The following is a 56,823-nucleotide window of genomic DNA, read 5'->3' as shown; positions in this document are numbered from 1 at the left end:
GCGCTTTCTCGCCGCCAATGCCGGCGTGACCATCAATCTGGTGACCCGGCTTTCGCCCTTCGATTTCCGCCTCGATCTGATCGACGCCGCCATCCATTTCGGCCACCCGCACTGGCCAGGCGCCGAACTCGCGCTTCTGATGTCGGAGCGCACGGTGCCGGCCTGCAGTCCGGATTTTCTGAAGCGATACGCGATCTCAGGACCAGAAGATCTGCTCGCCGTTCCGCTTCTGCACCTGACGACGCGTCCTGACGCCTGGGAGCAATGGTTCGCCGGCAATGGCGTTTCCTTCGAAAACGTGCACGGCATGCTCTTCGACCAGTTCGCCACCGCCGCGCAGGCGGCAATCGCCGGCCTCGGCGTCGCCCTGCTGCCGACATTCCTGATGCAGGAGGAGATCAGGCGCGGCGATCTCGTTGCCGCTGTCGATCGTGAAATGGAAAGTCGCGAGCGCTATTATCTCGCCTTTCCACCCGAGCGCGCCGACTATGCGCCACTTGCCGCCTTTCGCGACTGGATCGTCGCGGAAGCGGCCGCCGATCCGGCTGCGTGACGAACGGCTTGCATCGGCATGGCGCTTTCGACCATTATATCAGCCAAACAACTTTGCAGGAAATCTCCATGAAGCCGATCTTCGTCCAGCTCCAATGCGCACCCGGCAAGACCTATGAGGTCGCCGACGCGATTTACCAGACCGAACTGGTCTCGGAGCTCTATTCCACAAGCGGCGACTACGACCTGCTGCTGAAGGTCTATATCGAGGAAGGCCAGGATATCGGCAAATTCATCAACGACAACATCGCCAATATTCCCGGCATCGTCCGCTCGCTGACGACGCTGACCTTCAAGGCATTCTAGAGCAATTCCAGCAAAAGTGCGCAGCGGTTTTGCGTCCGGAATTGCGTGAAAACAAAAGAGATAGAGCGTTTCCGTGACTCGAGAAAAACGGAAACACTCTGAATTCCCGTCAGACACGGTTAACCCTTTTCGCGAAGATTAGCCCTCGCAAGCCGTCGCCTAAACCGCGCCTTAACGCCGGGCATGTCTGGTCGTTGCTATCACGGGCCCGCGTCAGCGCAGGCCGGCACGTGCAGCGATAGGTGGAAAATGTCGATCGTCGAGGCAGATAGGGCGCGCGCGGTGCCGCAGGTGGAAACGGCTCCGCTGATCGTCCATGTCGTGCGCCAGTTCCTGCCCAACCGCGGCGGCCTCGAAGACGTGGTCGCCAATCTCGCCCGCCAGACGGTACGCCGCGGTTATCGCGTGCGCGTCGTCACGCTGGATTCGCTCTTCACCGCGCCAGAGGACAAGCTGCCGCCTCGCGAAGATATCGACGGTATCGAGGTGGTGCGCATCCCCTGGTCCGGCACCAGCCGCTATCCGCTGGCACCGCAGGTCTTCCGCCATCTCGCCGATGCCGATCTCGTGCATGTCCATGCCATCGATTTCTTCTTCGACGCACTTGCCTGGGGCCGGCTGCTGCACGGCAAGCCGATGATCGTCACCACTCATGGCGGCTTCTTCCACACGCGGAAATACGCGACGATCAAGAAGATCTGGTTCCAGACGCTGACCCGGGCTTCGGCGATGGCCTACCGCCGCGTCGTCTGCTGCAGCGCCTCCGACCTCAAGCAGTTTTCCGAGATCGTGCCTGACAGCCTCCTGATCGAAAACGGCGCCGATATCGGCAAGTTCGCCGACACCGCTTCGCGCCGGGCAAAGCGCCGCATCGTCACGATCGGCCGGTTCTCGGTGAACAAGCGGCTGGACCACCTGCTCGATGCGATGGCCATGCTGAAGACCCGTGATCCGGAGTGGCATCTCGACATTATCGGCGCCGAATCCGACCTGAACCGGGCGGATGTCGAAGGGGCAATCGAAAGCCGTCATCTTTCCGGCCGCGTCACCCTGCATGTGTCGCCGGAGAACGACACCATCCGGCGCGTCATCGCAGAAGCCTCGATTTTCGCTTCCGCCTCGGAATATGAAGGTTTCGGCCTGGTGGCGCTGGAGGCGATGAGCGCCGGCCTCCTGCCGGTGCTGAACGCCAACGATGCCTTTACGACGCTTGCTGCCCGGCATCCCGTTCTCATGCTTGCCGATTTCACCAATCCTGAGACCGCCGCCACGGCGATCGAAACAGCGCATGAAACTCTTTCGCGCCAACCGGAGACCGTTCGAGCTGAGCTTCTCGCCGCCGCCCGCGGCTATTCCTGGGATATCGTCGCCGGACGTTACATCGATCTCTACAGATCGCTTGATGTCGTCGTCGCGAAAAGCATCTGATCCTGTCTTCCTGCCGCATAAACGCTACAGCGTTGCGCGTGTGAAAAGACGCGCGGCACTGTAAAATCCCCGGTTACGCTCTCGCCAGACGGATGATCTCGTCGAGCACGAATTTGCGCGATTGCGGCGGCGTTAGATTATGGTCGGCATCCGGCAGCATCAGCAGCCGCACGTTCGGATAGCGGGAAAGCCTGGCGCCGCGCGGCCCGAAGTGGAAATAGACGTGGTCGAGCCCGACATCGCCCTCGCTGTAGATCAGCGTCAGCGGCACCTTGCGTTTACCGAACAGCGCGAAGGAGTGCCGAACCTCGCGGGCGATGTGGCGCCGGTCGGGGAGCAGCTCGAGCAGCGGCGCGATCCACGGCGACAGCCGGCGACCGGCGGCGATGACGATGTTCTGCAATGCCGAGACGACATCCACCTGGCCGCGCAGCAGCCGCTTCAGCGTGTCGAGCCGCGCCAGGCGCTGGCTGTAATCATCGAGGCTGCGGGGAACGGAGACGACATGCTCCCTGCGCACCGGCATGTCAGGATCCCAGTAATAGACGAAGGGATTGATCGACACGACAGCCTTCAAGCGCTCGTCGGCGACGCCGGCGCGGAAGGCGACATAGCCGCCGCTGCATCGGCCGGCGACCATGACGGGGCCGGTGACGACGCTTTCGAGCAGGTCGAGCGCGGCGACCGCATCCGCGGTCTGCGTGTCCGAATAAAGCACCTGTTCCGGCGCGTCCGGCCGCGGTGGGCTGTCGCCGACATTAGCGGAATCGAAGCGCAGCGAAACGACGCCTTGGCGGGCGAGCTCGCGTGCCATATCGACCGTCGTCCGTCCCCAGCCGGCATGCCGGTCATAGGCCGTCGACAGGAAGAGCACGGCATTGCCCTTGATCTCGCCGAGCGGCCGGCTGACGACGCCGACTAGATGATTATGGCTTCCGAATCGGACCGGCGTTTCAGCAAAACCGTCGCCGGCAAGCAACGAGTTGTCGATCGCCGCCGATGAATGGGCGATGGATGTCTCTGTCGTCGCTGCCTCCAGCCACGTCGTCAGCAGCGCGACGACAGCCATCGGCGTCTTGGCAAACAGCGGATTGGTGGCGAGCTCGTCATAGCCTTCGAAGGCCGTCTGCTCGACATCGGCGCCAAGCGCCTTCAGCGCATCGGCAAAGCCGGTATCCTCGGCCTTGGCAGGACGTTCTAGGATCAGATAGCGGGAGGCTGCGAGCCCCTGCGGCGAGGCAATGTTGAGCTTGCCGAGCTCGGCAGCAATCTCTTCGGGCATGACGAGCCCGGCGATCTGCACCTTCGCGGTCTGGACATGCTCCTTGCCAAGGCCGAGATCGGCATCGATGATCTTGGACCACATGTTGAGTTCGCGCAGATAGGCCCTGCCGCTCAGCACAGGCGCCAGCATGACGAGGCTGTCGACGCCTTCGATCGACGAACCGACGCGGTGGGCAAGCGTCGCGCCGAGGCCCTGTGCGATGAGGACGATACGGTCGCAGCCGCTCAGCGACTTCAGCTTGTCGGCGGCCGCACGGATCGAATTTTCCCAGGTTTCCAGCCTTGCCGGCAGCGCCCCGAAATCGAGCGCGTCGCCGGTGCCGCGATAATCGAAGCGCAGGCTCGGCACGCCGATATCCGAGAAATGCTCAGCCGCGACGCGGAAGAATTTACGGCTGCACATCTCCTCGAAACCCCAGGGGCTGACGAAGAGCACGGCGGCCGAACGTTTCTTGGCGAGAGGATTCTCAGGCATGAACAGCCCGACCGTGCCATCGAAGACGACAGGCAGGGCAGCACTGCGCCCCGCACCCTCGGCCGGTTCCAGCGAGAATTCACCGGGCGCGACCTTGGCGCGATCGGGATCGCCGGGAAGCCGCGGCGCGATGAAATTGATCGCATGTCCCACAGGTCGCCGCAGCAGGGACGGCATCTTGTCGAGAATGGAGCGCATGACTTCGACATCCTCGCCCGGCACGGCGCGCAGCACCCGGAGCGCTGCGAAATAGGCGAATGCGCCGGCGATGATCGCGCCGACCAGTCCGGCCGGACCCTGGACGAATTCCAGCACGGAAATCGCTCCGCAAGCACAGAGGACGGAGGCGAGCGTCACCTTCGTCAGGCTTGCGTAGAGACCCGAAAGCTGGGATCCGAATCCTGTCTGTTTGATCATCATCATCGACATCGCAACGAATACGAGGATGCGCACGATTGCAGCACCCTCGGCTGCAAGCCTAGGTACGATCAGTAAACAACCCGCTACCATCAGTAGGCCACCTATCACACTGATGTTCAGGCGGGAGCGGGCCCTGTCCATCGACAGCAGGTAGAGACTGAGGATCTGCATGAAGGTATAGGCGGGAGCGACGAGCGCAAGCAGCGCCACCACCGTCCCGCTACGGCGGAACGCTTCGCCGAACACCACGAGCACCAGTTCGCTGGAGATCGCGGCAAGCCCGAGGCTCATCGGCAGCACGATATAGGCCATGCTGCGGGTGACGGCGGCGAAGACCTCGACCGGCAATGTCGAATCGTCGCTGCCGTGGCGCCGCTCGGAATAATAGGGCAGCAGGCTGCCGGTCATCTGGATCGGCAGTTGCAGCGCGATATTCGCGATCGACAGGCCGACGGCATAATAGCCGACCATCTCCACCGACCAGAACTGCTGCAGAAAGAGCAGCTCGAGCCGGTTGAGGAAGATGGAATCGATGATGAACTGGATCGACAGGATGACGGAGGAGGAGGCGAGATATTTCAGCGAGACCCCGCACCAGTCGCGCCGCGCAAGAAGGATCGGCAGCGTGGCGAAAAACAGCACCAGCTGGCCGAGCGCATAGCCGACGAGAACGCCTTCGACGCCATAGAAAACAGCGCCGACGGCAACGCCGGCAAGCTGCACGACCGAGACGGCGACCGTCAGCTTAAAGAAGGCGCCCAGCTTCTTTTCGCCGATCAGATAGAATTTGACGAAGGATCCGATCGCCTGGATGAAAAACAGCACGCCCGTGACCAGAGCGACGGATGGCGCCGTGTCGGCCCAGTGCATCTTTTCTGAGGTCAGGAAGAACAGCGCGTAGAGCGCCAGCAGCACGACGGTCGAGAACATCATGAAGCTGACGAGGATGGCGGCAAAACCCCGGCGGCGGCGCGCGTCGAAGCCTTCCGCCGAAAGTTGCGGCAAGGTCTTCAGCAGCGTGATGCTGGAGCCGAGCTCGGCGATCGAGGCGCCGGTCACCACCAGCCAGAGCGAAAAGGCGACGATGCCGTTGGCTTCCGGCCCGAGCAGCCGCGCGGTTATGATTGATGACACAAAGCCCGTCAGAAGCAGCAGCATACCTGCCGCCGCGTTCATCACCGAGTTTGCGATAATACCCTTCGACATCTGTCCATCCGTCAGGATCGGCCTACCGCCGCATACCTGCCATCTCTAATGCGAAAATGTTAAAATAAAGCGGAGTGACGACGTCACGTTAGGCGGCCTGCATCGCTTCCAGCGCCTGGAGCGCCTTGTCATAGCTGTTCTCGGCGAGGTAGCGCAGCAGGAACGCTCGCGCCTTCTCGGCCTTCGCGCGCGCTCGCTCAGGCGCGCGGAAGATGTCCCGCAAGTGCGTAGCCGCCACTTCGGAGGAAGGATCGGCCCAGACCGCACCCTTGAGCCCGGCAAATTCCGGATGGGTATCGACCACCGGAATGAGGGGAGAGGCAACCAGCCAGCTATTGTCGGGATCGCAGAAATCCAACGTGCCCGACCAGGCCGTGGACACGACCGGCGTACGCTGCATGATCGCCTCGGCCACCGTCAGCCCGAAACCCTCGGAACGATGCAGCGAAAGATAGGCGTCGGAACAGCGGATAAGGCCGTTGATATCGGAATCCGACATCCTGTCGGTGACGATCCTGATCCGAGTGTTGCCTGCGACCGAGGCGACCAGTTCGCGCAGGCTTTCATCCTTGTTGATATCGCCGCTGGCCTTCATCAACAGGAAGGCGCTGGGGCATTCGGCAGCGAATATCCGGAAGGCCTCGATGACGGCCTGCGGATTCTTCCGGTTGATCGAGGAGCCAGCGCTGAAGATGAAGCTGACCAGAAAGGCGTCTTCCTCGACGCCGAATTTCTGGCGCATGCCTTCCGTCGCCGGCTTCTCGGTGACGGGATGCGGAACGACGATGACCGGTGCCGCAGTGAGCGGTGCAATCGCCCGCCTGGTGAATTCCGACGGCACGAAGACGGCATTCATGTAATGCATCGCATTGCGCCACTCCGCCGGGACGATTTCGAGCTCCCAGGCGAAATAGCCGATGTTGAAGGCGCGGGTGAAATTGGCAACGCCCTTCTTCAGGATGGCGCGCGGCAGCATCGGCGGATTGAGATGCCAGATCCGGCTTCCCGCGGGTTCGGCGGTGAGATGCGACGGCATCCATCCGGCGAAGGAATTTTCGTCAGGATGCGTGCTGACATCGGAGAGCGAAATCGCCTGCCCCGCCTTCGACAACGCGTCGGCGCAGAGCCTTGCCGATTCGCCGACGCCGACCGCCATCGAGAGATAACCGACGACTTCCACCGGCCTGCGCGGGTTGAAAGCAAGACGCGACCGCGGGATCAGCCGCTGCAGGAGATGGGCGCGCAGAAAGCGGTATATCGTTCTCAAATCACGGTCTTTCCCAATGGATCGGCATCATCCTTCGCAGCGGCGTCAGCCCTCGATTGCGACGCGATGCGAACTGCCTAGACTTCTGATCTCGCCTGCAGGCGGAATGTCGCTTTCCACGCCGGACAGCGCGTGGAGCGTCACCCGCCGCATCGCACCGGGGGCAAGGTGGAACCAGTCGTCCTCGGCCCGATAGCCTTCGACGTCGATATGCACCGATTGCGCCAGCCGGTCGGTCCTGAGATCGACGAACCAGTCGTCGCCCTCTCTGCCGAATGTTGCTTCGATCCCTGCGTCATGGAGCGCCTTCCCCCGTCCGCACGGGAAGTGGAAGCTCTCGGCGAGAAGGGCGCCATCCGCCAGCGAGCGCAGGCGCGCCACACTTGCATCGTGCGCCGGCGGCCCGAAACGGAAGGCATAGGTCGTATCGAAGAAGGCGCCGAACAGCGCCGTGCAGGCAAGGCGCTCAGTGTCTCTTGCCGCTAGCTTGAAGGCCCTGCTGCCGCTGACGACCTGCTGTTTTCCGTCGCGCAGGCAGACGACCTCGAGTTCGACGTCGAGCGCGGCATCCGTCTCGTTGACGACATGCACGTCGAGACCGTTCGTTCCCTCGTCGGTGAAGACCACTTGCACCGGCCGGAATGCACGGCGCATCGCATACCAGATGGGCTTCGGCTCTCCGGTGGAATCGATCACCCCCCAGCCGGGGCCGGGCAGCAGGTCCTGCAGCGTCCAGACGAGCGCGCCATTGCAGGCGGAGCCCTTGCGCCGCCATTCGGCAAAAGTCTCTTCAATCACCTCGCCGGTGACGGCGCGGGAGAGATCGAGATAGCGTTCCGGATCTTCGCGGCGCAGCTGAGCGGGATCGAAACCGTAGAGAAGCTGCAGGTAGAAATCGCGAACATCCTCGAAATCCCACGATGCGCTGCGATCGCGGGGCACGCGGGCCTTCCATAGCGGGCTGTGGACGGCGGGCACATCGAGATGATGCTTCAGCGTCCTTTGCTGCGGCACATGCGCGAAGGCGAGGCTTTCGGAGGCAAAACGCACATCGGCGCGGCGCGCATCCGCAATCGGCCGCATATAGGCGCCGACGCCGTAATAATGGGCGATACCGGCATTCGGCGAAAAGGGCATCGCCCCGCCATAGGGTGAGTTCGGCATGTAGGGCACATCGGGGCGCATGCGCGCGACGACCGCCGGAATGATTTCATCGGTGACCGGCCCGCTCCAGAATTCCGCCGGCAGGCCGAGCATTGCCGCCTGCTGGTGGATTTCGCTGCCGCCGCAGAGCACGGCCAGCGAAGGCGACGCCTGCACGCCGTGCAGGAATTCCTCGACCTCCGCATGCACGTGGCCAAGAAAAGCCTTGTCGTTGCGCGGATAATCGAAATTGGCGAACATGAAATCCTGCCAGACCAGCAGGCCGAGCTCGTCGCAGAGCGCGAAGAAATCTGGTGTCTCGTAGGCCATGGTGCCGCCGATGCGGATCATGTTCATGCCGGCTCCGGCAGCAAGCCGCAGGAACGGCTCGTAATCCGCCCGCCCGCCCGGCAATCGCACGATATCGGCCGTCGTCCACACCGCACCACGGCAGAAGATGCGTTCGCCATTGACGAGGAGCGCGAAGTCATCGCCATCGGCACCGCGCTCGATGTCGACGCGCCGGAAGCCGGTCCTGCCGAGCGGATATTCCACCCCGTCGGAAACCAGCGTCAGTTCGTAGAGACGCGGAGCGCCATGCGTGTGCGGCCACCAGGCCTCGATGTCGGAAAGCTTGAGGATAGCCGAGTAATGACTGTCGCCGACCTTTTCGAAGGGTTGCTCCATCCCGCCGCAGTGCAGCAGCATTGCCGGATCCTCGGCATTGCTGTGCAGGGAAACGCTGAGACGGCCGACGCCACTCTCCTCCAATACGGCGCGGATGGAAACATTGTAGATCGAGACGGGATTGCGCCGCACCATCGAAATCGGCCGCCATGGCCCGACGGCATGGATATCGGGGCACCAGCCCGGCATATGGCCGAGCAGAGTCGTGCGGAAATTCTTCAAGCCCGCCGGCGTGATCATCTGCGGCCGCCAGCGCGCGCGCGGGCCCGGCTCCGACAGGCGGGGGCCGAGCGCCCGGAAGCACAGGGCCAGCTCGTCGCCGCCCGAAAGTGTCACCGGAATCTCATGCGCCGTGAACATGCTCTCGGAAAACAGGATTTCCTGGCCGTTCAGGAAGACGTGGCAGAGCGTCGCCAGCCCTGCGAAACGCAGGATCGCGTCACCCGGCTCGGCATCGAAAAGCCGGCAGAGATACCAGGCGTCCCGCGTGTTCAGCGGCTCGGGATTTTCCCGATCGAAGAGACCGGCTTTTTCGAGTGCTGCGGCGACGGTCCCGGGAACGGGTGCTGGAATGAACTGCGCCGATAGCGGGATGTCGTGCGGCACCGCGCATGCGCCCGGCTCCGTCAGGATCAGGTTCCAGCCTTCGGAAAGTAGACTTTCCTCAGCACCGATGCTTGCCAAACGCCCCCGCATGGTCAGATCTCCGGCCTCAGATTCGCCCCGCAAGCGACGCCATCATGGAATCCCATGCATCGGCGGCCGGATCAAGTGCTGCCTGCAACGGCTCGAACTTCTTGCGGGTGACGGCGCGGGCAAGCTGGAACTGCACCGATTTCGCCACCTCGGAAATGCGCCTGGCATGCTCGGCGGCAGCCGTGAATTCATCAGGGGAGAGCCAGGTGAGGTAATCGGCCGCCAGTTCGAAATTGGCGCCTACCTGGCGAAGCGTGTTGAAGGCGTATTTGTGGAAGAAGCCGAACGGCCGTTCCGCCACCGCTTCGACCTGTTGCGGAAAGACGCCTGCAAAGGCGCGGATCGGGTTTTCGCGGGGACGCCGGGCAAAGTGAAAGCCGGCAAGCCGCCGCGCGGTCGCGCGCAGATGCGCTTCATCCGCGGGCTTTTCCGGGAACCGAGCAAATTCCGCATAGGGAAGGAACGGCGGGTCGTTTTCCCTCAGATGCAGCTGGAACAGCCCGTCGAAATCCTCGCCTTCGAGACGAAAATAGCCGCCATTGTGGAAATAATCGACGCGTTTGGCCGCAATATCCAGTCGGTTGATCGCAACCGTCGTTTTGCCGTGCTCCTGCCGGTAGGCGGTGCCGCGCGTATCCGGCATGTAGAAAGAATCCATTTCGATCAGGCAGAGACGGGCACGCGCGATCTGAACCTCGACATGGCGTTCGACACGGTCGTAGATGGCAAGCTCGGTCGCACGAATGCCGTAGAGCGCTTCGAGATCCTCGAGCGGCACCTTGAAGAAGGTGAACTGGTCGCCCTCGAAATCCTGCGTCAGGGTAAAACCCAGCATCGCCTCCGGCGCAACGCCTGATGTCGCCAGTACCTCGATCCAGAGATCGACATAGCAGTTGGTTTCCGGCCAGGCGCGCTCGCCGGAATGCAGCGCATGCGCCCGGTAGGTTTCCGGGTCGATTCGAAAAGACCGATGTCATCGATTTGCTCAGCCCCACAGCGCTTTCCGTACGCTGGCCGGCCATTGCTTCACATCGAGCCCGTGATGATGAAAGAGGGCAAGGGCGATGCGCTCCAGCCCGAAGCCGACGCAGGCGGTGTGCGCGACATTGCCGTCTTCGAGCTTGAGACCCCACTTCGTGCCGAAGGCATCCTGATGGTAGTTGAAGCTCATGCAGGCGGTCGGATTGGCAGCCGAGGTGATGGGGATCAGCAGCTCGAACTTCAGGTTCTGGTCGCGCTGATTATTGGCGAGCATCTTGCCGGCGCGGCCGAAGAACGGATCATTGGCGACGTCGATCGTCACATCGAGGCCGACGGCCTTCATCATCTCGACGCCGCGATCCATCCAGCGCTGGCGAAAATCGGTGACGTGCAGCTCGGTGCCCATGCAGACATATTCACGCATGCGGAACAGCTGCTGGCGGGCAGGGTCTTTCGACGGCTCATGGCGGAAGCAATAGGATTGCAGGTCGAAGAGGCCGCCCGTCTTCGGCAGGTTGCCGCGCTTGGCGATCGTCGGATAGAGCGGATAGCAGGCAGCCGGCGTCAGCACGATGTCGGTCGCCTCCTGCCCCTTGGTCCAGTCTTCGCCGACTTCCATGCATTGCAGCAGGCTGACATGATCGAGTTCGCTGCCGCAGAAGCTGTGCACCGTGCCGGCGAGCTGCGGAAAGCTCTTCATGTAGCCGCTCTTTTCGAAGAAGGCGCGGTTCATGCCGGGCGGAAAGCGCATGGCTTCGGCACCATCGGCGCCGCCGAACGTGTCGATCAGGCGCTCGAAGGCAGCGATCACGTCTTCGAACTGGCCGCTGCGGCCGTAGAGCCCGTCGATGCCGGTATCGATCAGCAGACCGGATTCGAAAAGCCGGTCCAGAAACGAGGTCTGCATATCCATGACTGTCACCCCAGTAGGCTAGTGTCCTGTTTATGGACAAGAAGCATGCTCGACGTGTTGCCGAGGATGCGGTCATTCGAAATCATGAGCTGTGCGGAATGCGCGTCGCGCAGATGGCGTCCGAGGCTGAAGGGCGTACCGTTCTTGTAGCCCATGATGCCGCAGATCAGCATCGCATGGTTGACGATCTCCAGGATGGTCTCGGACGAGGCGATCTTGACGTTGTTCATCGCCACCGCAAATCCCATCGAAGACAGCCTGTCGGCATCGGCCTTGGCATCCTCATAGGCCTTGAGGCCGGCAACGACGTTGGATTTCACCATCTGCAACAGGTTCGAAACCTCGGCGAGGCGCAGCGCGCCCGGCGGCTGGGCATCCGGCGCCCTGCGGGCTGCGGCACGCACGAAAGCCTGGGCGCGCACAACGGCGTCGACGGCAATGCCGTACCAGACGCCGCTCCACAAGAGGTGCGAGGAGGCAAGCATGGACTGCGCCGCGATCTCCGCGAAAGGCTTCGGCAGGATCTGGCAAGCCGCCGCTTCGCCCTTGAACAGGAAGCCGTCGGAGCAGGTGCCGCGCATGCCGAGCGTATTCCAGACATGCGTTTTCTCGAGCGTGTACTGGTCCTTGAGGAAGGCCGTCAGCACCTGATCGGAGGAAGCCGCCTGCGCGTGGGCACGCGAGGTGATGAGAATGGCGTCGGCATGCGAGCCGTAGGAAATGACGGTCGCATCCTTTTCGAGGCGGCACGTGTCGCCATCGACTTCGACCGCACAGATGCTGTTGCGCAGGTTTCCACCGATGCCGCCTTCGGTGGTGGCGGATGCGATCAGCAGCTGTTCGGCGGCGATGCGGCGCATGAAACCGCGATGCCATTCGCTGTCGGCGCCGTGTTCAACGAGGCTCGACAGCTTGATGTGGTGCATGGCGAAAACCATGGCGCTTGCGGCACAGGCCTGGCCGAGCATCGAGCACAATTCGGCGATCTCGGTGATCGAGGCGGATTCGCCGCCGAAATGGCGCGGCACCTGGATGCCGAGCAGCCTTTCGGCCTTCATCGCATCGACGGCTTCCCGGGGGAAACGGGCTTCGGCATCGACGGTATCCGCGTGTTTCGCCGCGATTTCGGCGACGCGGGCCACCCTTGCGACAAGACCGTCCTGCATGATCTTGACGGGGAAATTCATCACGCGACCTTCCGGCCGTCCCGGATGAGATCGACGGTCCTGGCAATGGCCGAGATGCTCGCGAAGGATTTGCGGTTCAGGAGATTGTCGGGAAATTCGATGTCGAAGGCCTCTTCGAGGCCAAGCATCAACTGCACAGAAGCAAAGGACGTCAAACCTGCCGCATAAAGATCGGCATCGTCGGCAACCTGGTCGATCGACCCGGGAAGCTTGCCGAATTTAGCTACGAGGTCGCGGATTGCCTTATTCATCCCATCACTCCAAGATTCTCATGATCCCGATCCGGCGTTCATCGCCTTGTCATGAGCGTTCTTTTAGTGCGGAAAACAGAACATTCCGCTAATTTATTGAGTTAAATATGACTAAGGCTCATAGTTAGGATTTTAGCGATCCTTCCCGAGCCGTCGTAAACAACGACCTTATATCAATGACTTAATGTAATTTCGATACTGCGACACAGTCTGGTTTCCGGCGTGGCGAGTACAGAAATGATACGAAAAGCGCCGCTTTTGTCTCAATCGGCCGGCGGATAGGAATGCTCGCCGCCGCGATAATCGGTGACGGAATAACATCCGTCACCTGTCGCCCGGATCGCGCTCCCAGTGACGACGGCCTTGCCGTGACCGCCTGGGATATCAAGGATGTAGGCCGGCTGGCAGAGACCGGAAATCCGCCCGCGCAGCGCCGCGACGATCTTCTGCCCCTCCTCGATCGTCACTCTGAAATGGCTGGTGCCGGGCGCCAGATCCGGATGATGCAGGTAATAGGGTTTGACGCGGATTTCGACGAAGGCCTTCATCAACTCCGCCAGCACGGCGGGATCGTCGTTGACGCCCTTGAGCAGCACCGACTGGCTGACCATGGCAATGCCGGCATCGACGAGGCGGCCGCAGGCGGCGCGCGCTTCCGTCGTCAGCTCTCTCACATGGTTGGCGTGCAGCGCGATATAGACCGTCTTGCCGCTCGCCTTCAGTGCCGCGATCATCGTCGCATCGATCTTCTCGGGGTCGACGACCGGGACACGCGTGTGGAACCTGATGATCTTCACATGCGCGATGCCGGCAAGCACCTCCATGATCTCGTGGAGCCGGCGCGGAGAAAGCACCAGCGGATCGCCGCCCGTGAGGATGACCTCCCAGATCTCCTCATGACTGCTTATATAATCGAAAGCGGCCTGCATCGCCGCCGCATCGAGCGTGCCGAGACCCTGCGGCCCCACCATTTCGCGGCGGAAGCAGAAGCGGCAATAGACCGGGCAGACATGCACGGCCTTGAGCAGCACGCGGTCGGGGTAACGGTGAACGATGCCTACGACGGGGCTGTGGGCATGATCGCCGATCGGATCGGCCCGTTCTTCGCGGGCAACCGTGAGTTCGGCTGTATCAGGCACGAATTGCCGAGCGATCGGATCAACGGGATCGGTGCGGTCGATGAGCTTACTGATTGCAGGCGTCAGCGCAATCGCATAACGCGCCGCAACCTCCTCGAGCGCTGCGCGATCGGCAGACGCGACCAGTCCCGCCTTCACAAGATCGTCGACGCTCTTGATCGGTTTGACGGCATTCATCTTCCGTACTCCGCCACCGGCGCCCAGAGCACCTGGTCGATGCGTGATGCTCCCGTCGCCAGCATCACCAGCCGGTCGAAGCCGAGCGCGATACCGCTTGCCTCAGGCATCAGCGGCAGCGCAGCGAGAAAATCCTCGTCGATTGGATAGGTCTCGCCGTAGACCCGCGTCTTCTCGGCCATCTCGATCTCGAACCGTCGCCGCTGTTCGGCAGCGTTGGTGAGCTCGCCGAAACCGTTCGCAAGCTCGACGCCGCAGGCATAGAGCTCGAAACGTTCGGCAACCCTCGGGTCGTCTGTCGAGGGACGGGCAAGTGCCGCCTCTGAGATCGGATATTCGTCGAGGATGGTGATGCGGCCGAAACCAAGATGCGGCTCGATCCTTTCCACAAGCGCCCGGCTAAAGAGATCGGCCCAGCCGTCGTCATCGGCAACACGCATGCCGACGCGCTTCGTCTCGGCGGCCAGATGGTCGCGGTCGGTCGAACCGCCGGCGGCGACCGAGGCGAGAAGATCGATGCCGGCATGACGCTCGAAGGCTTCGGCAACGCTGATCCGCTCCGGCCCGGCAAAGGGATCGCTCTCGGCGCCGCGATAGGCAAGCTTCCCGGTCTTCACCGTTTCGGCGGCCAGCGCCAGGATCCGCACGCAATCCATCATCAGGCTCTCGTAGCTTTCGCCGGCCCGATACCATTCGAGCATAGTGAACTCAGGATGATGCAGCGGCCCACGCTCGCGGTTGCGATAGACATGGGCAAAACACGAGATGCGTTCCTCGCCCGCCGCAAGCAGCTTCTTGCAGGCAAATTCCGGCGAGGTATGTAGGTAGAACGGCGCCCTTTGCCCATCCGTCGTCAGCGCTTCCGTGGCGAAGGCATGCAGATGCGCCTCGTTGCCGGGAGAAACCTGCAGCACCGCCGTATCCACCTCGATGAAATCCTCGCGCGCAAAAAACCCGCGCAACGCCGCCTGGATTGCGTTGCGCCCGACCAGGAACGGACGGCGGTCGGCATGCACGGACGGGGTCCACCAAGGGGACGCTTTCGCCGAAGAGTTCATTCCAAGCTTTCTTCGCCGGAGAAGCCGGTATTGGGGGTGGCTATTTCCCGGATTTTAGGTTAGTTGCGCCCCAAAGAAAAACATTTGCGTCTTCGGGGCGTCTCGCCAGTCATCTACGACGCCGAAAGCCGAGTTACAAGGAAGTCTTATGGTCAAGGTCATCGCCTCTTCGGTCCGCAAGGGCAACGTTCTCGATGTCGACGGCAAGCTCTACGTCGTTCTTACCGCCCAGAACTTTCATCCGGGCAAGGGCACGCCGGTCACCCAGGTCGACATGCGCCGCATCGTCGACGGCGTGAAGGTTTCCGAGCGCTGGCGCACCACCGAACAGGTCGAGCGCGCCTTCGTCGAAGACGTCTCCTTCCAATATCTCTATGAAGACGGCGAAGGCTTCCACTTCATGAACCCGGCGACCTACGACCAGGTCGTGGTCGATGTCGACACCATGGGTGACGACAAGGCCTATCTGCAGGAAGGCATGTCCTGCATCCTCTCGATGCATGAAGGCATTGCGCTGGCGCTCCAACTGCCGCGCCACGTCACGCTCGAAATCATGGAGACGGAACCGGTCGTCAAGGGCCAGACGGCATCGTCCTCCTATAAGCCGGCGATTTTGTCGAACGGCGTGCGCGCCATGGTTCCGCCGCACATCAATGCCGGCACCCGCGTCGTCATCGCCACGGAAGACAATTCCTACGTCGAACGCGCCAAGGACTGATCCTGGTTTCAGCCTATCGGAGAGGCCGGCTCGCGCCGGCCTTTTTTGTCCGCCGTCTCAATTAAATAATCGGGGCATGATGTCGCGCGAAAACCGCACACACTTTTCGGCATCATGCTCTATCTCTTTGTTTTCACGCAATTCCGGACGCAAAACCGCTACGCACTTTTGCTGGAATTGCCCTAGAGATGCGGGTTGCGCGGCCGGTATTTCTTGACGAGCTTCTGGTTGATCTCGGCGGCACCCGGCATGTTGGCGCTGAGATAAATCGGCGCATCGCCGGATTTCGAAAGCTCCGAAGCGACCTCTGCGAAGATCGCATTGATGACCGTCACCCCGACCGCCGTCGAGACTGGCCCGACCCGAAGCCCCGTGCCTTCGAGATCGACAACGGCGTCACCCGGTGGCAGCCCGTTGTCGAGCACCACATCGGCCACGTCGGCGAGCCGCCGGCGGCCATTGGCAATCGCTGAGGAATAGGCGATCGAAGTGATGGCAATCACCTTTGCGCCGATTTCGCGCGCATAGTCGGCGGCCTCGATCGGTGCGGCGTTCACGCCCGAATTGGAGGCGATGATGATGACATCGCCCGGCTGCATGCCGTAACGCTCCAGCATCGGCCGCACTAGGCCCTGCGTGCGCTCATAGACCGAACTGATGACTGCACCCTCATGCAACATGGCCGAGCCGACGAGTACCGGCACGGTGAAGGCGAGCCCGCCGGCACGATAGTGCACCTCTTCCGCCAGCATATGCGAATGGCCGGTGCCGAAGACATAGACACGCTTGTCGCCGCGGGCAGCATCGAGGATGACGGCTGCTGCCTGCGCCATCGGCTCGGCGAGCGTCTGCTTCAGTTCCTCCAGCCGGCCGATCAGATTGGAGAAATAGGCATCGGTAATGTCGGTCATCCCACTTCTCCTAGAGCATGTCGCGCAAAAGTGTGCCGCGGTTTTGCGATAACGACATGCGTAAAACAAAGATCTAAAGCGCGAACAGCAAATCTGACAGATCGCGACGCGCCTTTAGCGTTCAGGCCGCTTCGCCGCTGAGCCAGGTGGCGGTGACGGCAAGCGCATCGGTGAGATGCACGAGATCGGCACGCGCGCCCGGCGAGAGATGGCCGCGATCGGCAAGCCTGAGGAACCGCGCGGGATAAAGGGTCGCCATACGCAAGGCCTCGGCGAGCGTCAGGTCCAGATAGGTGACGCCGTAACGGATCGTCGAGATCATGTCGACGTCGGAACCGGCCAACGTGCCGTCGGAAAGCACTAGCTTCGAGCAGAAACCGCCCCTTTCGCGCCGGACGGTGCGTCCGTTCAGCGTGAACGAATCCTTCTCCGATCCGACGAGCGACATCGCGTCGGTGACGAAAAACAGCTTGCCTTCGCCGCGTTTGGCGCGAAGCGCCGTGCGCAGGGCCTTCGGATCGACATGATGGCCGTCGGCGATGATGCCGCACCAGATCGAGGGATGATCGATCGCCGCGCCGACGAGGCCAGGCGCACGGTGTCCCAATTGGCTCATGGCGTTGAAGAGATGCGTGACGCCCCGTGCGCCGGCATCGAAACGTTCCTCCGCCGCCTCGCTCGAACAATCGGAATGGCCGATGCTGACGGTGACGCCGGCCTCCGCAAGCTCACGCACCTGGGCAACCGTCACCTGCTCGGCGGCCATGGTGACGAGCAGCGTGCCGATCGCCTCGCGCGCCCGGATGAAGGCCTTGACATCGCGGTCCTCCACCGGCCGCATCAGTTCCGCCAGATGCGCGCCCTTCCTTGCGGGCGCCAGATGCGGGCCTTCCAGATGCAGGCCGGCGACGCCGCGGTTCATTTTCACTGCCTCTTTGGCCGCCTCGATGGCGGCAATGGAGGCCTCTGATGTATCGGTGATCAGCGTCGGCAGCAGCGACGTCGTGCCATAGGGCCGGTGCCCGCCGGCGATAATGTCCATCGAGGCAACGGAAGGCTCGTCGTTCAGCATCCGCCCGGCGCCGCCATTGACCTGCGCATCGATGAAGCCGGCCGACAGAACACCGCCGGCAAGCGCCACCACCTCGCCGTCCGGCAGATCATTTCTTGCAACGATCGCTTCGACGCGGCCGCCGGCAACGATGAGGGCTTTGTCGTCATGGAAGCGCTCGCCGTCGAAGATGCGGGCACCGAGGAAGATCTTGCGGACCATCAGACCGTCTCCGTCACCTTGAGCAGGTTTGCCGGCTTGTCGGGATCGAAGCCTTTGCGGCGCGTCACCGACTCGATCAGCCGGTAATAGACGAGCAGCGACACCAGCGGATCGACGAGGCCGTTGCCCGTCGTCGGTACGCGCAGATGGACGCCGGAAAGCGGCTGCGTCGAGAAGCCGACGGTGGTCGCGCCGAGTTTCTGCAGGCGTTCCAGCGCCTGCACATTGTTGGCGAAGGCCGCATCGTCGGGCGCAAAGGCGATGATCGGGAAGCCCGGCTGCACCAGGCGCATCGGGCCATGCATCAGTTCCGCCAGCGAAAAGGCTTCGGCATGCAGGCCGGAGGTTTCCTTGGCCTTCAGCGCCGCTTCGAGCGCGATCGCGAAAGCCGGGCCGCGGCCGGCCGTATAAAGCGAGGTCGCGTTAAAGAGCACCTCTTCGGCTGCCGCCGTGTCGATCCCCGCGGTCGCCGACAGTGCCTCCGGCAGCTTGCCGAGCGCGGCCTGCAGATCGGACGCACCGCCGATCGCAGCCGTCACCCCGGAAAGGGCGGCGACCGAGGCGATGAAGGATTTTGTCGCCGCGACACTCTTTTCCGCGCCGGCATTGAGGCCGAGAACGATATCGGCCTGCTTCGCAAGCGGGCTGTCGGTGACGTTGACGACGGCGATCGTCGTCGCTCCACCCTTCTTCGCCGCATCCTGCAGCGCGACGATGTCGGGGCTCGCACCCGACTGTGACACGGTGAAATGCACGCCGCCCTTCAGGTGCAGCGCCGCACCATAAACGGAAGCAATCGACGGACCGACCGAGGCGACCGGAACGCCGCAGGTGATCTCGAAGAGGTATTTGAAGAAGGTGGCGGCATGGTCCGAGGAACCGCGCGCCGCCGTCGTCACCACGCTCGGGCGGGCGGACGAAAACAGCCGGGCGATCTCGGCAAAGACCGGTTTTTCCTTTTCGAGCAGCGTGGCCACCACCTCCGGCGATTGACCGGCTTCCTGCAGCATCAGTGACTGGTTGTCATTCATAGGTCATCTCCGATTCTCAATTCGGCAACGAAATCATAGGCGTCGCCGCGATAATGCGAGCGGGTGTATTCGACGACGCGCTGGTCTTCCAGGCGCGAGACACGTTCGATCAGAAGCGCCGGCGCGCCTGATTTGACGTTCAGGATCGCGGCGGAGGACGGGTCGAGCGTGACCGCGGTCAGCCGCTGCAGCGCGCGCACGGGCCTGTGGCCGCTGGCCGTCAGCGCATCGTAGAGCGATCCCTCGCCGCCGGCATCGTGCCCCAGGAACTTGATCGGCACCACGGCGCGTTCGATCGCCAGCGGCAGTCCGTCGGCAAGGCGCAAGCGGTCGAGCCTCAGCACCGGCTCATCGCCGCCGAGGCCGAGCAGGAAGGATTCCTCCGGCGACGGCGTATTGACCGCCCGCGACAGTATCCGCGCGGCCGGCAGACGCCCGCGCGAGCGCATGTCGGCGGAAAAGGAGGAAAGCCGCCACAGCGACTGTTCCATGCGCTCCACCCTGCTCGACACGAAAGTACCGCTTCCGTGGCGCGATTCCAGTGCGCCGGATGCCATTAGGTCGCGATAGGCGGTGCGCACGGTGACACGGCCGAGCTTCAGAGCCTCGGCAAGGTCGCGCTCGCCCGGGAGTGCGGTGCCGGGCTTCAGCAGCCCTTCCTGAATGAGGCCGGTCAGTGTCTGCGACAGCCGCTTGTAGAGCGGCCCGGTCAGCGCCTCGTCACGCAGGCCGCGGCTGTTCAGTTCCGCTATCAGACTGGTTCTATCCATGGGCACACAATAGAACCTATATAGAACCAATCGGCAAGGTAGAATCGAACATGCAACGAAAAACCCCTCGCCGGCGGACCAGCAAGGGCTTCATAGCGCTCAAATTTGACAGTCGTGCGTCCGCAGCGCCGCGCGTTTAGAAACGCGCGGCGCTGGAGGATGCTCAGTTCTTGGTGAAGATATAATCCGTCTCCTGGCGCAGCACTTCGCCGGGGCGCAGCACTGCATTCGGAAAACCTTGGTGATTGATGGCATCCGGCCAGACCTGCGTCTCCAGGCAGAAGCCGGCGAACGGGCCGTATTTGCGCCCGCCGATGCCGGGAGCCGCGACATCGAGCTTGAAGCCGGCATAGAACTGCACGCCTGGCTCCGTGCTGCGCACTTCCAGCGACACACCGGAATAAAGGCTGCGGGCAAGCGCGACGCTCCGCTTGGCGGTACGCTCGCCCGACAGGCAGAAATTATGGTCGTAAAACGCTTGTTCACTGCCGACGAAACGCTTCATCGGCGCCATCTCGCGGAAATCGAATTCCGTGCCCTCGACGGGACGGATCTCACCGGTCGGCACCTGCTTTTCATCGGTCGGCAGATAATGATCGGCGGCTATCATGATGTCATGGCCAAGCGCATCTTCGCGGCCGTCGAGGTTGAAATAGGCGTGCTGGCAGACATTGGCGAGCGTCGGCTGGTCGCTGGTCGATTCGTAGATGATCGACAGTTCACCGTTGCCATGCACCCAGAAAGTCGCCTGGATGGTGCAATTGCCGGGATAGCCGGCGCGGCCATCCGGATCGACGATCTTCAGCACCACGCGGTCGACGTCATGCTCGACGATCGTCCAGTTGCGTTTGGCGATATTGTCGCTGCCGCCATGCAGATGCGTGACGCCGTTTTCATTCGGCTCGAGGTGATAGTCCTTGCCGTCAAGCGTGAACCTGCCGCCGCCGACGCGGTTGGCGCAGCGGCCTGGCGTTGCGCCGAAGTAGGACGAATAGAGCGGGTAGCTGTCGAAATCGTCGAAGCCGAGCTGCAGCGGCGCGTCATGTCCCTCGAGGCGCAGATCCTGGATGACCGCACCCCAGCTGATAATCTTGGCCGTCAGCCCGCCGCCTTTGATCTCGACCCGATAGACGGTCTCGCCCGCCTTCGTTCGCCCGAAAACGTCCCGCTCCAACTTATCCGACATGATCGACCGTCCATTCTATCTCTGCTGCAAATTCCTCAATTCGGAACCGATTTGAGGAATTTGCAGCGATTCAACATGTGCATTGCACGTCCAACGAAGACGCGCGGTTCTGTAGGCTTCAGGACAGGAACCTGCCCGCATTTGCTTCGATCCGCAACCGATGGATCGGAAAGAAAAGCCGCAGCATCGAGGCAGTGGCATCGGCTCGCGGCGCGATCGGCAACGGTCAGAGATCCGTGCCGATCTCTTCCACATCAAAGGGCGTCGTCTGATAGATTTCGTTGATCCAGTTGCCGAACAGGAGATGCGCATGGCTGCGCCAGCGGTTCTGCGGCGCAAGCGCCGGATCGTTATGGGGGAAGTAATTGTGTGGCATCTTGATCGGCACGCCGGCGTTGACGTCGCGGAAATATTCGTCGGAAAGCGAGGTGGAATCATATTCGACATGGTTGAACATGTAGAGCCGCCGGCCCCGCTTCTCGTGCACGAGGCACACGCCCATCTCGGCTGATTCCATCAGGATCTCCAGACTTTCGGATTTTTCGATATCGGCGCGGCGCACTTCGGTCCAGCGCGACACCGGCACTTCGAAATTGTCGGAAAAGCCGTTGAGATAGATCGAGGAAGGTTTCAGGTTCCGATGGCGGTAGACGCCGAAGGCCTTCTCTTTCAGCTCGTATTTCGGAACGCCGTGAAAATGATAGATCGCCGCCATCGCGCCCCAGCAGACGTTCATCGTCGAATGGACATTCGTTTCCGTCCAGTCGAGAATCTCCTGCATCTCCGCCCAATAGGTGACGTCCTCATACGGCAAAAGCTCGATCGGCGCCCCGGTGATGATGAAGCCGTCGAACTTGCGGTGCTTTACCTCCTCCCAGGTCTGGTAGAAGGCAAGCAGATGGTCCTCGGACGTATTCTTCGCCTTGTGGCCGCCGATGCGGATGAGCGACAGCTCCACCTGCAGCGGCGAGGCGCCGACCAGGCGGGCCATCTGCAGCTCGGTCTTGATCTTGTTCGGCATGAGGTTGAGCAGCCCGATCTGCAACGGCCGAATATCCTGACGGATCGCCAACGTCTCGGTCATCACCCGCACGCCCTCCTGAACCAGGGTTTCGAAGGCGGGCAGCGTATCGGGGATCTTGATGGGCATTGCGGTCACTCGATCAAAAACAAAAACCGGCGGCGACAAAAATCGCTACCGGTCCGCACGCGGCCCTTTAGCGACTTTTTTAACGTGGCTGCAAGCCGGCCGGCCAAATCACCACGGAGGCCTTAATTAGACCCAGTCGAATTGCGAATCAACTGGCGAATGCATGCAGGAGAGACTCATGCAAGCATCATCACACTTTAATGACTGATAGAATCTGTTGATAGACCGGTAACGCCACCATGTTATTAATGGGAGCATGGGCGGTGTGGAAAAGCGTAATGGCAGATAAAATCGAGAGGGGGCCGGGCATCCGAAGGCAGGATAGGGTAGGGTATGATCTCAGCCTGACATATCGCCTCGGCGTCATGTTCTCAGCATTCTGGAATTCGGAAGTGCGTGGCAAGGTGCTGTTTCTGGCGACGGTGCTGATCCTCGTCATACTGGCGACATCCTATGGCCAGGTGATTTTGAACGAGTGGAATGCTCCCTTCTATGATTCGCTGGAGCGCCGCGACCTCGGCGAATTCTTCCACCAGCTCGAAATCTTCGCGATGATCGCCGGCACACTGCTGCTGCTCAACGTGCTGCAGGCCTGGCTGAACCAGATGACGGCGCTCTATATGCGCGAAGGCTTGTCGCGCGATCTCGTCGACCAGTGGCTGAAGCGCAAGCGGGCGCTGCGGCTCGCTTCCAGCGGCCTGATCGGCGTCAATCCGGACCAGCGTCTGCATGAGGATTCCCGCAACCTCGCCGAAAGCACGACAGGGCTGGTTCTCGGCCTGCTGCAGTCGACCATTCTCCTGGTGAGCTTCATCGGCGTGCTCTGGGAGCTTTCGAGCGGCTTCATCTTCCGCATCAGCGGCCACAGCTTCTCCATTCCGGGCTACATGGTCTGGGCGGCGATTTTCTATGCCGCTTCCGCCTCGGTGCTCAGCCAGGTCGTCGGCCGCAAGCTGGTGAAGCTCAATGCCGATCGTTTTTCGAAAGAGGCCGAGCTTCGCTTCACGCTGATGCACGCCAACGAAAACATGCCGGCAATCACCGTTGCCCGCGGCGAGGAAAACGAGCGCCGGCGCATCAACACCGATATCAGCTCGGTGCTGAGGGTCGTCAAGCGGCTCGCCATGGCCAATACCAATCTTACCTGGGTTTCGGCCGGCTACGGCTGGCTGGTGATCGTCATCCCGATCATCGTTGCCGCCCCCGCCTATTTCTCCGGCGGCCTCACCCTCGGCCAGCTGATGATGTCCGTCGGCGCCTTCAATCAGGTCAACACGGCGCTGCGCTGGTACGTTGCCAATTTCGGCCCGATCGCCGAATGGCGTGCCACGCTGATGCGCGTCACCGATTTCCGCCAGGCGCTGGTCGAGATGGAAGAGGACTTCAACCTGAAGAACAGCATTGCCTATGAAAATGCCGCGCCCGGCACGCTGACGCTGAAGGATGTGGTGATCGTCGCGAAGATCGGCGAAGACATCGATGAATGCGGCGGTTTCCGCCTGCTTGAAACCGATGTCGTGATCAAGGCCGGCGACAAGATCATGATCAACGGCGATCACAGCGTCAACCGCAAGCTGCTGTTCCAGGCCATGGCCGGCCTCTGGCCGTGCGGCAGCGGCACGATGGGCCTGCCGCCGATCGACGATATGGTGTTCGTTCCGCAGGTTGCCTACGTTCCCGGCGGTTCGCTGCGCGAGGCGTTGGCCTTTCCCGAAAGCCCGGAGAAATACGAGAACGCGGCCATCGAGGCGGCCCTCGAAAAGGCCGGCCTGCATTCGCTGGTCGCAAGGCTCGATACCCGTGCCCGCTGGGACAAGCTGCTCGACAGCGACGAACAGAAGGCGATTGGCTTTGCGCGCCTGCTGCTCGTGCGCCCCCGCTGGATCATCTTCGAGGAAGTCCTGGAAGGCATGGAGCCGGAATGGCAGGAAACAATGGCCAAACTGCTCACCTCCATGCCTGAAAGCAGCATGATCTATATCGGCCGCTCCGAGGCTTATCTCGAGGCACTGAAGCCGCGCGTGCTGCATCTGCAGGCGCTGCCGTCAAAATCCGAGGAATCGCCGCCTGTCGTCCAAGCCGGCGCCAGCGCCAGTGCCGGCACAGCCGCCGTCCCCGCGCCGGCGCTGTAAAACGCCGCTGCTACCGGCGCTGCAGCGCCCTTTGCCCGTCTGAAAAGACGTGCGGCACCAGGGAATCTAGCGATTCGGTCTAACGGCGATGCGTAAAACAAAGATGCGCTGCGCATCCGTCACATCGGCGGCATGACGCCGTTGAGGCCGACGGCGATCCGGCTGGCGGAGATGCTGCCGTCCGCCGCCTTCTCGCCAGTGACGACAACGCCGGCGCCAGGCTTCAGATCATCCTTGGACGCAGGCGCCAACGTCACGATCGGTGTCCCATCGGCAATCGAGATAGTCTTTTCCCTACCCTGATAGGTCAGCGTGATTATGTGACCGTCGACAGATTTCACGGCATGGCTGACAGTCGCGTTGGTCATCTGGCTGTTCGGCTGCGCATCCCAGGGACGGTTGCCCTCGCCCGTTCCCTTCATCGACGCCGGAAAGATCAGCACCTCGATTGCTCCATCAGGGCCAGGGCCCTTCGGAAGCGAGGCGACACCGACGAAATCGCCGGGCTTGATATCCTCGACCGAAGCTTGTCTGATGCCGCCGACCTTCCAGCCGGCTTTCAGCGCGACCGTCGCATCGCTGCCCTCGCGCGTCTTGACGACGAGCGTATCGCCGCCGAGGCTTTCGATTGCGCCGCGAACGCGAATGCGCTGGGCGTCTTGCCCCTGTGCGGCTTGCGACAGGGCAAGCGCGACGAGGCCGCCGGCCGCAAGTGCTGTGAGAAAACGGGAATGGGGCTTGCGAGACATATGACTTTTCCTTGTCGCCATTACGATCGGCAATATCCCCGGCTGCCGGACGGCACCTTATGCCGCAGGACGACACACCGACGAATCAAGGAAAAGTGAGCCGCGAGAGCAGGTTCAGCCTTCCAATTCTTCCCGCAGCATTTCGAGCTCCAGCCACTCCTCTTCCATCTTTGTCAGGCTGGCGCGCAGTTTTTCCATCTCGCGGGCAAGGCGATTGAAGGCTGCGGGATCGCGCGTGAAAAGATTAGGATCTGCCATCACCTGTTCGCGCTTGGCGATTTCGGCTTCGGCCTTCGCCATCTCCTTCGGCAGGTTTTCCAACGCGAATTTCTGCTTGAAGGACAGCTTGGCCTTCGAGCTCCCCGCGGGCGCTGCCTCCTGCGTCTTCGGCTTCTCCGCCGCCTTCTCGGCTCTCTTACGCTCATCGAGCGCGCCCTTGCGCTGTAAAAGCATATCCGAATAGCCGCCGGCATATTCGATCCAGCGACCATCCGGCGCATCCGGCACGGCGGGTGCAATCGTCGAGGTCACGGTGCGGTCGAGGAAATCGCGGTCGTGGCTGACGAGAATGACAGTGCCGGGAAAGCCGGCGACAATCTCCTGCAGGAGATCGAGCGTTTCGATATCGAGATCGTTGGTCGGTTCGTCGAGGATCAAAAGGTTTGTCGGGCGCGAAAGGATGCGCGCCAGCATCAGCCGGGCGCGTTCGCCGCCGGAGAGGTTTCTGATCGGCGTACGCGCCTGTTCCGGCTGGAACAAAAATTCCTTCATGTAGCCGGTGACATGGCGCTGCTCGCCGTTGACGAGCAGGTTTTCGCCGCGCCCATCCGTCAGATAGTTGGCAAGCGTATCCTCGGGGTCGAGATCCTCGCGTTTCTGGTCGAGCGTCGCGATCTCCAGATTGGTGCCGAGCTTGACGATGCCGCTATCCGGCGAAAGCTGCCCGGTCAGCATCTTCAGCAGCGTCGTCTTGCCGGCGCCGTTCGGCCCGACGAGACCAATGCAGTCGCCGCGATGCACGCGGATCGAAAACGACGTGACGATTGCCCGCTCGCCGAAGCTCTTGGTGATCTTGTCGGCTTCGATCACCAGCTTGCCGGATTCCTGCGCGTCCGAAACCGTCGCCTGCACCGTGCCCTGCGGCCCCTTGTGGCCGCGATAGTTCGAGCGCATCGTCTGCAGCTCGCCGAGACGGCGCATGTTGCGCTTGCGCCGCGCCGTGACGCCATAGCGCAGCCAGTGCTCCTCGCGCTCGATCGACTTGCCGAGCTTGTGCTGCTCCAGCTCCTCGGCCTCCAGCACCTGGTCGCGCCATGCTTCGAAATGTGCAAAGCCGCGGTCGAGCCGGCGCGAGGTGCCGCGGTCGAGCCAGACGGTTGCCGTTGAGACCTTTTCGAGGAAACGCCGGTCGTGCGAGATCAGCACCAAGGCGCTGCGGGTCTTTTGCAGCTCGCCTTCCAGCCATTCGATGGTCGGCAGGTCGAGATGGTTGGTCGGCTCGTCGAGCAGGAGAATGTCCGGCTCCGGTGCCATAACCCGGGCAAGGGCTGCGCGCCGCGATTCGCCACCGGACAGCATTCTGGGGTCTTCGTCGCCGCTCAGCCCGAGATGCGACAGCAGATAGGTGACACGATAGGGGTCATCGCCCGGCCCGAGGCCGGCCTCGGCATAGGCCTGCACCGTATTGAAGCCGGCAAAATCCGGCGCTTGTTCGAGATAACGCACCGTCGAGGACGGATGGCGGAAGACCTCGCCGGACTGCGCCTCGACCAGGCCGGCGGCAATCTTCAGCAGCGTCGATTTTCCCGAGCCGTTACGGCCGACGAGACAGATCTTGTCACCGGGCTCGATCTGCAGGCCAGCACCCGCCAGAAGCGGTGCACCGCCGAAGCTCAGGAAGATATCGTCGAGTTTCAGAATGGGAGGGGCCAAAAATCAGACTCCGGAAAGATCATAGGGCCGGGCGAGCACGATCGCCCGGCCGCTGCGGAGCGAAAAGCGAACCTTGCCTTCCGCAACATTGGAAATCGTGCGTGACGAGCCGAAAGGCAGATGGAAATCCACCAGCGGATAACGCGCATTCTCGATGGAAAGCCCCCTCAACTCGCTGAATCCGGGCACGGAAAACAGGCTGCCTTTGGGAAGGTCCAGTTCGATCGTACCGGCAACCAGCGGCACTGCCTCTTCCTTGCCCGAGGTCAGCAGCAGGTCGAAACCCTCTTCCGCCAGGCTGACGGCCGACAGCAGATGCTGAAGCGCGTGGTCGGAACGTTCACCACCGAGCGCACCGGCGAGGATCAGCCGCCGAGCGCCGCGCGCGATGGCTTCCGCCACTGCGATTTCACCGTCCGTCGCCGCCTTCGCTGCCGGATAAGGCTGTTTCGGCACATTAGGAAATGCATCGGCGAGATCGGCCGGCGTCGAATCGAAATCACCGACCCAGAGCTCCGGCGTAATACCGAGGGCTGCCGCATGCCGCATGCCGCCATCGGCCGCAATGAAGCGGCTGTCTTCGATGGCATGGCGCAGGCGTTCCGTCAGGCTGAGTTCGCCGCCAAGGAGAATGGTGAAGGTGGATTGGCTCATGGGCATTGCCCATAGCGCAAACGAGGGGTCGAGGGGAAGGGCCGGCGAACGACGGCGTCTGCCTCAGCCCGGCGTATCCTTGTCGCGCGACAGGAAGACCGCCTCGTAACCGCCGATGAAGCGCTCGAAAAGCGCTGCGAAGCGCTCGACATCTTCCTGCGGCCAGTCGGAAACGATCTCGGAAATGATCGCAAGTTTCTGCGCGACGATCTCGGCAAGCAGGTCCTGGCCGACCTCGGTCATGACGACGACGATCCGCCGCGCATCGGCCTGCGAGGCCTCGCGGCGCAGCACATTGCGCCCAACCATGTCGGCCACCACCCGGCTTGCCCGTGACGGATCGATGCGCAGCATCTCCGCGATCATGCCGACGGTGACCTCGCCGGCAGGCTGCGCCTTGCGCACGGCATCGAGCACGTCGAGATGCGAAAGCTCAAGGCCCGGTGCAGCACTCTGGATCGCCAGCCGGCCGATCAGCCGCCGCCCGGTCATCAGCCGCATGCGCGCCATGCTCCGGCCGATACGCGGCACATTTTCACGATCCGGCTCGGCCGGCTCCGCAGAAAGGGTCTTGGTCAGGATTTCGCTCATCACAGGACTATAACAGAGCCGATTCAAAAATTGAATATGCCGATGTCATTAATGTGCCATTGACAACTATATGCTGTTAGCACATAAAAGCACATCAACCCGGAACGATGCCTTCCATGGACATGCAACTCGCGCCTGCGCCGCTCGTGACGGATCCTCGCCGACGGCTTATTCTCTTCTTCTTCCTGATGACGGCCATGTTCATGGCGACGCTCGATAATCAGATCGTCTCCACGGCTCTGCCGACGATCGTCGGCGAATTCGGCCATCTCGAGCGCTTCGGCTGGATCGGCTCGGCCTATCTCCTGTCGCTGAGCGCCGTCATGCCGGTCTATGGCAAGCTTGGCGATCTGTTCGGCCGCAAATACGTGATGATGACGGCGATCATGATCTTCACCGTCGGATCGACAGTCTGCGGCCTGGCGGTCTCGATGGACACGCTGATCGCCGCCCGCGTGCTGCAAGGCCTTGGCGGCGGCGGCATCATGGTGTCGATCTTCGCCGTCAACGCCGACCTGTTCGAGCCGCGCGAACGGGCTCGCTACCAAAGCTATTCCAGCCTCGTGCTGATGGCATCGGGCGCAATCGGCCCCGTGCTCGGCGGCACGATGAGCGATCTCTTCGGCTGGCGCTCGATCTTCCTCGTCAACGTGCCGATCGGCTTCGTCGTGCTCATCGGCCTTGCCTTCATGCTGCCGTACCGCAAACCGCATCGCCGCCCCAAGATCGATTATGCCGGTGCCCTCCTGCTTGCCATGACGACGACAAGCATCGTGCTTGCCACCGACAGCAGCGAATTGTTCGGCGCGTTGATCTCGCCTGAGAGTATCGGCATCGTCGCCTTCGGCGTCGTCTGCGCCGTCACCTGGGTGTTCGTCGAGCGTCGCGCGCCGGAACCGATCGTTCCCCTGCAGCTGTTTCGCAATTCGACCTTCAGCCTGCTCCTGGTGATCTCGATCATGGGCGGCGCCATCGCCATCGGCATGGTCAATTATCTCGCCCTCTTCCTGCAGACCACGACCGGCCTTTCGCCGTCTGCCGCCGGCCTGCTCTTCATCCTCCTGACCGGCGGCCTCGTCTGCGGGTCGCTTTCCGCAGGCCGCATCATCTCGATAACGGGGCGCTACAAGCCCTTCGCTATCGCAAGCCTCATCTGCAGCGCCACCGCCTTTGCGCTGATGTCGCAGATCCACGCCGGAACGCCGATCGCCTTCATCGGCGCGATCATGATGCTGCATGGCATCGGCATCGGCCTTGCCCAGCAGGTTCCCATTATCGGCGTACAGAATGCAGCACCCGTCCGCGACGTCGGCGCCGCCACCGGCTCGGTGACGCTGTCGCGCATGGGCGGCGCCTCGATCGCCATTTCCATCTACGGCGCCATCATCGCCTCTGAGCTCGGCAAGATCGGCGTCTCCATTCCCGGCGTCGCCGATATCAAGCAGCTGACGCCGAAAATGATGGCCGCCCTTCCCGAAGCGAGCCGCCAGGCCGTCGCCGAGACCTATGCCGCCGCTTTCTCGCCGCTGTTCATGACCTCCTGCGCCATTGCGCTGATCGGCCTTGCCGCCGCCATCATGCTGAAGCCTGTGCAACTGCCCCGCGCCGGCGAGACGACGAAGCCGCAACCGCGGCGGCGGAAGCTGCGGAATAGTCGAATCACGACGGCGAGAGAATGCTTCATCGGAAGGCATTCCTTCTCGATGAATATATCGCGGGTTGCAATTTTCTCGCAGGACTGTTGCTATCGGCCCGGTTGCTTCAATCGGGCCCGTTCTTTTTCCGCGCCGTCGACGAATCTCCGCGTTGTGACGGAACTTTCGCCATAATTTCATCCGAGCGAAGGGAGGCCCTCATGCCTGAGGCTTGCCAAAATGCAACGGCGCCACATTTATACAGAGTCTCGCTATGCAACCGATGCGTAAATCAGCTACAGCAAGGACTTGTATCGGCCGATTGTGCAGTGCGAGATCAGGGGTGCGTCCCTGTTGAATTCCCTTTGCCATGGTCGGTCCGAATCTGCGGCAAACCGGCAAAACAGCGACATGATGCGGAGAAACAGCCTGGACAGCTTGACGACGTGGAAATCGCCCGCGCTTTCCAGTGATGCCATCTCCGCGCCGCAGCGTTTCGCCCGTCGCCTGATGTTGTTTTCGGCCGTCGCAATGGCGCTGAATGGCTGCCAAACGCTGATCGACCAATCCTATCAGCCGAGTGTTTCGCCTTCTTCCAATCCGCAGATCGTCGACGAGGTGCAGAAGAACGATCCGCGCGCGGCGATGGGCGCTCGTGAGCATCCGCGCATCGTGGCAAGCTACGGCGGCGAATATAAGGACGCCAAAACCGAGCGCCTCGTCGCCCGCATCGCCGGCGCCCTGACGGCGGTGTCGGAAAATCCGAGCCAGTCCTACCGCATCACCATCCTGAATTCGCCGGCGATCAACGCCTTTGCGTTGCCGGGCGGTTATCTCTACGTCACCCGCGGCCTGCTCGCCCTTGCCAACGATGCCTCGGAAGTCGCCGCCGTGCTGTCGCACGAAATGGGCCACGTGACCGCAAACCACGGCATCGAGCGGCAGAAGCGCGAGGAGGCTGAGGTCATCGCCAGCCGCGTCGTCGCCGAGGTCCTCTCCAGCGACATCGCCGGCAAGCAGGCGCTTGCCCGCGGCAAGCTGCGGCTCGCCGCCTTCTCCCGCCAGCAGGAGCTGCAGGCCGATGTCATTGGTGTTCGCATGCTCGGCGAAGCCGGCTACGACCCCTATGCCGCTGCCCGTTTCCTCGATTCGATGGCCGCTTACAGTCGCTTCATGTCGGTTGATCCCGAAGCCGACCAAAGCCTCGACTTCCTGTCGAGCCATCCGAATTCGGCGCAACGCATAGAGCTTGCCCGCACCCACGCCCGCGCCTTCGGCCAGGAAGGCTCGGTCGGCGACAAGGGCCGTAATTATTATCTCGACGGCATAGATGGACTGCTCTACGGCGACAGCCCCGAAGAAGGTTATGTGCGCGGCCAGACCTTCCTGCATGGCGGCCTCGGCATCCGCTTCGACGTGCCGCCGGATTTTCACATCGACAACAAGGTCGAGGCGGTGATGGCCACCGGCCCGAACGACATCGCCGTCCGCTTCGACGGCGTCGCCGACAATCAGAACCAGAGCCTCACCAACTATATCTCCAGCGGCTGGGTGACCGGCCTCGATCCGTCGACCATCCAGCCGATCACCATCAACGGCATGGAAGCAGCCACCGCGCGCGCCAGCGCCGACCGCTGGGATTTCGATGTCACCGTGATCCGCAACAATTCGCAGATCTTCCGTTTCCTGACCGCCGTGCCGAAAGGCAGCGACGCCCTTGAGCCAACGGCCAGTGTCTTGCGCGCGAGTTTCCGCCGCATGACGCCCGCAGAGGCAGCCTCGCTGAAGCCGCTGCGCATTCGCGTCGTCACCGTCCGGCCGGGTGAGAATATCTCGACGCTCGCCGCCCGCATGATGGGCACGGACCGCAAGCTCGATCTCTTCAAGCTCATCAACGCCCTGCCCACGGGTGCAGCCGTTTCTACTGGCGATCGCGTCAAGATCATCGCCGAATAAAAAAGGCCCGGCTCGCGCCGGGCCAGTCTGTGCTGCTGGAGGGGATAGGCTTCAGGCGTAGGCCGCCATATGCGGATCGGCGCTGACGAGCGCGCTGCGAAGCTTCTCCATCGCCCGGCTTTCGATCTGACGCACACGTTCCTTGGAAATACCGAGATCGGCGCCAAGTTCTTCAAGCGTGGCACCGTCCTCCGCCAGACGCCGGGCGCTGATGATCTTCATCTCGCGTTCGTTGAGATGTTTCAGCGCCGAGGCTAGCCAGACGCGGCGGCGCTCGCCGTCGATCATGTTGGACACCTGCTCGTCCGGCAGGGGATCGTCGCTGACGAGGAAGTCCATCTTCTCCGCACTCTCGGCATCGCCGGAGACCGAAGGCGCCTGCAGCGAAGCGTCGTTGCCGGAAAGCCTGGCATCCATCGTTTGCACATCGGAGAGGCTGACGCCGAGGGCCGCGGCGATTTCCTGGTGAATGGATTGCAGCGTCAGCTGGGTGTCACCCTTGGCGAGCTTGGCGCGAAGACGGCGCAGATTGAAGAACAGCGCCTTCTGCGCCGAACTCGTACCGCCGCGCACGATCGACCAGTTGCGCAGAATATAGTCCTGGATCGAAGCCCTGATCCACCAGCTGGCATAAGTCGAAAAGCGCACGTCGCGCTCCGGCTCGAAGCGAGCGGCGGCTTCCAGCAGGCCAACATAGCCCTCCTGCACCAGATCGCTCATCGGCAGGCCGAAATTGCGGAATTTGCCGGCCATGGATATGACGAGGCGCATATGGGCCATGGCGATCTGGTTTCGCGCGCCGCGGTCGTCGTGATCCTTCCAACGGGTGGCGAGATCGTGCTCTTCCTGACGGGCGAGATAAGGGGCGGCCATCGCGATTTTGATCATGCGCCGATCTGCAGACATGTTCTTCATTTCGATCTCCCGAAACAGGCCTCTCGCCCTGAAATGAACAATAAAACTCATCTTCCGGAACATCGCTGTCCGGATTGAATGGTGTTCTGAATGCATAAAAGCCTCGCCCCTGGACTTTTCAGGGGGAGGCCCTATTTCTCATCATATGCCGGTAAGACGGCTGGGCTGGACCTGTTTCTTCACCTTGCCGGATTGGCAATATAGAAAAGGCATGATCCGCTCCTCATCGAACATTGACGGAATAGCAGTTCGCTCGCTGAGGCCATTGCCCGACGAGCAGTCCGCAATTACGTATGTTAAACGCGGCAGTCGGAAAAAAGTTCCAATAAAAAAACCCGGCGCGAAGGCCGGGTTTTTTGATGGAAAAACAGGGTCGCTTTATGCGGCTTCGTCCTGTGAATCGTCTTCTTCGATCGCCTTGCCCCGCTTCGGACCTTTGTTGAGATTGGTCTCGACGAGGCGGACGGCTTCTGTTTCCGACATCTTGTTGACGGCGGCGATTTCGCGCGCCATGCGATCGAGGGCAGCCTCATAAAGCTGGCGCTCGGAATAGGACTGCTCGGGCTGGTTCTCGGCACGATAGAGATCGCGCACGACTTCAGCGATGGAAATCAGGTCGCCGGAATTGATCTTCGCATCATATTCCTGGGCACGGCGGGACCACATGGTACGCTTGACGCGTGCCTTGCCCTGCACAACCTTCAAAGCACGCTCGACGAAATCCGTTTCCGAAAGCTTGCGCATACCGATGCTCATGGCCTTGGCGACCGGAACCTTCAGACGCATCTTGTCCTTCTCGAAATCGATAACGAAAAGTTCGAGCTTCATGCCGGCAACTTCTTGCTCTTCGATAGCGGTGATGGTACCGACGCCATGAGCGGGGTAGACAATCGATTCACCGGTCTTGAAGCCGTGACGTGCTGTAGAAGGCTTTTTCTGCTGAGTCGTCATTCTATTCAAAAACTCCCTGTTACGCTTCCGGCGGCGGCCGGAGCCGGGTCAGTCAGGCCCGGGTGAGACGGTAGTATCCGTCGGGTGACTTCACTCTGGTCCCATCGGGCAAAAGCAAAGGCTTCTTTCGCTCGATCTTGGGACCCGGCGCTCAAAGCGTTGATATGTCACGGAAACCGTGTACGGATTTGTTTTGCTTTCGTGATGGTTTTGGGCATGCATCATGCCACAAATGGAACAGTAGACGAAACCTATCATAAAAATATGAGGAAATCAATAATTTGCTTCGCTTGAGTCATGCGGGCAACACATGTCACCCATATGCCTCACGCAACTTTTAAAACGTTTTTCCCGACGGTCGCCTGAATCCGGCGACCGAATGTAGGCGCTGTCTCAATCGCCGGAACCGGGCTTGTCGGAGAAATACTTCTCGAATTTTCCGGTCTCGCCATCCATTTCCTTGGCCTCGGGCAACGGGTCCTTCTTGATCGTGATATTCGGCCAGATCGTGGCATATTCGGTGTTGATCTTCAGCCATTTGTCGAGGCCCGGCTCAGTATCGGGCTTGATCGCCTCGGCGGGACATTCCGGTTCGCAGACGCCGCAATCGATGCATTCGTCAGGATGGATGACGAGGAAATTCTCGCCCTCATAAAAGCAGTCGACAGGGCAGACTTCCACGCAGTCGGTGTATTTGCACTTGATGCAATTGTCGGTCACGACATAGGTCATGAAGAACTCCAGGATTTCCATGCGGATGGGGCCGGGCAACCTGGAACGTCGCGCCTATCCCCGTGCCGGAGGAAAAGCGTGAGCAGGCTTGGGAGGCAAGCACGCTTCCGGCAGGTTGTCAGTGACGTATCGGCTTTAGCGCCGGATTTCAAGGATAAACGATCTGCAAAAACCGCCGCCGCAGACAGAGTTTTCTAATCCTCGTCCGACATCAGCCTGTCGATTGCACGTCTTTCCTTTTTGGTCGGACGGCCGGCGCCGGTCGCCCGGATCGCCTGCTCGTAGGGCGTGAGACGTTTTGCCTCATCCGGTGGCGGGGATTGGTCGTCGTAGAGCAGGCGCGCCTCCTCGTAAGGACCCCGCCGCTCGCCGGCAAGCCGCATGACGAGAACGACATCGCGCCGCTCCAGCGTCAGCTCGATACGGTCGCCCGGCTTGACCATCTGGCTCGGATGGCTGCAGCGCTCGCCGTTGACGCGCACATGGCCCGATTGGATATGGCTCTGCGCCAGCGAGCGCGACTTCACCATGCGCGCGAAGAACAGCCACTTGTCGATGCGCTGGCGCGAACCGCTTGTCGGCTGTGTCTCCCCGCTCATGATTACTTCTTCATCTGCTCCTTGAGAGCTGCAAGCTTGGCGAAAGGCGAATCCGGATCGATCGGCTTCTCCTTGCGCGGTGGCTTGGCCTCGAAGCGCAGCGGCTGTGAGCCGCTACGATTGTTGTTGCGGTCGTTACGATCGTTACGCTCACCGCGATCCTTGCGATCGCCACGCTCCTGCCGGTCGCCACGCGGCTGGTCGCCCCGTGGTTGGTTGTTGCGGTCGCCTCTTGCCTGCTGCGGCCGGCCGCCATCGCGACCGGCGCCGTCCTTGCCGCGGTTCTGGCGATTGTTGTCGCGGCCGTCGCCACCGCGATTGCCCTCGCCGCCTTCACCGCTGCCCGGCCGGCGATTGCGGTCGCCGCGCTCCTGGCTTTGACCGCGCTGCTCGCCCTGGCCGCCACGGCGTTCGCCATGCCCGCCACGCGCCTGGCGCTGATTGTCGTTGCGACCGCCAAGACGCCACAGAAGAACCGGCTTCGGTTCCGCCGGCTCGCCGGCTTCCCCAGATGCAGGTACTGTTTCATCGGAAGCCGATACCGCTTCCGCAGGAGCGGATGTCTCGATCGGTTCGGCCGGAGCGGCGATTTCGACCCCTTCCGCCACGGGCGCCTCCGCGACTGCCGAAGCCGCCTCGGTTGCGGCGGGCTCGGCAGCAGTCTCTTCTGCCGCGCCGTCGGCATCGTCGTGGTCGGCCTTTTCGGCTGTTTCTTCCGCGGGCGCTTGCGCGCTGGCGGCGGGCGCTGAGGCTGCATCCTGCGTCGCAAGATGTGCCGACGCTTCTTCCGCCTTCACGGCATCGGCGCGATAGCCGAGACCCTTGAGGATTTCTTCCATGTCCTCGAGTGTCGCACCGAGGATCGACAGCATCGCCGTCGTCGTCGTGAAGCGGCGGCCGTCATAGGCGCCCTCCGGACGGTTGTTCTGACCGGGCTTCCATTGCAGCAGCGGACGGATGATATCGGCAAGCCGTTCCAGGATGTCGATACGCACGGCACGCTTGCCGAGGAAACGGAAGCCGGCGAGCTTGTAGAACATCCGCTCGAAGCTCGGATCGGTGACGACGGAGGTGCGGCCGGCGGCAAGCACGGGAATGAGATCGCCGTAGCCCGGCTTGTCCAAACCGTCGTTCTTCAGCGCCCAGAGCAGCGTGATGAGTTCGGCCGGCGCCGGCTTCAGAAGTGCCGGAACGAAGATATGATAGGCGCCGAAACGCACGCCGTAGCGGCGCATGGAGGCGCGGGCTTCCTGGTCCAGCGACTTCACCTCCTCGGTCACGTCGCGGCGGAACAGCACCCCGAGATTCTCGACGAGCTGGAAGGCAAGCCCCTTGGCGAGCCCCTGCAGGTCCTCGGCGCGCGACAGATCATCGAGCGGCTTCAGCACCGTGCTGATATGATGATTGACGAAGCGCTCGATGCGCGCGGCAACGTGATCGCGGGCATTGCCCGTCAGTTGCTCGTCGGCCAGCAGGATCACGCGCGGACGCATGATGTGATCGCTGCCCGAAAGCCGCGCCACCGGGTCGCCCAGCCAACGGATCAACCCATCCGAACCGATCACCAGATCGCTGTTGCCGGCGGCATGCATCCGGGCCGCGCGGGCTTCGAACTCGAGCCCGAGCGCCTTCTGCGACGCAGCCTGAACCGCCTTGGCATCCGGTCCGTCCGTTCCCGCCACCGGCGTGAAACGGAATCCGCTCAACTGCCCTACATGATGTCCTTCAACGAAGACATCGCCATTCACACTGATTTCAGCTTCCAGCATCGCATTCTCTCTCAGGCGCTTCATGAGCACAGATGTCCTGCGATCAACAAAGCGTTTCGTCAACCTTTCATGTAACGCGTCGGACAATCGATCTTCGATTTCCCGCGTCTTTTCCTGCCAGTGTGTCGGATCGGCAAGCCAACCGGGCCGATCTGAAACGTAGGTCCAGGTCCTTATCTGCGCGATTCGCGCCGAAAGCGTGTCAATTTCGCCATCTGTTCGATCGGAGCGATGAACCTGCTCCGCAAGAAACTGCTCGTTCACCGTGCCATAGCGGACGAGATCGGAAAAGAGGGTCGAGATAAGATCGGCATGTTGTGCTGGGGTGATACGCCGATAGTCGGGAAGCGCGCAAGCCTCCCAGAGTTTTTCGACGCGCGCCGGCCTGTCGGCGAGATCGATGACCTCGGGATAACGCGAAAGCTGCTCCAGCGCCTGCTGGTCGACCGCAGGCAGCGCCCGCGTCAGCCCCGGCACACGCGGCCCGACCTCAAGGCTGGCGCGCAGCGACGCGATTGAGGAGAAGTCCATCTCCGTCGTCCGCCACTGCAAAACCTTGACGTTATCGAACTCGTGTCCTTCGATGCGCTGCACCAGCTCGTCGTCAAAAGGCGAGACTTGTCCGGTGACGCCGAAGGTCCCGTCTCGCACGTGCCGCCCGGCGCGGCCAGCGACCTGGCCGAGTTCGCCCGGATTGAGATTGCGGAACTGGTAACCGTCGAATTTCCGGTCCTGGGCAAAGGCGACGTGATCGACATCGAGGTTGAGGCCCATGCCGATCGCATCGGTCGCCACCAGGTATTCGACGTCGCCCGCCTGATAGAGCGCCACCTGCGCATTGCGGGTGCGCGGGCTGAGCGCACCGAGCACGACCGCCGCGCCGCCGCGCTGCCGGCGAATGAGCTCGGCGATGGCATAGACCTCGTCGGCGGAGAAGGCGACGATGGCCGAGCGCTGCGGCAGCCGGGTGATCTTCTTCTGCCCGGCATAGAAAAGATGCGAAAGCCGCGGCCGCTCGACGATTGTGATGCCGGGCAGGAGCTGCTGCAGGATCGGCCGCATTGTCGCCGCGCCGAGCAACAGCGTTTCCTCGCGGCCGCGAAGATGCAGGATGCGGTCGGTGAAGATATGGCCACGCTCGAGATCGCCGGCGAGCTGCACCTCGTCGATCGCGACGAAGGCGGCTCTGGTCTCTCGCGGCATCGCCTCGACAGTGCAGACGGAAAAACGCGCATTGGGCGGCGAAATCTTTTCCTCGCCGGTGACCAGGGCCACATTCTGTACGCCGACCTTCTCCACCACCCGCGTATAGACCTCGCGCGCCAGCAGCCGGAGCGGCAGGCCGATCACGCCCGTTCCGTGCGCGACCATGCGCTCGATGGCATAATGGGTCTTGCCGGTATTGGTCGGCCCGAGCACCGCGGTCACACCGCGCCCGCTCAGAATCATCGGCTGCGAAGTCAGAGTCATGGGTCCATGCAAATGAGGCGGGTGGCCCCAGGAAAATCTCGGCTCCTCGGTGGAAGCAGAGAACACATGGACAGCTGCCGCCGCAAACGCAAGGGCAGATTTCAAAATGTCTCGGGGATTACGACCTTTGCGAGTCGTGCGGAATGCCCGAATGTCCGATTCGGAACAGCGTGAGAACGAATCAGCGACGAATCGCTGACTCCCGCTGATTCAGCTTTTGTTCACGGCTAAGTATTGATTTTGAATCACTTTTTCCCACTAGATGCTGAATCATGAGACTCTCTCCCGTTTGCATTTTCGAGGTCGCGGGTGACGATTCCCGCCCCGATGTTGAACGGATGAATATCCGCCCGAAATTAACCTCTCGACCAAAGCCGGAACGAATCGGAGACGAATCGCTGACTCCGCCGTTTTCGCCTTTCGTTCACGACAATATCTGGTAGCGGCTTCAGGTCCGGGTGCTAGATGCGGATCGGCGGCAGATCCTTTCGCGCCGCCTCGTCGCATCGGCATCAATCTTTCAGGAGCCGGATTCAGATGGCGTTAAGTCAAGGCGGCCAATATCGCAGTTCCGATCAAACACGGAACGAATCGCTGACAGATCGGCGACATCGCGATTTTCCCGATTTGTTCACCGCAACATATTGTATTTACATGTCTTTTTAACCATAGTGGCAATTTCCGGAAATAACGCAACTTAAACCGTGAATCAGGCGCCGTCACATTTCCGGAGCTGAACCGGGAACAAAAATCGCCAATGTGTGTTTCTCGTCCATCCAAATTGCCGATGAGATGAAGGAAACACACCATGCTTGGCACAATACTTCTTATTATCCTCATTCTGCTCTTGATCGGAGCCCTGCCGAATTGGGGTTATAGCCGTGGCTGGGGCTATGGACCTTCCGGCGGTTTAGGGCTAGTTCTCGTGATTATCATTATCCTTGTACTAATGGGCCGCATCTAAAGCCCAACTAACCTGGGGAGTTACGACATGATGAAGAAGATTGTTCTTATTGGTGCCCTCGTCGGCGCCTTGGCATCCTGCACGGCGACCGAGCAAGGCACGGCGATCGGCGCCGGCACGGGCGCTGTTATCGGCGGTGTCGTCACCAACAGCTGGGGTGGTGCCGCTGTCGGCGCCGTTGCCGGCGGCCTGACCGGCGCACTCATCGGCCACTCGGTCGAACGCCGCGGCTACTGCGTCTACCGCGACCGCTATGGCCGCCGCTACGAGGCCCGCTGCTGATCGGCAAAAACATCTCGGACTCCCAACGGGCGCTTCGGCGCCCGTTTTTCTTTGGCTGCCGCATCCGTCAACGCGACGTTGACAATTGGCTGCGAAAGTCAAATCTACCGCCGCCAAACGGCTAGGTACATATTTCCTTTGCGAGCGCAACGGACAGGCAAAGCCGCCCGGCGCACCGGAAAGGAAACGTTTCCATGATTCACACTTTGCTGAATTCCCTCGTCGCCGTTCTCATCGCGTCGGCTTTCCTGGCGACCGCGATATCAGTCCTCAGCAGCGAAGATCGCTCGCTGCGCAAAGTGCCGGCCAGAGTTCGGCCACAGCGACGTCCATAAACAGAGATTGGCGCGTTCAGCCGGACGCGCCAATTGCTTTGAATCTGATCTCTACTGTCGACTCCAAGACCGAAATGTCTAGGCGAAGAACTGTCCGCCATTGGCCGTCAGCGTCGAACCGGTGATGAAACCGGCATCGTCGGAGACGAGGAAGGTGACGCAGCGCGCGATCTCTTCCGGTTCGCCGAGACGGCCGACGGGGATCTGCGGAATGATGCGTTCGTTCAGCACCTTCTCCGGCACGGCAAGCACCATTTCCGTTCCGATGTAACCGGGGCAAATGGCGTTGACGGTGATGTTCTTGTTCGCCCCTTCCTGGGCCAGCGCCTTGGTGAAACCGAGATCGCCCGCCTTGGCCGCCGAATAGTTCACCTGGCCCATCTGGCCCTTCTGCCCGTTGATCGACGAGATATTGACGATACGGCCGAAGCTGCGGTCACGCATGCCGGTCCAGACCTGATGCGTCATGTTGAACAGGCCGGTGAGGTTGGTATTGATCACCTCGTGCCATTGCTGCTGCGTCATCTTGTGGAACATCGCGTCGCGGGTGATGCCGGCATTGTTGACGAGGATTTCGACCGGACCGATCTCGCTTTCGACCCTGGCAATTCCCTCGCCGCAGGCGAGGTAATCCGAAACATCCCATTTGAACACCGGAACGCCGGTAACGTCGTGGAAGGCTTTGGCCTTCTCGTCGTTGCCGGCATAGCTGGCAGCGACCCTGTATCCGGCATTTTTCAGTGCCATGGATATTGCCGCGCCGATGCCGCGTGTGCCCCCGGTGACCAAAGCCACTCTGCTCATGTTCCGCTCCCCTATTGTTTTTCGCCTCGCCGCTTGGCGGGATCTTCAATCAAACATGGATCGTATGCTATTTAAAGCGCTTCAAAGCACATGGCCACACCCATGCCACCGCCGATGCAAAGCGTGGCGAGACCTTTCTTCGCGCCGCGGCGCTTCATTTCGAACAGCAGCGTGTTGAGAATGCGCGCGCCGGAGGCGCCGATCGGATGGCCGATCGCAATTGCCCCGCCATTGACGTTGACGATCGACGGATCCCACCCCAGATCCTTGGTGACGGCGCAGGCTTGCGCCGCGAAGGCCTCGTTGGCTTCGACGAGATCGAGATCGTTCACCGACCAGCCGGCCTTCTCGAGCGCCTTGCGCGAGGCCGGGATTGGTCCGGTGCCCATGATCTGCGGATCGACACCCGCCGTTGCCCAGGAAACGATGCGGGCGAGCGGCTGGATGCCGCGCCGGACCGCCTCCGCTTCGCTCATCAGCACCGCCGCAGCGGCACCATCGTTGAGGCCGGACGCGTTCGCGGCGGTGACCGTGCCGTCCTTGTCGAAAGCCGGGCGCAATTTCCCCATCGCCTCCAGCGTGGCGCCGTGACGGATATATTCGTCGGCATCGACCGTAACGTCGCCCTTACGTGTCTTGATGACGTAGGGGATGATCTCGTCGACAAAGCGACCGGCTTTCTGCGCTGCCTCCGCCTTGTTCTGGGAACTGACGGCGAACTGATCCTGGTCGTTGCGCGAAAGCTGCCACTGGCGCGCAACATTCTCAGCGGTGATGCCCATGTGGTAGCCGTGGAAAGCGTCGGTCAAGCCGTCCTTGATCATCGTGTCGATCATCTTCATGTCGCCCATCTTGACGCCGCCGCGTAAGTGCGCGGCATGCGGCGCCATCGACATGGATTCCTGGCCGCCGGCAACGATGATCTTTGCGTCGCCGGTGGCGATCTGCTGCATGCCAAGCGCCACCGCGCGCAGGCCCGAGCCGCAGAGCTGATTGACGCCCCAAGCCGTCGCTTCCTTCGGAATGCCGGCCTTCATCGCCGCCTGGCGGGCCGGGTTCTGGCCCTCGCCGGCGGAAAGCACCTGGCCGAGTATCACCTCGTCCACCTCGCCGGGATCGACGCTGGCGCGTTCGAGAGCGCCCTTGACGACGGCCGCCCCGAGCTCATGCGCGAGGACTGTCGCGAAAGCGCCGTTGAAGGCGCCGACTGCTGTTCGCCCTGCACTGGCGATGACGATGGATGGATTGCTCATGGGGACGCTCCTCGTTTTCGTCTCACTTACATAAGTGGAAACTGGCAAAGCTTGGAGCACAAGTCAAACGCGAAGACCGGCCGCCGTCATTTTTAGGCAAAGCCCGTCAAAGCCCGATTCATCTGCTCTGTGAAAGGTTTGCCGCATCGCACAAAGAGATTGTCACCGGGCTTCTTTTGCGTTTACAGTCTCAAATGGAGGAATATCCATAAATCAGACGGGGGTCCAGGAGACTGATATGGCGAAGCATGAGGGTCAGATCGTTATCAAGAAATACGCCAATCGCCGCCTATACAACACGGGCACCAGCACCTACGTGACGCTGGAAGACCTGGCGGAGATGGTGAAGAAGGGCGAAGAATTTACCGTACAGGATGCAAAAAGCGGAGATGACATCACCCACTCGGTGCTGACCCAGATCATCTTCGAACAGGAATCGAAGACCGGCAACACGTTGCTCCCGATCTCCTTCCTGCGCCAGCTCATCACCTATTACGGCGATCAGATGCAGATGGTCGTGCCGAGCTTTCTCGAACATTCGATGCGCTCCTTCACCGAACAGCAGGCCCAGATGCGCGAGCAGGTGACCCGCGCCTTCGGCGAAACGCCGCTCGGCAAGAACCTGCAGTTGCCGATGCAGATGGTCGAGGACCATGTTCGCCGCAACACCGAGCTGTTTCAGCAGGCGATGCAGATGTTCTCGCCCTTCATGACGCCGCCCGCCAAGGAAAGCCGCAAGGCCGAGGCCAAGGATATCGACGAGCTGAAGGAACAGCTCCGCGCTCTTCAGAACAAGCTCGACAACCTATAATCCGATCGACACATCCCGCCCGGCGCTCCGGATCGACACGGCAAAACCGCCGATGACATCGATCAGAGCGATCGTCATCAAAATGAAGAACACCTGCGTCGCAGCATCCCGGACGAGCAAAAACTCAACCAGGAAGGCGATGAACACCAGCATCGACAGCATGTGGTTGACGAGATTGCCGGGGCCGGTTCTGGTGGCTTTGAGGATTTCGAAGAACAGCACGACAAGTGCGATGACGATGAAAAGATCGCCGAGCGCCATGCTCCAGATGGCGCCCGAGATCATCGACAGCACGATGATATCATGTTGCAGTGCCGGAATGCCGCCATCGCCCATCAGGCCCAGCATCGCGAGATTGTAAAGAATAAACGGGATAATCATTAGGGGCATGGCGGCTATCATCTGCAATCTCCCAGCGCATCATGGAAGAATACTGCCGCAAACCGTTGCCTGACTGCAAGTCATTGCAAATATTATATCGTCGATATGCAAAAGGCCGGCGTGACGCCGGCCTTGAAACTTCGATCGGACAAGCCGGATCGGGAAATTATGCGCTTTCCTTCGGCGTCAGAACCTGGCGGCCGCGATACATACCGGTCTTCAGGTCGATATGATGGGGGCGACGCAGTTCGCCGGAGTTCTTGTCTTCGACGTAGGTCGGAGCCTTCAGGGCGTCTGCCGAACGGCGCATACCGCGCTTGGACGGGCTTGTTTTTCTCTTCGGTACAGCCATTTCTCTTACTCCACTTGCGGGCAAAACATTCCCACGGCCAGACTGGCGGCCGAAACGGACATGTCGCGATTTCGGAATTTGGCGCGCTTATACATGCAAGGGGTGGCGTTGACCAGTCCCCATGCGTATTTTTTGCGAAGCCGATGATTCCGGGCTCAGACTTCGTCCTCCGGTACGATCCAGGGCTCGGCGCGGGCCGCCTCTTCCCATTTTCGCCAGGCCGGATGCGCCTTCATGGTCTCCATATAGGCCAGGATGTCGTTTCGGCTGACGAGATCATAGATGTCGAACCGGTTGACGACAGGTGCAAACATCGCATCCGCCCCGCTGAACGCGCCAAACAGAAACGGTCCGCCGGATTGCTGCAGGAGATCGCGCCAGATCGTCTCGATGCGGCTGGTGTCGGCGTCGACACCATCCGGCAACGCGATCTTGCCCTTTGGCCGGCGGATATTCATCGGGCAGGCGCTGCGCAGCGCCCGGAAGCTCGAGAGCATCTCCATCGAAACCGAACGGGCGAGCGCCCGCTCGGCCCGATCCCTCGGCAGAAGGCCGGCGTCCGGATAAAGTTCGGCGACATATTCGATGATCGCCAGCGATTCCCAGATCTTCAATGCGCCGTGCTTGAGAAGCGGCACCCGCCCGGTCGGCGAAACCGCCTTGATATTGGGATTGCCACCCGCATCGTCGAAGGGGATCAGGACTTCCTCGAAATCGATTCCGGCAGCCGTCAGCGCCATCCACGGCCGGAACGACCAGGAGGAATAGTTCTTGTTGGCGATGTAAAGCGTCGGTTTGTCCATGGTCCTCTCCCGTTCAGGCTTCGAAATCGAAGATCAGCAATTCGTGGAAATGGTTCATATCCTCGAACACGCAGAATGCCGGCGGTGTCAGCTCGAAAACAACCGCCTTACGGCGGATATCGTCGGCCACATCATCGAGCATCGCCTGCCAGCGCGGCAAGGCTTCATCCTCCAGCCGTTCGATCGCATAGGCGAAGGTTATATGGAACTTATAGTCCTCATGGTTCGGCTGGCGATAGCCGAGAAGATCGGCCAGGGCGCTGCGCCAGGCGCGCATGATCTTGCGGTCGTTCGCCGTCGCCCCGTCGACGAGCAGGCCCGACGGACGCGCTTCGACGATGGCGACCTTGAAGGGGTCGAACATCGAGAAACCTTCCAGCCTTGCCGCCATCAGCGCGGTCATGTCGTCGATCGGCGTATCGAGAGGGAGATCGCTTGGCCAGTAATCCTGCCGGCGCCTGGTCTCGATGACACCTTCGAAAAGCGTCATGTGAATGCTTGATATCGGCGTGAAGAGGAACTGCGGGGCCTCGGTCATCGCCAGATATTTTTCACGCGCTTCGATCAGCGCCGTCTGCGTCTGCGAGCCCTTCTCGAGATGACAGACGATGGTGTTGCCGGCTTCCGGCAGAAAGCCGCCGTGCTTGCCATAACGGCTGCCGAGATGGGCGGGCGGGGTCGGATTATGCGTCTTCGAATAGCAGAGAAGTTCGGACGAAAATGTCGTGATGGTCATGGGCAGATCGGGGCTCTGGTTGGACTGCATTCGCCCATATGGCAGAACCAAGAATGTCAGATGACACTTGCCGCTTCCAACGACCAGTTCTGATGTCAATCATAGATGCATCTGATGTAATCGCCCGAACCTTGCCCGCGTCTCTCGATGACGCCCGCGAGCCGGCGAAGGCCTCGTCCGGGCTTGCCGGCATTGCGGTCGATTGGGTTTGGCAGCGAGACGGCAAGCAGCGATGCCTGGCGCCGCGTCAGCTTCGAGGCGGGCACCTTGAAATGATGCTGGGCCGCCGCCTCGATACCGTAGATGCCGGGACCCCATTCGGCAATGTTGAGATAAATTTCCATCAGCCGCCGTTTCGACAAGACGAAATCCGTGGTCACCGCGAGCGGAAGTTCCAGCCCCTTGCGCACGAAGGAGCGGCCGTTCCAGAGGAAGAGGTTTTTCGCCGTCTGCATCGGGATGGTACTGCCGCCGCGCGTCGCCTGACCTTTCAGCGTATCCTCGACCAGCATGCGCATTTCCGCCCAGTCGACGCCGCCGTGAAAGCAATACTGCCCGTCCTCCGACATCATCACCGACTGCACCGCAACTGGGGCGATTTTATCAAGCGATACCCATTGCCTGTCGTAACCACGCAGCAGCACGAGATCGCGCAGCATCAGCGTCGAGACGGGGTGAATGAAGGGCAACAGATAGAAAAAGATCAACGCATAGGGAAGGATCAGCACGATCAGCATGGCAACAACGATGCGTTTCAACACATGCCGGTCTTCGAACCATCGCCGACGAGCCGGCATGTCGACGCTGTCCTCTCTCTCTGGCGCTATATCCAATGTCCCCAGTCCGATTTCGCTCCTGTCGTTCTCATAACGCCTGTGTAAAGCTTATGCCAGAGTGCGTGGCAAATCTTGCTGCGGCCATCGACAATTCCGTTGCAAGCCTGGGGGCGCCCATGCCAAACAGCGCCCATGGACGCGAACCGGGACACTTTCGAGACGAGGCTGAAGAACAACGCCCGCGAGATCGAGGCGCTGCTCGACGCATTGCTTTCACCAAATGCTCTTTCCGATGAAATGGCCAGGCCCGAGACGCTGCGCGATGCCATGCACTATGCCGTGTTGAACGGCGGCAAGCGGCTGCGCCCGTTTCTCGTCGTCGAAAGTGCCGCCCTTCTCGGCGGCGACGCCGAGGCGGCACTTCGCGTCGGCGCCGCGCTCGAATGCGTCCACTGCTATTCTCTCGTGCATGACGACCTGCCGGCCATGGACGATGACGACCTGCGCCGCGGCAAACCGACGGTGCACATCAAGTTCGACGAAGCGACGGCAATCCTCGCCGGCGACAGCCTGCTGACCTATGCCTTCGACATCATCGCCGCGCCGGAAACGACCCTTGCCGATACGAGCAAGGCAGCGCTAGTGCTGGCCCTTGCCCGCGCAGCCGGTCTCGGCGGCATGGCCGGCGGCCAGGCGCTCGATCTCGCGGCGGAAAGGCAGGCGCCCGACGAGGCCGGCATCATCCGCCTGCAGGCGATGAAAACAGGCGCGCTGATCCGCTTCGCCTGCGAAGCCGGCGCCGTCATCTCGGCAAGCCCGCCGGACGATCGCCGCCGCCTGCGCGCCTTCGGCGAAAAGATCGGCCTTGCCTTCCAGCTTGCCGACGACATTCTCGACCTGACCTCGGATGCGGCGACCATGGGCAAGGCAACCGGCAAGGATGCGGCCCGCGGCAAGGGAACGCTTGTGGCCCTGCGCGGCATGGAATGGGCCGAGGCCCAGCTCCGTGAGCATGTCCGCGATGCAGAGGCGCTGCTGGCCCCCTACGGTGCCCGCGCCTCGATCCTCACCGCTGCGGCGCATTTCATCGCCGACCGGAAGAACTGAACCGCAGGTCAGGCGGCCAATATCACCTCGAGGGCGGAAACCAGACGAGCACACTCCTCGTCCGTGCCGATGCTGATCCGCAGGAAATCCGAAATACGCGGCTTGGCAAAAAGCCGGACGAGAATGTTCCGCTCCCGCAGAGCAGCTAGAAGCGCTGCCCCCGAACGGCTTTCGTGCCTAGCAAAGACGAAATTCGCTTGGGACGGCAGAACCTCGAAATCCAGCGCTTCAAGTTCCGCGACCAGGCTTTTCCGTGTGGCGATGATTTTCCCCCGGCATGTCTCGAACCATGCCTCGTCCTTGATCGCCGCCGTCGCAGCAAGCTGCGCCAGACGATCGAGCGGATAGGAATTGAAACTGTCCTTGACCCGCTCCAGCGCCTCGATCAGCGGCCGCTGTCCCAGCGCGAAGCCGATGCGCAGACCGGCAAGCGAACGGGATTTCGACAGGGTTTGGATCACCAGCAGATTGGGATATTTGGAAATGAGCGGCACGGCGCTTTCACCGCCGAAATCGATATAGGCCTCGTCTATGACGACGACCGCATCCGGATGGGTGGCAAGAAGCGCTTCGATACCGGCAAGCGGCAGGCCGATACCGGTCGGTGCATTCGGATTGGGGATGATGATCGCGCCGCATGGTCTGTCGTAATCTTCCAGCCGGAGCCGGAACCCATCGTCAACAGGTATCTCGATCGCTTCGACGCCGTATAGCAGGCTATAGGTCGAATAGAAGGCATAGGTCACATCGGGATAGAGAAGCGGTCGCTCATGTTTCAGCAGCGCCTGGTACGCATGCGCAAGAACCTCGTCGGAGCCGTTGCCGACGAATATTTCTTCCGCCGTCAGGCCGAAACGGGCCGCGATCGTCTCGCGCAATTCGGTAGCAGTGGGGTCGGGATAGAGCCGCAGGCGATCGTCCGCCGCTTCCCGGATCGCCTCGGGCGCCATCGGGGACGGCCCGTAAGGATTTTCGTTGGTATTGAGCTTGACCGTGTTCGCGATACGGGGCTGCTCGCCGGCGACATAGGGCCGAAGCTTGCTGACGATATCAGACCAGAACCGGCTCATGCGAACCTGCGGGCGCTCATTCCGCCGCCGTCCGCTGGCCGAAACGCTTCTCGATATAGTCGACGACAAGCGCTTCGAAGTCGGCGGCGATATTGGGACCGCGCAGCGTCAACGCCTTCCGGCCGTCGATGAAGACGGGGGCCGCCGGCGTCTCGCCGGTGCCCGGAAGCGAAATGCCGATATCGGCATGTTTGCTTTCGCCCGGCCCATTGACGATGCAGCCCATGACGGCGACGTTCAGTGCCTCGACGCCGGGATATTTCTCGCGCCAGACCGGCATGTTCTTGCGGATGTCGTTCTGGATGTTCTGGGCAAGTTCCTGGAACACCGTCGATGTCGTGCGTCCGCAGCCCGGACAGGCCGCAACGACGGGAATGAACTGGCGGAAGCCCATGACCTGCAGGATTTCCTGCGCCACCTGGACTTCGCGCGTGCGGTCGCCGTTCGGTTCCGGCGTCAGCGACACGCGGATCGTATCGCCGATGCCGTGCTGCAGCACGAAGCCCATCGCCGCCGACGAGGCGACGATGCCCTTGGTGCCCATGCCGGCTTCGGTCAGGCCGAGATGCAGCGCGTGATTGGAGCGTTCGGCAAGCATGGAATTGACGGCGATCAGGTCCTGCACCTGGCTGACCTTCGCCGACAGGATGATGCGGTTGCGCGGCAGGCCGATCTCTTCGGCAAGGGCTGCCGAAAGCAGCGCCGACTGCACGATCGCCTCCCGCGTCACCTGCCGGGCCGAAAGCGGCGATCCGGCTTCGGCATTCCGGTCCATCAGCGCCGTCAGCAGCTCTTGATCGAGCGAACCCCAGTTGACGCCGATACGCACCGGCTTGTCGTAGCGGATCGCCATCTCGATGATCTCGGCGAACTGCTTGTCCTTCTTGTCCTTGAAGCCGACATTGCCGGGATTGATGCGGTATTTCGCCAATGCCGCGGCACAATCAGGATGATCGGCGAGCAGCTTGTGACCGATATAGTGGAAGTCGCCGATCAAAGGCACGTCCATGCCGAGGCGCAGCAGCCGCTCGCGGATCTTCGGCACGGCGGCCGCACTCTCGTCGCGGTCGACGGTAATGCGCACCAGCTCCGAACCCGCCCGGTGGAGAGCGGCGACCTGCGCGACGGTGGAATCGATATCGGCCGTATCGGTATTCGTCATGGATTGCACGACGACCGGCGCCCCGCCGCCGACGATGACGCCGCCGACATCGACGGCAACAGAAGCGCGGCGCGGTTTCGGATCAAAATCGGCGGCTGAAGACATGGAGAGTTCTTGCACCCCTAAAAACAGTGCTTTTCAGGTGGATCAAGGCCGGCTGCTTGTCAACCGCCCCTGATATCACTTTTGTTGGGAGCCGGCTCAGTGACCGCCCCTGGAGGTCTCATCGGCATAATGGGCCAGGTTAGACAGCAGCAAAACGACGAGCAGCAGCAACGGCAGCGCCATGAAAACGACGGCAAAGCCGATATGCTCGGCGACGAAGCCGATCAACGATGGCGCAACCAGCATGCCGGAATAGCCAACGGTCGTGACCACCGAGATACCGATGCCAGGCTTGAGGCCGGGTATATTGCCCGCCGCCGAGAAGGCGATCGGCACCATGTTGGAAATGCCGATACCGCAACAGGCAAAGCCGAGGATGGCAAGCTCGGCATTGGGCGCCAAGCCTGCAAGCAGCATGCCGACAATCGCAAACAGCGTACAGATGCGCAACGTCTTGACGCCGCCGAAACGGTCGCGCACCAGGTCGCCGCCAAAGCGCATGATTGCCATGGTCGCCGAAAAGGCTGCGAAGCCAAGACCGGATAGTGCCACGGATGCATCCATTTCCTGCCGGAGATAGAGCGCGCCCCAGTCGAGAACCGCGCCTTCCGGCACCATCGAGAACAGCGCCATCAATCCGAGCAGCCACGGCAGCGGCACCATCGGCAGCTTCGTCTTTTCCTTCTTGGTGTCGGGATGCGGCGGATCCGCAAGGATCATCGGCCATGCCAGAGCAAGGAAGATTGCCGCCAGCACGGTCGCCAGTTGCGCATGGCCGAGAATGCCGAGCTTGGAGATCACGATGCCGCCGAGACCTGAGCCGATCAGTCCGCCAAGGCTCCAGAAAGCATGGCAGGACGACATGATGGCGCGGCGCATGGACTTCTCGACCGAGACCGCATTGGCATTCATCGCCACATCCATTGCGCCGATAAGGCCGCCGAACAGGAAGAGCGAAATTGCCCCGGTCAGCACATTTGGCGCGAGCGTCAATGCCAGCAGCAACGGCAGCATGCAGACAGCTAGTACCTGAACGACGATACGCGAGCCGTGTTTGGCGATCTGCGCACCGGCGATCGGCATCATGACGAGCGAGCCAACGCCGAAAACGAGGATCATCAACCCAAGCTCGAACTTGGTTAGCGCCAGACGCTCGGCAAAATCCGGGATCTTCGGCGCCCAGCAGCCGACGACAAAACCGTTCATGAGAAAGAGCAGAGAAACCGCCGCCCTGCTTCTGGTAATGAAGCCGCTCCGGGCTCCCGGCGTACTCACGTGACTATCCATTTCCGGTCTTTCCTCATTGCCGGGCTTGCTTGGCCCGGTTTCCCAAAACTCTGTAATGGCGCCTCAGTTCGCTTTCTCGGCGAGAACAGTCCTGCATCCGCGCTCGCGGTAACCGGCAAGAACGGCCGGATCGGCATCGTGCTCGACGACCAGGCATTCGCAATGCGCAACCGGCAGTATGCTATGGGGGGCAGCAGTGCCGAATTTCTCCGAGGTTGCGGCCACCAGCACCCTTTTGCTCCTGGATGTTGCAAACCGCTTGAACTCCGCATCCTCGAACCCGAACACCGTGATGCCGGCCTCGAGATCGACGCCGCAGGCGCCCAGAATGCAGAGATCGGGCGAGATCTGCTCCATATCCCGCAAGGCCTTGGCGCCGAGCGAACCGCCCGTCTGCCGGTCCACCATTCCGCCGATCAGGATGACGTTGACAGCCGGCTTGTCGATCAGCGCCGCGGCAATCGCCGGCGCGTTCGTTGCAGCCGTCAGTGCTAGGTCGGCCGGCAACGCATTGGCAATCGCCAGATTGGTGCTGCCCGCGTCGAAGAACACGGTCGAGCCGGCGGCAATCTGCTTTGCCGCAGCGCGCCCCAGCGCCTGTTTCCGGTCAGCCGCAAAGCCGATGCGCTGCGACAGGCTTCCACGCGCCGGTGAGACCGGCAATGCGCCGCCATAAACCCGCTCGCAGAGCCCTGCTGCCGCCATCTCGCGCAGGTCCCGCCGTACGGTGTCCTCGGAGACACCGAATTCGAGCGCAAGCTCCGTCGCAAGGACGCGGCCATTTAGCCGCAGCCTCTCGGAAATCACGCCTTGGCGCTCTCGCAACAGAAAATCCTGCATGTTCCTACCGAATCGCAATCCTATAGACCGAGAACGTGCATAAACGCTTATGATCATGCAGGCAATATGCACGGTCACACGTTTTCTGACGTTCGGAAACAAAGCTGTACTAGCAGAGCGAACATGCCCTATTGACCGAGGCGCGAAAATCGATTGGTCATTCCGATTTTTCGCAATCATACGTCGGGCGCCCGTCTCCGTGCTTGCGCCATTCGAATATAGCTCTCTCGTCTGGGCCTTCCTCCTGGGTTATCTGATCTGGGCCGACATCCCGACACAGAATGTGGTCGTCGGCGCGGCGATGATTCTCGGCGCCGGATTGATCATCATCGTCAGCGAAAGGCTGAGCCGCCGCATCGCCGCTTGATGCCTGTTTCTGCCGGATTCATGGTTCGAGCGGCCGTTTGAGAAAAATATTTGCAGTTGCTGCTTTTATTCGCAGTTTTCTACGCTTCCGGCGCCCTAATTTTCTGCCAACTATCCTCATCCGAAGCACCTCCCAAGGATGGATAGAACAATGAACTGGTTGAAAACCGTCGCCGCCGCCGCCCTCATTCAGGCTGCGGCCCTCCTGCCCGCCCATGCCGGTGAAAACCTCGCCACTATCAAATCGGCCGGCGTCTTCAAGATCGGCACCGAAGGCACCTATGCGCCCTTCACCTATCATGACGAAAGCGGCAAGCTCGTCGGCTTCGATGTCGAGATCGGCGAAGCGATCGCCGCCAAGCTCGGCGTCAAGGCCGAATTCGTCGAAGGCAAGTGGGATGGCCTTATCGCCGGCCTCGACGCCAAGCGCTACGACACAGTTATCAACCAGGTCGGCATCACCGAAGCCCGCAAGCAGAAGTATGATTTCTCCGAGCCCTATATCGCCTCCAAGGCCGTGTTGATCGCCCGCGACGGCGACGACAGCATCAAGTCCTTCGCCGACTTGAAGGGCAAGAAGGCCGCCCAGTCGCTGACCAGCAACTTCGGCAAGCTCGCAACCGAAGCCGGTGCCGAGCTCGTCGGCACCGACGGTTTCGACCAATCGATCCAGCTCGTGCTGACCAAACGCGCCGACGCGACGATCAACGACAGCCTCTCCTTCCTCGATTTCAAGAAGCACAAGCCGGACGCGCCGGTGAAGATCGTCGCCGAGCAGGAAAATGCCGACTACTCCGGCGTCATCATCCGCAAGAACGAGCCCGAGCTTCTCGCCGAAATCAACAAGGCGCTTGCCGACATCAAGGCCGACGGCACTTACAAGAAGATCGCCGACAAATATTTCGGCCAGGATGTTTCCAAGTAAGTTCAACTGAAGAAAAGTCCCCTCGCCAACCTCTCCCCACAAAGGGGAGGGGCTTAGCCGGCGGACCCCCTCATCTCCAGATAATCGTTTCGGCCGGCCGCCCGGTCGCTATTTCTTGCGAGGCGGCACCTAGATAAATCCCTCCCCCTTGTGGGGAGGGGTTGGGGAGGGGTATTTCGGGTATCACGACCCAACCGACGAGAGAGAACTCCCTTGGCGCACTGGCTCCAACTGATGGCGGAATCGCTGCCCTCGCTCCTGTGGGCGGGGCTGATCTTCACCATTCCGCTGACCCTGCTATCCTTCGTCTTCGGCCTGGCCCTCGGGCTCGCCACCGCAATCGCCCGGCTCTTCGGGCCGATGCCGCTTTCGGCCATCGCGCGCTTCTATGTCTGGGCCATCCGCGGCACGCCGCTGCTCGTACAGCTCTTCGTTATCTTCTACGGCCTGCCGAGCCTCGGCATCCTGCTCGATGCCTTCCCGGCCGCCCTCATCGGCTTCACACTGAATATCGGCGCCTACAGCTCCGAGATCATCCGTGCTGTCATTTCCTCGGTGCCGAAGGGCCAATGGGAGGCCGCCTATTCGATCGGCATGAGCTGGCGCCAGGCGATGAGCCGCACGATCCTGCCGCAGGCCGCTCGCGTCGCCGTGCCGCCTTTGTCGAACACCTTCATCTCGCTGGTCAAAGATACCTCGCTTGCCGCGGCCATCACCGTGCCCGAGCTTTTCCAGGCGGCGCAGCGCATCGTCGCCACCACCTATGAGCCACTGATCCTCTATATCGAGGCGGCGCTGATCTATCTCGTCCTGAGCTCCGTCCTCTCGCAGCTGCAGGTGCGGCTGGAACGCCGCTTCGCGCGTTATGGCGGCATGCTGGAGGCAAATGCATGATCGAGCTTTCCAACATCGAAAAGCGCTTCGGCGACGCCATTATCCTCAAGGATATCAGTATCCGCATCCCCGAAGGCAGCGTTACCGCGCTGGTCGGGCCTTCCGGCGGCGGCAAGAGCACGCTGCTACGCTGCATCAACCTGCTCGAAATTCCGACCGCCGGCTCGATCCGCCTCGGAGAGGAGAAGCTGGCCTTTGCGCCAGGCAAACGAACGAGCTGGCAGGCGATCCAGAAGATCCGCCGCCAGACCGGCATGGTCTTCCAGAACTTCCAGCTATTCCCGCATCAGACCGCGATCGAGAATGTCATGGAAGGCCTGGTGACGGTGTTGAGATGGCCGAGGAAAAGGCCCGCGAGCGTGCGATGGAATTGCTGACCAAGGTCGGCATGACGCACAAGGCCGACGCCTGGCCTTCGACGCTATCGGGCGGCCAGCAGCAGCGCGTCGCGATCGCCCGCGCACTGGCGCCGTCGCCGCGCGTGCTTCTCTGTGACGAGCCGACATCCGCCCTCGATCCCGAGCTTTCGGCCGAAGTGGTCGATGTGTTGGGCCAACTTGCCAGCGAGGGCACGACGATGGTGATGGCGACCCACGATCTCCGGCTCGCTTCCAAGATCGCCAATGACGTGGTTTTCCTGGAAGCCGGCAGCGTCGTGGAAACGGGCAGCGCCAGAGCTATCTTCAGTGCGCCGGAGCGCGAGCGCACCAAACGTTTCATCTCGACGATCAACGCCGCCCATACCTACGATATCTGAGTTAGAGCATGATGCCGTAAACTGTGAGCGGTTTTCGGACGACATCATGCTCTATTTCTTTGATTTAGATCCGGATTTTAGGCCGACCTGGCCTAAAATCATCCGGATCTAGTGCCGGGATGCGAACATCCCGGCATTGCTGGAATTCCAATCAGGAGGCCGTGACGACGGCCCGCGCCGCCTTTAGCGCATTGCCCCACCAGGTGAGCTGGTCGAGCTGGTTCTTAGCCGCTTCGTTGAGATGCGCGTAATCGCTGAGGCTCTTGCCTTCCTTGAGGACGCCAAGATATTCGCCAAGTGCGATATGCACGCCGGTTTTCACCGAGGCCGCCCCCATTTCCACGAAGATCAGGCGAAGATGCTCGACCGCACGTGCGCCGCCGACGCCGCCGTAACCGACGAAGCCGACCGGCTTCTGGATGAACTCGCCGAGGTCGATGGCGTTCTTCAGAACGGCCGTCGGAGCGTGATTGTACTCGGCGACGGTGAAAATGAAGCCGTCGAATTCACGCAGCTTCTTTTTCCAGCGCTCTGCCGTTTCGCTTTCAGTGGTCGTCGCACGCTGCTCACCGAAAAAATGCATGGGGTAGTCGAGCAGATCGAGAACCTCGACCTCGATGTCCTGCCGGTCGGCGGCGATAGCGGCAATCCACTTGGCCGGATGCTCGGCAAAACGGCCAATACGCGTGCTGCCGACGATGACGGCAATTTTCAACTTGCTCATGGATATTGTTTCCTGGATTGGTCTTGGGGCGGGAAGGCCAAGTTTATGAGAAAGCCCCCGCGCCGGGCAAGGCGCGGAGGCTGCTAACTATCAGCTTTTTGACAGGCCGATCATACACGATCGGGTGAATGAGCCAGGTTCGCAAAGACGCTGAAGGCGCCTTTTTAACAATGGCCGGCTGCCCTTCAGCCTGCGTAGACGACGAGCAGGTCCTTGGCATCGATCTGATCGCCGGCCCGCACCAGCACCTCGGAAATCGTGCCATCCTTTTCCGCATGCAGCGCCGTTTCCATCTTCATCGCCTCGATCGAGACGAGCACGTCGCCGGCATTGACGGCCTGGCCGGGCGAGACGAAGACACGGCTGATGACACCCGGCATCGGCGCACCGACGTGAACGGCATTGCCCGGTTCGGCCTTGCGGCGGACGGCGGCCCCTGTCGCCCCATGGGCCCGGTCCGGCACCTTGATGCGGCGCGGCTGGCCGTTGAGCTCGAAGAAGATGGTCACCATGCCCTGGCTGTCGGTCGCGCTCATCGCCTGGTTGACGATGACGAGCGTCTTGCCGCGCTCGATGTCGGCAAACAGTTCCTCACCGTCCTTGAGACCGTAGAAATAGGCGGGTGTCGGCAGCACCGAGACTGGGCCGTAGGTATCGGAGGCGAGCGCGAAGTCGGTGAAGACTTTCGGATACATCAGGTAGGACGCGAATTCGAAGTCGCTGATCTCGCGCTCGAGCTTCGTCTCGATGACTTTACGCTCCGCATCGAGATCGGCCTCCTTGAGCAGCGAGCCGGGACGCACGGTATAGGGCTTGTCGCCCTTCAGCGCCTTCTTCTGCAGCGCCTCAGGCCATCCTGACGGCGGTTGGCCGAGATCGCCCTTCAGCATCGAGACCACCGATTCCGGCAAGGAGACTTCTTTGTCGGGGCTGATGACATCGGCAACCGTCAAGTCCTGGGACACCATCATCAGCGCCATGTCGCCGACGACCTTGGACGACGGCGTCACCTTGACGATATCGCCGAACATCTGGTTGGCGTCGGCATAGGCCTGCGCCACCTGATGCCAGCGGGTCTCGAGGCCGAGCGAGCGGGCCTGTTCCTTGAGGTTGGTGAACTGGCCGCCCGGCATTTCATGCAGATAGACCTCGGATGCCGGACCCTTCAGATCGCTTTCGAAGGCGGCATACTGATTACGCGCCGCTTCCCAATAGAAGGAAACGCGGCGGATCCATTGCGGATCGAGACCCGGATCGCGCTCCGTACCGCGCAACGCCTCGACGATCGAGCCGAGACAGGGCTGCGAGGTATTGCCGGAAAGCGCATCCATGGCGGCATCGACGGCATCGACGCCGGCATCGACGGCGGCAAGAACGGTCGCGGCCGCAATCCCTGAGGTATCATGCGTGTGGAAATGGATCGGCAGGCTGGTCGCCTCGCGCAGCGCCTTGAACAGAACCTTCGCAGCCGCAGGCTTGAGGAGGCCTGCCATATCCTTGAGTGCGATGACATGCGCGCCGGCCTTCTCGAGCTCGACCGCAAGGTTGGTATAGTATTTCAGATCGTATTTCGGACGGGCCGAGTTCAGGATATCGCCGGTATAGCAGATCGCCGCCTCGCAGAGCTTGTTCTCCTCGGCAATGGCATCCATCGAGACGCGCATGTTCTCGACCCAGTTCAGGCAATCGAACACCCGGAAGAGATCGATGCCGCCCCTGGCCGCCTGGCGGACGAAATACTTGACGACATTGTCGGGATAATTGGTGTAGCCGACGCCGTTGGCGCCGCGCAGCAG

General features: G+C 61.5%; 48 protein-coding genes, 4 pseudogenes and 1 riboswitch (2 of these 53 cut by a window edge). Of the genes and pseudogenes, 15 read left to right on the top strand and 37 right to left on the bottom strand.

The window, feature by feature from the left end:
* The 3 genes from ACS4RR_RS03325 to ACS4RR_RS03315 form a co-directional block, all read left to right on the top strand.
* On the top strand, positions 1-553 hold the 3' portion of the coding sequence (locus ACS4RR_RS03325; RefSeq protein ID WP_456189700.1) for a LysR family transcriptional regulator. The gene continues 356 nt to the left of window position 1, outside the view; 553 of the gene's 909 nt are visible here — the last part of the coding sequence; its start codon lies off the left edge, out of view; its stop codon occupies positions 551-553.
* Positions 554-621: 68 nt separating this feature from the next.
* The gene (locus tag ACS4RR_RS03320) at positions 622-858 is read left to right on the top strand and encodes an Lrp/AsnC ligand binding domain-containing protein (RefSeq protein WP_003567502.1); all 237 of its coding nucleotides are present in this window, start codon (positions 622-624) and stop codon (positions 856-858) included.
* A gap of 249 nt (positions 859-1,107) precedes the next feature.
* Positions 1,108-2,286, top strand: a complete 1,179-nt coding sequence (locus tag ACS4RR_RS03315) for a glycosyltransferase family 4 protein (protein ID WP_260109672.1) — start codon at positions 1,108-1,110, stop codon at positions 2,284-2,286.
* Between the two features lie 73 nt (positions 2,287-2,359).
* On the opposite strand, the gene ACS4RR_RS03310 is transcribed toward ACS4RR_RS03315, so the two are convergent.
* The 9 genes and pseudogenes from ACS4RR_RS03310 to epmA form a co-directional block, all read right to left on the bottom strand.
* Positions 2,360-5,671 carry an oligosaccharide flippase family protein gene (locus ACS4RR_RS03310; protein ID WP_456189699.1) on the bottom strand — a complete coding sequence of 1,104 codons (3,312 nt, stop codon included), beginning with the start codon at positions 5,669-5,671 and terminating at the stop codon, positions 2,360-2,362.
* Between the two features lie 88 nt (positions 5,672-5,759).
* Entirely contained in the window at positions 5,760-6,938 is a 1,179-nt protein-coding gene (locus ACS4RR_RS03305) for a glycosyltransferase family 4 protein (RefSeq protein WP_260109674.1), read from the bottom strand.
* A 45-nt stretch (positions 6,939-6,983) separates the two neighbouring features.
* Positions 6,984-9,464: a glycoside hydrolase family 2 protein gene (locus ACS4RR_RS03300; RefSeq protein ID WP_260109675.1), complete on the bottom strand. Its 2,481-nt coding sequence runs from the start codon at positions 9,462-9,464 to the stop codon at positions 6,984-6,986.
* A gap of 16 nt (positions 9,465-9,480) precedes the next feature.
* Positions 9,481-10,459, bottom strand: a pseudogene (locus ACS4RR_RS03295) (DUF1839 family protein).
* Positions 10,450-11,358 carry an amino acid--[acyl-carrier-protein] ligase gene (locus tag ACS4RR_RS03290; protein ID WP_222384394.1) on the bottom strand — a complete coding sequence of 303 codons (909 nt, stop codon included), beginning with the start codon at positions 11,356-11,358 and terminating at the stop codon, positions 10,450-10,452. Before ACS4RR_RS03290 ends, ACS4RR_RS03295 begins: the two are co-directional and overlap by 10 nt.
* Before the next feature lie 5 nt (positions 11,359-11,363).
* On the bottom strand, positions 11,364-12,545 hold the full coding sequence (locus ACS4RR_RS03285; protein WP_456190117.1) for an acyl-CoA dehydrogenase family protein: 1,182 nt from the start codon (positions 12,543-12,545) through the stop codon (positions 11,364-11,366).
* Positions 12,545-12,796: an acyl carrier protein gene (locus ACS4RR_RS03280; RefSeq protein WP_017962508.1), complete on the bottom strand. Its 252-nt coding sequence runs from the start codon at positions 12,794-12,796 to the stop codon at positions 12,545-12,547. Before ACS4RR_RS03280 ends, ACS4RR_RS03285 begins: the two co-directional genes overlap by 1 nt.
* A 263-nt stretch (positions 12,797-13,059) precedes the next feature.
* Complete coding sequence (locus tag ACS4RR_RS03275; RefSeq protein WP_260109676.1) at positions 13,060-14,112, bottom strand: lysine-2,3-aminomutase-like protein; 1,053 nt, start codon at positions 14,110-14,112, stop codon at positions 13,060-13,062.
* Positions 14,109-15,170 carry an EF-P lysine aminoacylase EpmA gene (gene epmA, locus ACS4RR_RS03270; protein ID WP_456189698.1) on the bottom strand — a complete coding sequence of 354 codons (1,062 nt, stop codon included), beginning with the start codon at positions 15,168-15,170 and terminating at the stop codon, positions 14,109-14,111. Before epmA ends, ACS4RR_RS03275 begins: the two co-directional genes overlap by 4 nt.
* Before the next feature lie 148 nt (positions 15,171-15,318).
* On the opposite strand from epmA, the gene efp reads away from it, so the two are divergent.
* The gene (gene efp / locus ACS4RR_RS03265) at positions 15,319-15,888 is read left to right on the top strand and encodes an elongation factor P (RefSeq protein ID WP_170258218.1); all 570 of its coding nucleotides are present in this window, start codon (positions 15,319-15,321) and stop codon (positions 15,886-15,888) included.
* A 182-nt stretch (positions 15,889-16,070) separates the two neighbouring features.
* Here the strand turns inward: efp and ACS4RR_RS03260 are convergent, their stop codons facing one another.
* The 6 genes from ACS4RR_RS03260 to metA form a co-directional block, all read right to left on the bottom strand.
* Complete coding sequence (locus tag ACS4RR_RS03260; protein ID WP_003543744.1) at positions 16,071-16,799, bottom strand: SIS domain-containing protein; 729 nt, start codon at positions 16,797-16,799, stop codon at positions 16,071-16,073.
* A 121-nt stretch (positions 16,800-16,920) separates the two neighbouring features.
* Positions 16,921-18,072: an N-acetylglucosamine-6-phosphate deacetylase gene (gene nagA, locus ACS4RR_RS03255; protein WP_170262917.1), complete on the bottom strand. Its 1,152-nt coding sequence runs from the start codon at positions 18,070-18,072 to the stop codon at positions 16,921-16,923.
* Positions 18,072-19,103 carry an SIS domain-containing protein gene (locus ACS4RR_RS03250; RefSeq protein ID WP_260109679.1) on the bottom strand — a complete coding sequence of 344 codons (1,032 nt, stop codon included), beginning with the start codon at positions 19,101-19,103 and terminating at the stop codon, positions 18,072-18,074. Before ACS4RR_RS03250 ends, nagA begins: the two co-directional genes overlap by 1 nt.
* Positions 19,100-19,873, bottom strand: a complete 774-nt coding sequence (locus ACS4RR_RS03245; RefSeq protein WP_170262918.1) for a GntR family transcriptional regulator — start codon at positions 19,871-19,873, stop codon at positions 19,100-19,102. Before ACS4RR_RS03245 ends, ACS4RR_RS03250 begins: the two co-directional genes overlap by 4 nt.
* Before the next feature lie 163 nt (positions 19,874-20,036).
* Positions 20,037-21,059, bottom strand: a complete 1,023-nt coding sequence (locus ACS4RR_RS03240) for an aldose epimerase family protein (protein ID WP_170262919.1) — start codon at positions 21,057-21,059, stop codon at positions 20,037-20,039.
* A 226-nt stretch (positions 21,060-21,285) separates the two neighbouring features.
* Positions 21,286-22,209, bottom strand: coding sequence for a homoserine O-acetyltransferase MetA (gene metA, locus ACS4RR_RS03235; protein ID WP_162115046.1), 924 nt, complete (start codon positions 22,207-22,209; stop codon positions 21,286-21,288).
* 47 nt (positions 22,210-22,256) lie between these two features.
* Positions 22,257-22,334: riboswitch (SAM riboswitch) on the bottom strand.
* A 114-nt stretch (positions 22,335-22,448) separates the two neighbouring features.
* On the opposite strand from metA, the gene ACS4RR_RS03230 reads away from it, so the two are divergent.
* Positions 22,449-24,341, top strand: a complete 1,893-nt coding sequence (locus ACS4RR_RS03230; RefSeq protein ID WP_260109680.1) for an ABC transporter ATP-binding protein/permease — start codon at positions 22,449-22,451, stop codon at positions 24,339-24,341.
* Between the two features lie 119 nt (positions 24,342-24,460).
* On the opposite strand, the gene ACS4RR_RS03225 is transcribed toward ACS4RR_RS03230, so the two are convergent.
* From ACS4RR_RS03225 to ACS4RR_RS03210, 4 genes are all read right to left on the bottom strand, one after another.
* Positions 24,461-25,090: a hypothetical protein gene (locus ACS4RR_RS03225; protein WP_260109681.1), complete on the bottom strand. Its 630-nt coding sequence runs from the start codon at positions 25,088-25,090 to the stop codon at positions 24,461-24,463.
* 114 nt (positions 25,091-25,204) lie between these two features.
* Entirely contained in the window at positions 25,205-27,022 is a 1,818-nt protein-coding gene (locus ACS4RR_RS03220) for an ABC-F family ATP-binding cassette domain-containing protein (RefSeq protein ID WP_456189697.1), read from the bottom strand.
* Between the two features lie 3 nt (positions 27,023-27,025).
* Positions 27,026-27,682, bottom strand: coding sequence for a thiamine diphosphokinase (locus ACS4RR_RS03215; RefSeq protein WP_456189696.1), 657 nt, complete (start codon positions 27,680-27,682; stop codon positions 27,026-27,028).
* A gap of 57 nt (positions 27,683-27,739) precedes the next feature.
* Positions 27,740-28,267 carry a MarR family winged helix-turn-helix transcriptional regulator gene (locus ACS4RR_RS03210; protein ID WP_026154349.1) on the bottom strand — a complete coding sequence of 176 codons (528 nt, stop codon included), beginning with the start codon at positions 28,265-28,267 and terminating at the stop codon, positions 27,740-27,742.
* Between the two features lie 116 nt (positions 28,268-28,383).
* Here ACS4RR_RS03210 and ACS4RR_RS03205 point away from each other — a divergent pair.
* Both ACS4RR_RS03205 and ACS4RR_RS03200 read left to right on the top strand, forming a co-directional pair.
* Positions 28,384-29,921, top strand: a pseudogene (locus tag ACS4RR_RS03205) (MDR family MFS transporter).
* Positions 29,922-30,312: 391 nt separating this feature from the next.
* Positions 30,313-31,857, top strand: coding sequence for a M48 family metalloprotease (locus ACS4RR_RS03200; protein ID WP_407752386.1), 1,545 nt, complete (start codon positions 30,313-30,315; stop codon positions 31,855-31,857).
* Between the two features lie 51 nt (positions 31,858-31,908).
* Here ACS4RR_RS03200 and ACS4RR_RS03195 read toward each other — a convergent pair whose 3' ends face one another.
* From ACS4RR_RS03195 to ACS4RR_RS03175, 5 genes are all read right to left on the bottom strand, one after another.
* Entirely contained in the window at positions 31,909-32,772 is an 864-nt protein-coding gene (locus tag ACS4RR_RS03195; protein WP_012759432.1) for an RNA polymerase factor sigma-32, read from the bottom strand.
* Between the two features lie 378 nt (positions 32,773-33,150).
* Positions 33,151-33,723: a CarD family transcriptional regulator gene (locus ACS4RR_RS03190; RefSeq protein WP_003543775.1), complete on the bottom strand. Its 573-nt coding sequence runs from the start codon at positions 33,721-33,723 to the stop codon at positions 33,151-33,153.
* A 393-nt stretch (positions 33,724-34,116) separates the two neighbouring features.
* Positions 34,117-34,455 carry a ferredoxin FdxA gene (fdxA, locus tag ACS4RR_RS03185; RefSeq protein WP_026154348.1) on the bottom strand — a complete coding sequence of 113 codons (339 nt, stop codon included), beginning with the start codon at positions 34,453-34,455 and terminating at the stop codon, positions 34,117-34,119.
* Positions 34,456-34,649: 194 nt separating this feature from the next.
* Positions 34,650-35,054, bottom strand: a complete 405-nt coding sequence (locus ACS4RR_RS03180; RefSeq protein WP_456189695.1) for an Hsp15 family ribosome-associated heat shock protein — start codon at positions 35,052-35,054, stop codon at positions 34,650-34,652.
* A 2-nt stretch (positions 35,055-35,056) separates the two neighbouring features.
* On the bottom strand, positions 35,057-38,293 hold the full coding sequence (locus ACS4RR_RS03175) for a helicase-related protein (protein ID WP_456189694.1): 3,237 nt from the start codon (positions 38,291-38,293) through the stop codon (positions 35,057-35,059).
* Between the two features lie 808 nt (positions 38,294-39,101).
* Here ACS4RR_RS03175 and ACS4RR_RS03170 point away from each other — a divergent pair.
* Both ACS4RR_RS03170 and ACS4RR_RS03165 read left to right on the top strand, forming a co-directional pair.
* Entirely contained in the window at positions 39,102-39,257 is a 156-nt protein-coding gene (locus ACS4RR_RS03170; protein ID WP_017962528.1) for a DUF3309 family protein, read from the top strand.
* A gap of 27 nt (positions 39,258-39,284) precedes the next feature.
* Positions 39,285-39,539: a YMGG-like glycine zipper-containing protein gene (locus ACS4RR_RS03165; RefSeq protein ID WP_018071981.1), complete on the top strand. Its 255-nt coding sequence runs from the start codon at positions 39,285-39,287 to the stop codon at positions 39,537-39,539.
* Between the two features lie 413 nt (positions 39,540-39,952).
* Here ACS4RR_RS03165 and ACS4RR_RS03160 read toward each other — a convergent pair whose 3' ends face one another.
* Both ACS4RR_RS03160 and ACS4RR_RS03155 read right to left on the bottom strand, forming a co-directional pair.
* On the bottom strand, positions 39,953-40,678 hold the full coding sequence (locus ACS4RR_RS03160; RefSeq protein WP_017962530.1) for a beta-ketoacyl-ACP reductase: 726 nt from the start codon (positions 40,676-40,678) through the stop codon (positions 39,953-39,955).
* Positions 40,679-40,749: 71 nt separating this feature from the next.
* Positions 40,750-41,931: an acetyl-CoA C-acetyltransferase gene (locus tag ACS4RR_RS03155; protein WP_456189693.1), complete on the bottom strand. Its 1,182-nt coding sequence runs from the start codon at positions 41,929-41,931 to the stop codon at positions 40,750-40,752.
* 238 nt (positions 41,932-42,169) lie between these two features.
* Between ACS4RR_RS03155 and phaR the strand changes: the two genes are divergently transcribed.
* On the top strand, positions 42,170-42,742 hold the full coding sequence (gene phaR, locus ACS4RR_RS03150) for a polyhydroxyalkanoate synthesis repressor PhaR (protein ID WP_003543798.1): 573 nt from the start codon (positions 42,170-42,172) through the stop codon (positions 42,740-42,742).
* On the opposite strand, the gene ACS4RR_RS03145 is transcribed toward phaR, so the two are convergent.
* From ACS4RR_RS03145 to mtgA, 5 genes are all read right to left on the bottom strand, one after another.
* Positions 42,737-43,144, bottom strand: a complete 408-nt coding sequence (locus ACS4RR_RS03145) for a hypothetical protein (RefSeq protein ID WP_003543801.1) — start codon at positions 43,142-43,144, stop codon at positions 42,737-42,739. The two genes, phaR and ACS4RR_RS03145, sit on opposite strands and share 6 nt — an antisense overlap.
* Before the next feature lie 145 nt (positions 43,145-43,289).
* Positions 43,290-43,475 carry a 50S ribosomal protein L32 gene (gene rpmF, locus ACS4RR_RS03140; RefSeq protein WP_003543812.1) on the bottom strand — a complete coding sequence of 62 codons (186 nt, stop codon included), beginning with the start codon at positions 43,473-43,475 and terminating at the stop codon, positions 43,290-43,292.
* Positions 43,476-43,630: 155 nt separating this feature from the next.
* Positions 43,631-44,278 (bottom strand): glutathione S-transferase family protein, encoded by a 648-nt coding sequence (locus ACS4RR_RS03135; RefSeq protein WP_162115037.1) that lies wholly within the window; start codon positions 44,276-44,278, stop codon positions 43,631-43,633.
* A 13-nt stretch (positions 44,279-44,291) separates the two neighbouring features.
* Positions 44,292-45,014, bottom strand: a complete 723-nt coding sequence (locus tag ACS4RR_RS03130) for a DUF1868 domain-containing protein (protein ID WP_260109690.1) — start codon at positions 45,012-45,014, stop codon at positions 44,292-44,294.
* Between the two features lie 95 nt (positions 45,015-45,109).
* Positions 45,110-45,847, bottom strand: a complete 738-nt coding sequence (mtgA, locus tag ACS4RR_RS03125) for a monofunctional biosynthetic peptidoglycan transglycosylase (RefSeq protein WP_222384381.1) — start codon at positions 45,845-45,847, stop codon at positions 45,110-45,112.
* A gap of 135 nt (positions 45,848-45,982) precedes the next feature.
* Here mtgA and ACS4RR_RS03120 point away from each other — a divergent pair, with 135 nt between their 5' ends.
* Positions 45,983-46,897 (top strand): polyprenyl synthetase family protein, encoded by a 915-nt coding sequence (locus ACS4RR_RS03120; RefSeq protein ID WP_222384380.1) that lies wholly within the window; start codon positions 45,983-45,985, stop codon positions 46,895-46,897.
* An 8-nt stretch (positions 46,898-46,905) separates the two neighbouring features.
* On the opposite strand, the gene hisC is transcribed toward ACS4RR_RS03120, so the two are convergent.
* From hisC to ACS4RR_RS03100, 4 genes are all read right to left on the bottom strand, one after another.
* A complete protein-coding gene (gene hisC / locus ACS4RR_RS03115; protein ID WP_456189692.1) occupies positions 46,906-47,967 on the bottom strand; it encodes a histidinol-phosphate transaminase in 1,062 nt (353 codons plus the stop codon).
* Positions 47,968-47,983: 16 nt separating this feature from the next.
* Positions 47,984-49,234, bottom strand: coding sequence for a flavodoxin-dependent (E)-4-hydroxy-3-methylbut-2-enyl-diphosphate synthase (gene ispG, locus ACS4RR_RS03110; RefSeq protein WP_260056930.1), 1,251 nt, complete (start codon positions 49,232-49,234; stop codon positions 47,984-47,986).
* Between the two features lie 96 nt (positions 49,235-49,330).
* Positions 49,331-50,521, bottom strand: coding sequence for an MFS transporter (locus tag ACS4RR_RS03105; RefSeq protein ID WP_456189691.1), 1,191 nt, complete (start codon positions 50,519-50,521; stop codon positions 49,331-49,333).
* A 63-nt stretch (positions 50,522-50,584) separates the two neighbouring features.
* Complete coding sequence (locus ACS4RR_RS03100) at positions 50,585-51,361, bottom strand: DeoR/GlpR family DNA-binding transcription regulator (protein ID WP_017966101.1); 777 nt, start codon at positions 51,359-51,361, stop codon at positions 50,585-50,587.
* A gap of 178 nt (positions 51,362-51,539) precedes the next feature.
* On the opposite strand from ACS4RR_RS03100, the pseudogene ACS4RR_RS03095 reads away from it, so the two are divergent.
* The 4 genes and pseudogenes from ACS4RR_RS03095 to ACS4RR_RS03080 form a co-directional block, all read left to right on the top strand.
* Positions 51,540-51,728, top strand: a pseudogene (locus ACS4RR_RS03095) (DMT family transporter); the annotation flags it as partial.
* A 150-nt stretch (positions 51,729-51,878) separates the two neighbouring features.
* Positions 51,879-52,652 (top strand): amino acid ABC transporter substrate-binding protein, encoded by a 774-nt coding sequence (locus tag ACS4RR_RS03090; RefSeq protein ID WP_170258203.1) that lies wholly within the window; start codon positions 51,879-51,881, stop codon positions 52,650-52,652.
* Positions 52,653-52,865: 213 nt separating this feature from the next.
* Complete coding sequence (locus ACS4RR_RS03085; protein ID WP_017966098.1) at positions 52,866-53,546, top strand: amino acid ABC transporter permease; 681 nt, start codon at positions 52,866-52,868, stop codon at positions 53,544-53,546.
* Positions 53,543-54,303, top strand: a pseudogene (locus tag ACS4RR_RS03080) (amino acid ABC transporter ATP-binding protein). The gene ACS4RR_RS03085 and the pseudogene ACS4RR_RS03080 overlap by 4 nt, the downstream one beginning before the upstream one ends.
* 151 nt (positions 54,304-54,454) lie before the next feature.
* Here ACS4RR_RS03080 and ACS4RR_RS03075 read toward each other — a convergent pair.
* The gene (locus ACS4RR_RS03075; RefSeq protein ID WP_456189690.1) at positions 54,455-55,027 is read right to left on the bottom strand and encodes an NADPH-dependent FMN reductase; all 573 of its coding nucleotides are present in this window, start codon (positions 55,025-55,027) and stop codon (positions 54,455-54,457) included.
* A gap of 185 nt (positions 55,028-55,212) precedes the next feature.
* Positions 55,213-56,823, bottom strand: the 3' end of a protein-coding gene (gene pyc, locus ACS4RR_RS03070; RefSeq protein WP_456189689.1) for a pyruvate carboxylase. Its footprint extends 1,854 nt past the window's final position; only the last 1,611 of its 3,465 coding nucleotides appear in the window; its start codon lies off the right edge, out of view; its stop codon occupies positions 55,213-55,215.

It is taken from the genome of Rhizobium zaerense, assembly GCF_051810725.1.
Taxonomy (GTDB): domain Bacteria; phylum Pseudomonadota; class Alphaproteobacteria; order Rhizobiales; family Rhizobiaceae; genus Rhizobium; species Rhizobium leguminosarum_I.
This window is presented reverse-complemented; position numbering and strand designations above follow the sequence as displayed.

What these genes read in the sequence shown, in the direction of transcription:
- ACS4RR_RS03320 (WP_003567502.1), top strand. Translation starts at nt 622, where the DNA reads ATGAAGCCGATCTTCGTCCAGCTCCAATGCGCACCCGGCAAGACCTAT.
- ACS4RR_RS03315 (WP_260109672.1), top strand. Translation starts at nt 1,108, where the DNA reads ATGTCGATCGTCGAGGCAGATAGGGCGCGCGCGGTGCCGCAGGTGGAA.
- ACS4RR_RS03310 (WP_456189699.1), bottom strand. Translation starts at nt 5,671, where the DNA reads ATGTCGAAGGGTATTATCGCAAACTCGGTGATGAACGCGGCGGCAGGT.
- ACS4RR_RS03300 (WP_260109675.1), bottom strand. Translation starts at nt 9,464, where the DNA reads ATGCGGGGGCGTTTGGCAAGCATCGGTGCTGAGGAAAGTCTACTTTCC.
- ACS4RR_RS03290 (WP_222384394.1), bottom strand. Translation starts at nt 11,358, where the DNA reads ATGGATATGCAGACCTCGTTTCTGGACCGGCTTTTCGAATCCGGTCTG.
- ACS4RR_RS03285 (WP_456190117.1), bottom strand. Translation starts at nt 12,545, where the DNA reads ATGAATTTCCCCGTCAAGATCATGCAGGACGGTCTTGTCGCAAGGGTG.
- ACS4RR_RS03280 (WP_017962508.1), bottom strand. Translation starts at nt 12,796, where the DNA reads ATGAATAAGGCAATCCGCGACCTCGTAGCTAAATTCGGCAAGCTTCCC.
- ACS4RR_RS03275 (WP_260109676.1), bottom strand. Translation starts at nt 14,112, where the DNA reads ATGAATGCCGTCAAACCGATCAAGAGCGTCGACGATCTTGTGAAGGCG.
- epmA (WP_456189698.1), bottom strand. Translation starts at nt 15,170, where the DNA reads ATGAACTCTTCGGCGAAAGCGTCCCCTTGGTGGACCCCGTCCGTGCAT.
- efp (WP_170258218.1), top strand. Translation starts at nt 15,319, where the DNA reads ATGGTCAAGGTCATCGCCTCTTCGGTCCGCAAGGGCAACGTTCTCGAT.
- ACS4RR_RS03260 (WP_003543744.1), bottom strand. Translation starts at nt 16,799, where the DNA reads ATGACCGACATTACCGATGCCTATTTCTCCAATCTGATCGGCCGGCTG.
- nagA (WP_170262917.1), bottom strand. Translation starts at nt 18,072, where the DNA reads ATGGTCCGCAAGATCTTCCTCGGTGCCCGCATCTTCGACGGCGAGCGC.
- ACS4RR_RS03250 (WP_260109679.1), bottom strand. Translation starts at nt 19,103, where the DNA reads ATGAATGACAACCAGTCACTGATGCTGCAGGAAGCCGGTCAATCGCCG.
- ACS4RR_RS03245 (WP_170262918.1), bottom strand. Translation starts at nt 19,873, where the DNA reads ATGGATAGAACCAGTCTGATAGCGGAACTGAACAGCCGCGGCCTGCGT.
- ACS4RR_RS03240 (WP_170262919.1), bottom strand. Translation starts at nt 21,059, where the DNA reads ATGTCGGATAAGTTGGAGCGGGACGTTTTCGGGCGAACGAAGGCGGGC.
- metA (WP_162115046.1), bottom strand. Translation starts at nt 22,209, where the DNA reads ATGCCCATCAAGATCCCCGATACGCTGCCCGCCTTCGAAACCCTGGTT.
- ACS4RR_RS03230 (WP_260109680.1), top strand. Translation starts at nt 22,449, where the DNA reads ATGTTATTAATGGGAGCATGGGCGGTGTGGAAAAGCGTAATGGCAGAT.
- ACS4RR_RS03225 (WP_260109681.1), bottom strand. Translation starts at nt 25,090, where the DNA reads ATGTCTCGCAAGCCCCATTCCCGTTTTCTCACAGCACTTGCGGCCGGC.
- ACS4RR_RS03215 (WP_456189696.1), bottom strand. Translation starts at nt 27,682, where the DNA reads ATGCCCATGAGCCAATCCACCTTCACCATTCTCCTTGGCGGCGAACTC.
- ACS4RR_RS03210 (WP_026154349.1), bottom strand. Translation starts at nt 28,267, where the DNA reads ATGAGCGAAATCCTGACCAAGACCCTTTCTGCGGAGCCGGCCGAGCCG.
- ACS4RR_RS03200 (WP_407752386.1), top strand. Translation starts at nt 30,313, where the DNA reads ATGATGCGGAGAAACAGCCTGGACAGCTTGACGACGTGGAAATCGCCC.
- ACS4RR_RS03195 (WP_012759432.1), bottom strand. Translation starts at nt 32,772, where the DNA reads ATGAAGAACATGTCTGCAGATCGGCGCATGATCAAAATCGCGATGGCC.
- ACS4RR_RS03190 (WP_003543775.1), bottom strand. Translation starts at nt 33,723, where the DNA reads ATGACGACTCAGCAGAAAAAGCCTTCTACAGCACGTCACGGCTTCAAG.
- fdxA (WP_026154348.1), bottom strand. Translation starts at nt 34,455, where the DNA reads ATGACCTATGTCGTGACCGACAATTGCATCAAGTGCAAATACACCGAC.
- ACS4RR_RS03180 (WP_456189695.1), bottom strand. Translation starts at nt 35,054, where the DNA reads ATGAGCGGGGAGACACAGCCGACAAGCGGTTCGCGCCAGCGCATCGAC.
- ACS4RR_RS03175 (WP_456189694.1), bottom strand. Translation starts at nt 38,293, where the DNA reads ATGACTCTGACTTCGCAGCCGATGATTCTGAGCGGGCGCGGTGTGACC.
- ACS4RR_RS03170 (WP_017962528.1), top strand. Translation starts at nt 39,102, where the DNA reads ATGCTTGGCACAATACTTCTTATTATCCTCATTCTGCTCTTGATCGGA.
- ACS4RR_RS03165 (WP_018071981.1), top strand. Translation starts at nt 39,285, where the DNA reads ATGATGAAGAAGATTGTTCTTATTGGTGCCCTCGTCGGCGCCTTGGCA.
- ACS4RR_RS03160 (WP_017962530.1), bottom strand. Translation starts at nt 40,678, where the DNA reads ATGAGCAGAGTGGCTTTGGTCACCGGGGGCACACGCGGCATCGGCGCG.
- ACS4RR_RS03155 (WP_456189693.1), bottom strand. Translation starts at nt 41,931, where the DNA reads ATGAGCAATCCATCCATCGTCATCGCCAGTGCAGGGCGAACAGCAGTC.
- phaR (WP_003543798.1), top strand. Translation starts at nt 42,170, where the DNA reads ATGGCGAAGCATGAGGGTCAGATCGTTATCAAGAAATACGCCAATCGC.
- ACS4RR_RS03145 (WP_003543801.1), bottom strand. Translation starts at nt 43,144, where the DNA reads ATGATAGCCGCCATGCCCCTAATGATTATCCCGTTTATTCTTTACAAT.
- rpmF (WP_003543812.1), bottom strand. Translation starts at nt 43,475, where the DNA reads ATGGCTGTACCGAAGAGAAAAACAAGCCCGTCCAAGCGCGGTATGCGC.
- ACS4RR_RS03135 (WP_162115037.1), bottom strand. Translation starts at nt 44,278, where the DNA reads ATGGACAAACCGACGCTTTACATCGCCAACAAGAACTATTCCTCCTGG.
- ACS4RR_RS03130 (WP_260109690.1), bottom strand. Translation starts at nt 45,014, where the DNA reads ATGACCATCACGACATTTTCGTCCGAACTTCTCTGCTATTCGAAGACG.
- ACS4RR_RS03120 (WP_222384380.1), top strand. Translation starts at nt 45,983, where the DNA reads ATGGACGCGAACCGGGACACTTTCGAGACGAGGCTGAAGAACAACGCC.
- hisC (WP_456189692.1), bottom strand. Translation starts at nt 47,967, where the DNA reads ATGAGCCGGTTCTGGTCTGATATCGTCAGCAAGCTTCGGCCCTATGTC.
- ispG (WP_260056930.1), bottom strand. Translation starts at nt 49,234, where the DNA reads ATGTCTTCAGCCGCCGATTTTGATCCGAAACCGCGCCGCGCTTCTGTT.
- ACS4RR_RS03105 (WP_456189691.1), bottom strand. Translation starts at nt 50,521, where the DNA reads ATGGATAGTCACGTGAGTACGCCGGGAGCCCGGAGCGGCTTCATTACC.
- ACS4RR_RS03100 (WP_017966101.1), bottom strand. Translation starts at nt 51,361, where the DNA reads ATGCAGGATTTTCTGTTGCGAGAGCGCCAAGGCGTGATTTCCGAGAGG.
- ACS4RR_RS03090 (WP_170258203.1), top strand. Translation starts at nt 51,879, where the DNA reads ATGAACTGGTTGAAAACCGTCGCCGCCGCCGCCCTCATTCAGGCTGCG.
- ACS4RR_RS03075 (WP_456189690.1), bottom strand. Translation starts at nt 55,027, where the DNA reads ATGAGCAAGTTGAAAATTGCCGTCATCGTCGGCAGCACGCGTATTGGC.